Genomic DNA, 57,671 nt, shown 5'->3' with positions numbered 1-57,671 from the left:
TCGGGATGGCCTACCGCCACCACCCACGGACCGTGACCCGCCGACGCAGCCCCGGCCATCCTGGAGCCGGAGCGCCCCCCGCCGGAGGCGCAGTACCCGCACCCCGGCGACCGCCGCCAGCTCGCCCACGCGGCCGGCGTGCGCTCCCCTACGCCGCGCGGGCACGTGGCCGCGCGGCCCGGCCGGCTGCCGGCCCACCACATCACCGGTCAACGGTCTTTCGTTCGGCGGCGGCCCCCGGGCTTCCCCGCCCTCCGCGCCAGCCGCCGAGCGTCCGGCGTGACGGCGCAGAGCGACAGCGGCGCGGCCGGCGCGCGCCCAGGCGGCGGCGCGTGCGGCCCGTCAAGGGCCGCCTTGATAGACGTACAGAAAGTCCTCCCACAACGCCGGCAGCACGCGCCGGCAGCACGCGCCGGCAGCCAGCCTGTCCTCCGCCGCTTGATCCGTTACGGGTTGGCTTCAGATGACACGTGACGCTCCGCCAGCGATGGTTCGAGCCCCACGAGTCCGAACCTCCGCGAGCTACGCGACGATGACCCGGTGGACGAACAGCCCGTCTTTACCAACCCGTGGCGGGACCTACGCCGAGGTGGCCCAACCGAACAACGACAGCGTGGAGCACTGCACGCCGAACTTCTGACCGAGGTGGCCGCCGGGCATCCCCTATACAACCAACCCGTCGAGGTCATCGGCAGGTCCGGGGCCTCAGACGACATCGTTGTGGAACTGGCCTCTGGAGGCTGGGCCCTCGTCCACCTCACCTGGAAACGCGCGGCCGAGAGAAAGCCCTGGCCCGAGACCACCTTCTACAGCACGATCAAGGCGCTCGAAGAGGACATCCACGAGCCTGACTGGTAAGACGCTGGTCGCCTGGCCCGAGTCAGACGACGACGTCAGCATCCTCCGCGACTGCTACGTCTTCCGCATCTGAGTTGATCAGCGATGCTCTTAACAGGTAGCAACGGCAGCGCAACCAGGAATTTGCCTGACAGCGGCAGAAGCAGATAGCGGTCACGACGGCCTCATCGTCGCCGCCGACCGGCCAGAGGGCATCGAAGCCTACAAGCCCATTCGGCTCGCCCCGCATGCTGCGTCGGCGGCACCCTCGTACGACCATCCCGTGCTGCACGACCTGTCCGGGGCCGGTTCAGCCAGGTGGCAGGTCCAGATCATCCGAACGATCCAGCACGGGCGCTTGGAACACGGGGTGACGTACCGGTACAGGGCTTGCGCGGCGACGGGGCCCTGGTATGCAAGACGCCGTGACGGACCATGAACTGCTCGACGTAATCCATGGCACTCCGTGGATCGCCGACCTGCTCACCCTCTTCGACTTCGACGTCGCCCGTGCCGCCGACGGACCGATCGAGCCGGTGACCCTGCCCAGCGGCAAACCACTGGCGACCATCGCCGGCGTCAATCAGAGTGGCCGGATGAGGGAGGAAGCCGACCTTTCCGTCGTAAGGGTCGCCGTTGAATTGAGTTCGACTACGGGTCGAGCGGCCGGCCGATGCAGGATTGGGAAGAGGCTCGCAGCTACCGACGCGAGAATGCCCGCTACACCAGGTCGCGAGCGACCTGCGCGCCGAGCCACAGCGCCGCGGCGGCATGAGGCACGGTGTTGAGCGGAGTGAGCCGCTGCCTGCCGGTGAGCACGAACTGATCGTCGAGTTCAACGCGGATCGAGTTCAGCCTCTTGCCGTGGATATCAGCCACAGGTGGGGGCAGGTGCAGTTGAGCGCCGTTGTGCGCTATTGGATGCAGTTCAACGCCGTTCAGGACACCCGGCTGCTCCCAAACTGCTCCCCCAATCCCGGGCTCGTGGCCCTAGCGTCACCTCGGCGCCTTGGGGCTCAGCTTCGGCACTTCATCGAGCAGTGCGAGGCGAGGCCGACGTTTAGTCAACGCTACCGGGGCGCTGAGGCGCAGCGCGCCCGGTCGGCAGCGTGTGCGGATGCTGTCGGTGCGGTCAGTGGTCTTCGGCGTAGTAGGAATGCACGGCGGGTTGTCCGGTGTAGTTGGCACCAGCGCGATCGTCGGCACCGAGGTAGCTGTACGGGAGGCGGGCGTCACGGCGGCCGGTGCAGCCGATCCGGCGACGGGAGTCGTAGGAGAACCCGGCGGCGCGGAGTCGGGCGGTGAGGCGCTGCCCGGCGGGTCGCCCGCCAGGAAGGCGAATGCTGGACAGGTCCAGGTCGGCCACGAGCCGGCCGGTGGGAGTCAGCCAGCCGGCCGCACGGGTCAGGACCGCGAGCTTGTCTCCGACGTAGTGCAGCGGCAGCCTGATCGCCGCCCGAACGGAGCGGCAAGCTTTACGCCCTTTGGTGTGCTTTAGCGCCTTTGTCACTTCCTGCGAGGTCTGGTCGATATTCTCGGTACCTGCGTCGCCAGCCCAGTCGACGCGAGTGCAATCGGCTGTGGCAGACGGGGGTGGCCACGATGGCCGTGGCGCAAGCAGCGGCCGCGCCAGGGGTACGGACGTCGCAGCTGCTCGTCGGTGGTGACGTCGCTGACGTGGTGAACATGTTCCGCGGGGAGGTGAACCTGCCCCTGGACCTGGTTTCGTTGACTGGCCGTGGCGGCTTGGACGTCACCGTCACCGCCTTCTACGGCAGCGGAGTGCACCATTCCGTGCAGCGGTCCAACCTCACCTCACCCACTGGAGTGCTCGGCCTGGGCTGGTCCCTGTCGTACGAACGCGTCGTCGTCGAGTCCGAGACCAGTGGCACGACGGTTGACGACGTGTTCTACCTGATCACCGGCGGTGCTGCGCGACAGCTCGTGCGAGTGGGTCTCGACGGGCCGGCGCAGCGTTTCCAACTTGTCGACCAGCCGTTCTGGCAGATCACCTACCACCCGGACCCCACCTGCCCGGAATCCGAGTACTGGACCATCGTGCGGGAGGACGGCAGCACCTCCACCTACGGGCTGGGGGCGGTGCAGCGCGGCGTGCGGTGGGGCAACTGGATCGGCCCGTCCACAGTTCCGGGCGGGATGAGTTTTCCGCTGGCGTGGAACCTCCTGCACATCCGCTCGCTGGCGGGCGACACCGTGTCGTTCGAGTACGACATCGACGACGTGCTGATCGGGACGAGCCCGCAGGCGCGTTGCACCCGCTCGTGCCGGCTCCGCCGGATCGTCGACGTGTTCGGGCAGACCGTCGACTTCCGTTACCTGCCGAAGGAGCCCTGCGAGACCCCGTCTCCGTACGTGCCGCCGCACGGCGGCCAGAACGCCTACCAGTTCCAGCTCGAGGACCACTACCTCGACCAGATCGTCGTGCGCGACAGCGCCGGCGGCACCGTGCTGACCACGAGGCTGCGCTACGCGCTGCACAACCAGTCCCGCCACGCCGACGACAGCCGGTACCTCAAGCGCTACCTCATCGCCGTCGGGCAGGAGCTGGCCGCTGGCGGAGCCCTGCCGGAGTTGGAGTTCGACTACCACGGCGCCGAGGGCACGAACCCGGGCGCGATGTGCGGCGCGCGCACGCCGCAGGGCGGGCAGGCGGCATACGAGTACCGCGCCGCCGAGCTGCCCAACACCGCGCTGCGGGTCGCGGTCCAACGGCCGGCCGCCGGCGGGACGCCACGGGTCTGGAACGGCCCCAATTTCACGATCCTGACCTGGGAGAGCAGCGCCACCGGTCAGATCACCACCGGCGTGTACTCCTGGAACGGCAGCTGGTCCGCGCAACAGGACACCCGGCAGTGGGCGGCGACGCCCGCAACCCTGCGGGTGCTCACCACCGACGGGTTCTTCGCCGTCTGGTACCAGGACGCGCGCAGCGCTCAGTACCGGGTCCACCTGGTCCGCGCGGAGCCGTTCCGCTTCGGCGAGTGGCAACGTGACACGTACCCGGTCACGCTCGATGAGCCGATGGCCGAGCCGGCGGTCAGCGTCGGCGGCGGTTTCGTCGCCGTCGCGGACGCCCGGGCCGGGCAGTTGAAGATCGTCACGTGGGATCCGGTCGAGCGGCGCTGGGTCGAGCAGGACTTCGGGCTGAGCGGAGTGGACCGCGTCGCGCTGGCCAGCGGCGCAGGTGTCTGTGTCGCCGTCACCTACGTCCAGCAGAGCCGAACGCTGAGCGTTGCCGTCTATCACTGCGACGCGGAGCGGCGCTGGCGTCGCGGAGACACCGTCAGCGAAACGGTCGACATCGACTGGACAGCCACCTCGACCGATCGGCTACTCGCCATCGGCGCGTCCTTCGCCGTGCTCGGCTTCGTGACCGCCTTCGACGACGCGGCCGGGACCGTGCGGTACGCCAGCCGCTTAGTCACCTGGTCCACGGCATATCGCTTCGGGCAGGTCTTGAAGGTCGACGGCAGCCAGCCCGTGGACGCGCGCAACCCGGTCGGATACGCGACGGTGAACGGGTCGACCGCTGCCAACGGCGAGCACCTGTTCCGCTTCGACGGCGCCCGCTGGCAGCAGGTCGCCTCGACCCGCCCCACCGTCGGCCCCCGCTACACCTACCACTACGCCGCCGACACCGCCTACGCCACCACCGTCCAGGACAGCGGCCAGTGGTCAGCCGAGCTGTACGAGTACGACCCCTACCGCAACGCGTGGCGTACCCCCACCCGGATCAACGGCACCAGCCCTGGGCTGCCCACCCTCGCCGAGGGCTACCGCACGGTCGGCCGCGACCTGCTCTGGCGCACACCAGAGGGCGCCTGGAGCACCGTGTACACGCTGCCGGTCGACGCGGACCTGGCGACCCTGACCAACGCCGCGCCGGGCTACCTGAGCTATGAGGACCGCAGCGGCTCGACTCACCTGGTCACGCTCGTCGACGCCGGGGTGCGGGAGTCAGTCGCCCTGCCCGGCGAACGGGTGGTGGTCCACGACCCGCAGCCCGGCCAGATCCTCACCGGCCCGGAGACGGTCGTCACCTACCGTGGCCCTGACTTCGACCACGCCACCAGCCTTGCCCTGTACCGGGTCGTCGGCGGCCGGACCGCCACCCGGCTGGTGGCCTACCCGGTGGTCCGCGTCGGCAGCGACACCGGCTACCAGGCCCGGCACACGACGCTGGACTACGACCTCGCCACCGCGACCTACGACCCGTACGGGCTCGTCACCCAGTACGTGACGGTCCGTGCCACGCCCGACGACGGCGGCCATGGCTGCGTCGAACGAGTGTTCTTCAACGGGCTCAGCCCGAGCGTGCCCGGCGTGCTCTACCCGGTGTCCGATCAGTACAGTAACGCCCGGGCGTACTTCAGCAAGCTCAACGGGCAACTGTTCCGCACCCGCGCCTTCGACGCCGACGGTCGCCAGGTCAGCGAGAGCGTCAGCTATCCCTACACGTACACGGGTCAGGACAGCGACCTGCGCATCGTCGGCGCCTGGACCAGGGTGCGCAGGCAGACCCAGGCGACCGCGGGTGAGCTCTTCACCGCCGACACGGACCGCGCCGGCACCCGCGAGCACGGGGTGCGGGCCGCGTTACGGACGCACTTCACCGCACACGGCCTACCCCTGACCGACCCGGTGGCGGTGCACGAGGAGGTGCCCGACCGGCGCTGGCGGCTCACCGACGCCGACGGCACGAAGTACCAGGTGGTCGCCGACGGGACACGGCTCACCGTGTATGGGTGGCTGGTCGACGCCACCGAACACGAGTACAACGACCACGGGCAGCCGTGCCGCGAGATCCGTGACAACACCGACGACCAGGGGGTGCGGCGGCGGCTGCGCCGGGACACGTCCTACGCCTGGCAGACCTACCCGGGCCTGCGCGAGCTCAACTGCCTCGTCCCGACCAGCCAGGTCACCACCAGCGACCTCACGGCGGACGTGGTCACCGCCAGCGAGGTCACCACCTACCGCAACAAGTGGGGGCCCTGGGCGGCCGAGCGAGGCTACCAGTGGTTGGGCGTCGACGATCCGACCTTCCCGGCGTGGGGCTCGGACGCCGAACCCGGACCGGGCTGGCTCTGCGCCCGCCAGGTCCTCGACGTCACCGAGCGGGCCCAGCCGCTGGCGGCGCTGGACGCCAGCGGGCACGTCGCCGCCGCCATCTACGACCGCGAGCGCCGCTTCGCGATCGCTACCACGGCCAACGCTGACCCCCGACAGGGCGAGGTCTGCTGGTACGGCTTCGAGGAGTACGAGGACGACGGCGGCTGGACGCTCACCCCCGCCGGCCTCGACCCGACCGGGTACATCACCGAGGGCCCGGCGCACTCCGGGTCACGGCGACTAGTTATCCCCGGTGACCCCGACTGCGCCATCGGCATAACCAACGAGTTCACCCCGGCCCGCGGCGACCGGCCCTATCAACTGTCGTGCTGGGTCTGCACCCAGCCGGGGTTCGTCGACGACCCGGATCTCGCCGCGTTGCGCACCGCGGTCCGCGACGAGCAGGGCCGCACGGCCGAGATCGTGCTGTCCATCCCCGCCACCGACGACCGGTGGCGCTGGCTGCATCAGCTGATCGACCCGCAGGCGCTCGACCTGGGCGCCATCGCGTCGGTGACACTCACCCTCACCAGCCGCCAGGACCGGCGGTACCTTCTCGTCGACGACCTCGCGTTCGCCCCGGTCGCGGCCAGCCTGCAAGCCTCGGTGTACTCCCCGGACGGGCAGGAACTGCGCGCCACGGTGGACATGCTCAGCGACACCCGGCGCATCGGCTACGACCTGCTGACCCGACCCGTGCTGGACGTCGGCTTCGACAACTGGCCGTTGTCGGCCACCGCCGAGTACGTCTGGCGCTGCGGACGGGACACCTTCGACCCCGCGCGGCCGAACGCCACCCTGGTGGCGTCGTTGCGCGGCCCCGGCACCTTCACCGACTTCCGGCAGGGCGACCAGTGGCGCGCGCATTGGCGTGCCGACGCCGGCTGGCAGCAGGAACCGGGCCTGCTGCGCTACGCGCAGGACGGCACCGGCACGCTCGCCCTCACCGAGACGCCCGAGGGCAGCTACCTGCTGCGTATCGCCCTGACCGCTGACCCGGCCGTGCGGCGACCGGTACGGCTCACCCTCGGCGAGTGGTGCGTACGCTGGGCCGACGGCTGCTGGACGCTGCACCAGCCCGACGGTGAGGCGGCGGCTGCGGCACCGGCGGAATCCGGCACCGACCTGATGCTCATCGTCTGGCCACACCGCATGCTCTGGTACGTCGACGGTGAGCTTCTGCTTCAGCGGGTCGCACCGGACGGCTTCGCCGGTTCGGTCGCGTTCGCCACCGACGGACGGCTGGCGCTGCGATGGATCGCGTTCGGGACCGCCCCGGTGGTCGGGATCTGCTTCACCGACAACGCCGGCCGCCCCCGGCAACTGCACCGCGTCGACGACACCCGCGTGCGGCTGTCGGCCACCGGCTACGACTGCGCCGGCCGGGCGGGGATCACCACCAAGACCATCGAAGTCGACGGTGAGCCGATCGGCTACCGACCCGGCCTGATGACCGACCTGGATCCCGAGACCGGGGCGATGGGCGACTGCGAGCTGACCCGCGCCTACCCCGACGACGGCGGCTACCCGTTCTCCCGCACCCTCTTCGAACCCTCGCCACTGGGCCGACCCGTCGAATCCGGACGGCCCGGCCGCGCGTTCGCCATCGTCGAGTCGATTTCCGTCGGACAGCGGCACACTGCCCGTACCGACTACCGCTTGAACACAGAGCAGCCGCTCCTGCCCAAGCTGCCCGCCGGGCAGTACCCGCTCCAGGTGAGCACCGACCCCGACGGCCGGGTGATGCGCCTGTGGCGCGACCGGTTGGGTCAGACCGTCGCCGTCGCGCAGGGCGACCTAACCGGCGAAGCAGGAAGCTTCGCGCTCGTGCGCAACCACTACGACCCCTACGGCAACCTCGTGCGCAGGGACCAACCAAACGTCACCGACACCCGGGTGCCCGACCGGGACCGCTTCGTCGAACGATTCGAGTATGACTTTGTCGGCAACCCCGTGTCGGTCACCGGACCTGACCTCGACGGCACCGTCAACCACGTCTACGACACCCTCGGTCGGCTGCGGTTCAGTCAGGGCCCGCAGGCCGCCAGCGAGGGCTACCTCAGCTACCGGCGGTACGACAGCCTGAGCCGGCTGGTGGAGCAGGGCACCTGCGTCGCGATCTGGAATCGCGACGAGCTGCAACGACATGCCGACGATCCCGCCTGGTTGCCCGGCACCGGCACCTGGCTGGCCCGCTACCGCTACGACGGCGACGGCACCGACCCACTGCTGTACGGCCGGCTGTGGCAGACCTGCTCCGGCCCCGCTAGCGACGACGCGGCATCCACCCGCGGCACGTACACCTACGACCAGCGGGGCCTGGTCACCACCCGCACGATCCACGTCGCCTCCTACGACGACGATGCCCCGCACACCCTCGCGTTCGATTACGACGCCACGGGCGCGGTCACCGCCATCACCTACGACGCCCAGCTCGGGGCGAACGCGTTCACCGCCCGACTCGCCACCGACGGTTTCAACAACCTGGTCTCGGTCATCGGCGAGCACGCAGGCCAGGACACCGACCTGGCCCGGTTCACCTACACCCCCGGCGGCGCGCTGGCCACCGAGGTGTTCGCTCCCGGGACCGCGGCGGAGCTCACCCGCGCCTACCGCTACACCCCACCCGGATGGCTGACCCGCGTCGAGGACCGCTACCTGACGGAGACCACCGACTACACCAGCGGCGGATACGACGACAGCGGCTACCACGACGGCCGCGCCGCCCGGACCGGCACCCGCTTCACCGGCGTACGCCAGGATGGCTTCCTGGCCGATGTCACGGTCCGCTACGGCTACGACCCGCTGGGCCGCCTCGCCGTGGCCGACTGCAGCGCGGGTGAGCGGTTCGGGTTGAGCGGAGTGACCTACGACGCGAACGGCAACCTGACGACCCGCGTCGCCGCCGGGGTGTCCCAGCGCCTGTGCTACCACGACGGCACCAACCGGCTCTGCACCATCCAGGACGACGACGTGGAGAGCGCCCCGTTCGGCTACGACCGGGACGGAAACGTCACCGACGCCGCACCGCTGAACGCGCGCGACCTACGCTACGAGGCGGTCTCCGGGCTTCCCACCAGCCTGACCGGGGCCGCTGGAGCGCTTCGCCTGACCCGCGACGCCGACGGCACGCTGCTCCTGCGCACCACCCACGACCGGCAACGGCTCTCCGTACCGGGCCCTGACGCGGCGCCGCTGGCGCTGCGCCACATCGAGCCGGACGGGACCCGCCGCGCCGGCTACCTGATCCCGGGACCCGGCGGGACCATCGCCGTCTGGTCACCGCAGGGCACCGCGTACGTCCTGCGCGGCCGGCTCGGCTCGACCCGCGGCGTCTACGACTCGACCGGCCTCATCGGCGCGTTCACCTACCTGCCCGCCGGTGGATTCCTCGGCACCCCACTGGACCGCGGCGCGAGCGCCACCTACCCGTACCTGTTCACCGGCGCCGAGCGCGACCCGGGCACCGGCCTCTACCTCTTCCCGCAGCGCCTCTACGACCCGGACACCGGGCGGTTCCTGAGCATGGACCCGGCCGGGCAGTATCCAAGTCCCTACCTGTACGCCGGCGGAGATCCCGTCAACGGGTACGACCCCAGCGGCGGGTTCGCCTGGTCCTGGCCGGCATTCGGCGCGGTCCTCGGCGGCGTCGCCGTCACGCTGGCCGGATTCGCGCTCACGATCGGAACCGCCGGCCTCGCCTGGCCGCTCATGGTGGGCGGCACCCTGCTCGGCGGCCTCCTCATCGGCGGCGGGATCGCCAGCGCCGCGTACGGTCTGGGCCACGCCAACGCCGAAGGACCGCAGGCCACCTGGAAGGAGTGGGGCATCTCGGTGGGCCTGGGAGCGGCGTTCGGCCTGGCGGCCGCGGGGCTGGGATTCGTGTCGGCGGCGGCCACCACCAGCGTGGCCGCGTCGCTCGGCATCGAGACGTTCATCGGCACCGGACTCGGCGCCCTCGACGGATTCATCAGCAACGGCGTCACCAACCACCTTCAGGGCCAGGATTTCGGCGCCGGCGCCGGCCTGTCGACCGTGCTGGGCGCGCTCGGCGGAGCCGTCGGCGGGGCCCTCGGCGGTGTCCTGGGCCGCGGCAACATGCTGCGCACGCGGATGACGGTGAGCGCCGGTCGTCGGGCACAGGCCGCCGGCGAAGCAGGGGCCGCCTACGTCATGAACTACGACCAGGGCAGCGTCTGGCACACGCAGATCGGCACCCGCGCGCCGCGCGCGGCCCCCACCAGGATCAGCGACCTGAACGCCGACCTCGGCAACGTCAAGGCAACCTTCCGCGGTGGGCAGCACACCACGATCAACGTCCGGAACGTGGACTACGAGCCCATGAGTGGAAACGACATCCCCCGCCGCTACGTACGCCGCATCCACCTGCCCGGACAGAACGTGCAGGCCGCCGACGAGTTCGCGCAGAGGAGCGCGGAGACGGCGGCGGGCCGTTTCTCGGTCTTCACCAACAACTGCACCACCTACGGCAGCGGCGTGCTCCGGGAGGCGGGCCTGTACCCGCCGCTGTGGGTGCGCTCTCCCACGCTGCTGCAGCTGTGGGCCACGACCATCGGCGAGCGGATGCCGAACCAAGCGTGAGAAGAGGACTCCTGGATGCCAGCTGACCCGTCACCGGTGCCCATCGGCACCATCACCGCCTTCGCCGGCCGGCTCGACGTCTCGTGGCTGCGGCCGCAGGGCTGGCTCTACTGCGACGGCGCCGAACTGGATGAGGCGGACTATCCCGCTCTGCACGCCGTGATCGGCGGCAACTACGGCGCGGGCAACGGCAGGTTCCGCCTCCCGGACCTGCGCGGGCGGTTCGCCCGGGGCGTCGATCTCGGCGCCGGGCGGGATCCCTACGCCAACACTCGCGCCCCTTCCGGGCGCGGCGGGCTCGCCGGCAACAATCCCGGTTCCGCCCAGGACTGGTACACCGCCCTGCCAGGCACCGCGTTCTCGGTCGACGGCGGCGGGGACCACACGCACCCCGTCGAGCACATGCCGGCCGACACGACGGGAGCGGCGGTAACCGGCAGCCATTACGGGATCTGGCAGGACAGCCGGTGGATCTGGGGCACCGGCGCGCACACCCACTACGTCGACGCCGGCGGCGACGCCGAGACCCGCCCCACCAACACGTACGTCTACTTCGTCATCAAGTTCGACGGATGAGGTGACCATGACAACCAGTTCGAAAACAGAACCGGCCGGGGTGACCGGCGTCGCCGGTGTGCTCGTCGGCACGGTCGTCGGCTATGGCGCCGTCGTCTCCGGCAACGATCCCGCCCCACAGGGCTGGCTGCTGTGCGACGGCAGCGCCGTGTCACGAACCACGTACGCCTGCCTCTACAGCGTCCTCGGCGACATCCACGGCAGCGGGGACGGCACCAGCACCTTCAACCTGCCCGACTACCGGGGCCGGTTCCAGCGCGGCGTCGACGACGGCAGCGGGCGCGACCCCGACGCCGGCACCCGCACCCCCGCGAACCCCGGAGGTCTCAGCGGCGACCGCGTGGGCTCGGTCCAACCGAGGGCCACCGGCCTGCCAGCTGGCGACTGCTTCGCCACCAGTCACAGCGAGGACCACCACCACTGGGTGCCGAACCTGCCGGACGACAACTCCCACCCCTGGGCCGCCGGATCGCATTACGCCGACTGGAACGACGGCAGCCGCAACACCAGCAACAACGGTTGGCACGCCCATGGGCTCAGCGGCGGCGACCAGGACAGCTGCCCGGTGAACCTCTACCAGAACTACTTGATCTTCTACGGCACCCCTTCGGGAGGAGCACCAGATGAGTGAGCAGGACCTGCCCGTCGTGCCGACAGGCCACTTCGTCATCGGGGCGGTGCTGGCCTACGGTGCCGGTAACCCACTCGACCAGTACGGGCTGGAAGAGCAGGGTTGGATGTACTGCGACGGACGGCTGGTCGGCCGCGCCGACTACCCTGATCTCTTCGCGGTGATCGGCACCCTGCACGGCGGTGGGGACGGAACGACCACGTTCAACCTGCCCGACTACCGCGGCTACCTGCTGCGCGGCGTCGACGACGGCGCGGGGCGTGACCCGGACGCGGGCAGCCGGGGCGAGCCGGCGCCCGGCGGTGCCGCCGGTGACCGCTGCGGCTCCACGCAGAAGCACGCCACCGGCCGGCCCAGACAGGCGTTCACGCTGGACAGCGACGGCGACCACAGCCACGAGGTCTACGGCGTGCCCCAGGACAAGTCGTCCACCCCCATCGCCGGATCGCACCGCGCCATCTGGAACGAAAACGGCGGGAACACCGGCTCCGCGGGGTCACACCAGCATTTCATCACCTCCGGCGGCGACGCAGAGACCCGTCCCGACAACGCTTACGTCAACTTCGTCGTCCGCTACCGCGTATGACAGACCTGTCTGTCTCGACAACGGACAGTTGACCTGCCTGGACGGGCGTCACGGTCACCCGAGGACCCCGCCAACGGCCGGGTAGGCATGGGGGGTCAAGGACAGCCGTACCCTCATGGCCAGCCCGCCCGACGGCGCTGATCCCACTAGGGCCGCGCCGGCCGCCGGCCGCGAACCGACGAATCCTCCTACCCTGGAGAGCCATCACCGGCGCCTGGCGCCAGTTGCTCTCCAGGGCAGTCGTCCCGACCGGCCGATCGTTCACCGGCCGGGGTTACGCAGTGCAGAGCAGCCGTCCGACGGCGGTCCTCTCGACCATGGCCGCGACGAATGCGCCCGCTCGCCCGGTACGACAGGTACGGCCGGTAGCCGGACGGACCAGCTGGGACGATCATCTGCGCCGGTACCGCCTCACAGGCCCTTTACCGCGGCCTCAACCTTCTTGGCCTGCGTCGGCTTGACCTTCCCCGACACCCTGACCAGCACCCGGCCACTGTCGGCCCGGTAGTGGTACTCAGTGCCCAGGATGGGCATGTTCTTCATCAGGTCTTGGATGTACTTGGCCCTCCGGTCCGCGTCCTCGGCGGTCGGGAACACCTCGATGGCCAGCCCCCGGCCGACGTCGTACTTGTCGGCGTTCTTGTCCCCACCGGGCATGTCAGCGGACGCCCTTGACGTGTACCCATTGGGCCGTCCGAGCAGGTTGTTGGGGTCGGTGTCCTCGTCCTGCACAGCACCCGAGGTGAGGCCGATCTTCGCCGCCGACAGTTTGCCGAGCACCTGTTCGGCTGTGAGCGGTTCTGCGGGCGCCCGGGCTGGTGCGGGGGCAGCCGACATTGCGGTGGCCGCTGGCGGGGCGGCGGCCGGGGTGTCGGGTGTGTTGGTGCCGCAGCCACCGGCGGCGAGCATGACAACGGCGGTGACGGCGGTGATGCTGTGGCGAGGACGCATCGCACGATCCTCGGGCAGCGAGCCCACATGCGCGTACCCCTTACCCACAGGTGAGCTGTCCGGTTGGTGACACAACCACTTCCCCACCACCGGCCGCCGCCACGACCGCCGCACCGACCGCAGCCAGCACGAGCCGACGTCGCGGCACTGATCGCCTGGCGGTGCCCGCTCCGCGGTCGTCGGAGAGGATACGAGCCAGAGCCTGCCCGCGACGGCTGTCATCGCATGGCGGGGCTGTACAGGCCGGGTCCAAGCCACCCAACACCTGACGCACCTCATCCACGGCACTCATGTCATCCACCCCAATCCGACATCGACGGCGCCGCGCTCGACGTCCGCCCCGCCCCGGCAACGGTGAGCTGCCTTCGTAACCGACGACGGGCCCGCATCAACCGCATCGCGAACGTTGCCCGCGACTGACCCAGTACGGCCGCCGCCTCGCTCGGCGCCAACCGCTCCCAGGCCACCAGCCGCAGAATTTCCTGGCCACCGGCGGACAACCGGTCGAACGCCACCGCCACGTCACGCTGGCTGACAACACCGTCCGTCCGCGTGATCCACCTGCACCGTCTGATCAGGCTCCGCTGCCACCCGCAGCGTCAGCTCCTGCCACCGCCGACGGCCTCTGGCCTCGTTGGCCAACACCAGACGCGCCACTCCGTACAACCACGGCAACGCCGATCCGTCCGGCACATCGTCCAGACGCCGCCACGCGACGAGGAAGACATCGGCGACAACATCACCGACGTCAGACGCACCCACCCGGCGAGCGACGTACCGCCACACGTCACCGTGATGGCACTCGTACAACTCGGTGAACTGCTCCTTCGCATCGTCCATCACACCCCCTACCTGCTTATGTCCGGCACCAGCCAAAACGTCACGCCCCGAAGCGGAGGAGCCACCCAATCTCGCACCGGCCGCCTCGACCAGGCGCCCAGGAGTCAGGCATGCTTAAGGGGGCTACGAGCCGAGAAACCTGGTCAGCGCATCGCCTATAGGATCGGTGCCCCAGATAAAGCCACGCTGGCACGCTCTTTTCAAGGTCACCTGGGGTGTAAAGCGTCGGTGCCTGTCAATCCTGTTTGGCTCGCCGCTGTGCGTTGAACGTAGGGGCACAGCAGAGCGAAGCGGTGGCAGCATGGCTTCGGTGACCGCTACTACCAACTGGCACGACTGGCACCTGCCCTACGACGACGACACATCGCCGTTGTCGCGGAGGCTTCGGCTCGTTCAGCAGCACATCAACGACTGGCTTGACCAACGGCCGGACTCCTCGCTCCGGATCGTCAGCGTGTGCGCGGGACAAGGGCATGACCTGATCGGCGCCCTTGCGCCGCGGTCAGACGCCGACCGGATATACGCAGAGCTGATCGAGTACGACCCACGCAACGTGGCCGCCGCCCGGATGGGCATCACCGCCGCTGGGCTCAACGGGATCACCGCCACCCAAGCCGATGCTGGCGACTTCGCCGCCTACCGCACAGCCGCCCCCGCCGATTTGGTCGTTCTCGCCGGGGTACTGGGCAATATCAACGACGGCGACGTCCAAGCAACGATCCACGCCTTGCCGCGGCTATGCGCACCCGACGCAACCGTGATCTGGACCAGGACCCGCCGCGGTCCAGACCTCACCCCAGCGATACGCGGCTGGTTCGCCGACGCCGGATTCTCCGAGGAGGCATTTCACGCACCACCTGACGTGCTGTTCTCCGTCGGCGCTCATCGGTTCCACGGACAACCTCAACAAGCACCACCCACCGGCAGAATCTTCACGTTTTGCCGCGTGAGTAGCCCGATCGCGATGGCTTCCGCCGCCGCGAGGCGGCTCGCCCGACTTGGGCACGACGACCGGACCGTTACGCCCGATGACAGCAGCGGGCGGGGTTACGAGCCGAGCCAGCGGTCCAGGTAGGCGATCAGCCCGGTCAGGTCGGTGCCGCCAGCCCGGTAGCCGATGTGTCCATCGGGACGGACCAGTAACACGCCATTAGCGCCCGTGCGGAGACCCAATCGCCCCAACGCCTGAGCAGCGGACGTCGGTGCCTCTCCGACGGTTTCGGGCTCGGTCAACCAATGCACGGTGAGGTGGCCCCGGGCGAGTCGGGCGGTGTCGCCGGCAGGCCAGGCAGCGGAGGGTCCGCACAGCAGCAGGTGCCATCCGGGCGTGGAGGTGAGCCGATGCAGCGTTGTGGCGTCTCCCGTGCCGGGCAGCGGGGCGTCGGGCAGCCGGTCTCCGGGTCGCGGACCGCTGCGTGACGGGCGCGGCCCTTCTACTGACAGCGGGCTGTTCCGGTAGGTGATGCCCAGCTGCGAAACCGTCCGGAAGGCGGAGGCCCGCACGAACCGCGACGCGAGCACGATCGGGATGAGAGCGGGGGCGATCCGGGTCCGAGCGAACCGGACGGCCGGATTGGTGGACGTCGCGACAGTGAACGCCCGGTCGCTGAAGCGCAGCACCATCCTGCCGACTGGCGCCCGTTCCGTCTCATAGGTATCCAGCAGCGTCGAGTCAGCGTCGCCCCGCAGGGCTTGGGTGAGCTTCCAACCGAGGTTGACTGCGTCCTGGATACCGGTGTTCATGCCCTGCGCGCCGGCGGGGCTGTGGATGTGCGCGGCGTCGCCGGCCAGGAACACCGGCCCGGCCCGGTAGTGGGTGGCGGCGCGGTGGTGCAGCCGGAAGTTGGTCATCCAGACAGGATCACGCAGGCGCACAGTCGTGTCGGTGTAGGTGTCGGCGAGTGCCTGCACCTCGTCGAGGGCGACTGGGGCGTCTGGTGAGGCCACCTCGGCAGGCGGCCGCATGACCAGCAATCGCCAGGTGGTCGGATGGCCGAGTGGGAAGAAGAACAGCATTCCCCGCCCGGACAAGAAGACGTGCGCCGTCCCCGTGTCGAGGCCGTCGGCCTCCAGGTCAGCTAGGACGAACGTCTGCGGATACGCAGCGCCCTCGAAGCCGATTCCGGCGAGGTGCCGCACGGTGCTGTGCGCGCCGTCGCAACCCACCACGTACCGGGCCGTCACCCGCTCGGTCTGGCCGTCCCCGTGCCGCAGCGTCGCCACCGCACCGTCAGCAGCACGGTCCAGCCCCACCAGCTCGACACCCCGTTCTACGTCGAGCCCCATTCCCGCGAGGCGCTCACCCAGGATGCGCTCGGTCTCCGCCTGCGACAGGAACAGCAGATACGGATACGCGGTGCCGGACAGACCCAAGTCGAACAGGGGCACGGTACGCGCCCGCCCCCGTGCGTGCAGACACAGCCGCACCGCGCGGTTCCCGACGGCCGTCATCTCGTCAGTAACCCCGAGACTGGCGAGGACCTCCAGAGTGCGGGGCTGAATCGCCAGGGCACGGGACTCCTGCACCCGGTCGAGAGATCGATCCACCACCCGGACCGGCACACCCAAGGCTGCCAACTGCCCGGCCATGGCCAGTCCGGTTGGCCCCGCCCCGACCACCAAAACCTCGACGGCGCTCACCGGACCTCGACACGGCAAGAGCCGACGACCCTGACCGGTGTCTGCAGCAGGCCGGTTGAAGTCTTGAACGGAAACACGTACACGATGGCGACCATCCAGATCCCTCGGCGCGACGCGCGACTGACCCGCCTCGACCCCACGGTAACCCCGTATCGGCGACTGCATATGCCGGTCACCCGGTGCGAGGACTGGCTGCCGGTGATCGGCCGAAAATGGCTGGGTGGTGTTCGGCCGCGACCGGTACATCCGCAAGCGGGAACTGGAGCTGCGAGCCTTCGTCAAGGCCAAGGTGCACATGTTCCTGTTTCCCGGCGATGCGGCCCCCGACTACAACATCGAGTTGGTGCGGCTGCACGTGGCCCGGATCTGCGCGCTGGCCTCGGCCCGGCAACTGAAGGTCTACCGAGTCAGGCGAGACAGCGTAACCAGCTCCGAAGAGCGCCTAGCCGAGATCCGCCGCCGCTCGTAGAGACCTGGTTGCCAAGCCACGGGCCTTGCCGTGTGGCTCTACCCGTTGCTCCTCGGGCCTGGGACTTTCCGCGCCCGTTCGAGTCGTGTCGCATGATGATCTGTAGAGCGAGGAAGGTGGCATGGGTGCCTGGGTCGTGTGATGTGGTGGTCGTCGGGGGTGGGCAGGCGGGCCTGGCGGCCGGCTATTACCTGCGCCGCGCTGGCCTGGATTACGTCATCCTCGATGCCCAATCGCAGCCGGGTGGCGCATGGCGTCATGGCTGGGACTCGTTGCGGTTGTTCTCCCCGGCGCCGTACAGCCCGCTGCCGGGGTGGGGGATGCCAAGCCAGGACGGTGAGGAGTTCCCGAGCGCCGGGCACGTCGTGGATTACCTGCGGGCCTACGAGCAGCGCTACGACCTCATGGTGCGTCGCCCGGTCCGGGTGCGGGAGGTGCGGGCGGCGGGTGCGCGCTTGGCGGTGCAGACCGACGCCGGATCGTGGTCGGCACGGTACGTCATCTCCGCGACCGGGACGTGGCGGTGCCCGTTCCTGCCGGACGTCTCAGGTCGGGAGGAGTTCGGTGGCCGGCAGTTGCATACCGTGGACTACGCCTCGCCGCTGGAGTTCCGCGGGCAGCGGGTCGTCATCGTCGGTGGGGGCAACTCGGGGGCGCAGATCCTGGCTGATGTGTCGCGGGTCGCCGAGGTCACCTGGGTCACCCGGCGCCCGCCACGGTTCATGCCGGACGACGTCGACGGGCGGGTGCTGTTCGATGTGGCCACCCGCACAGCCGCCGGCGCCGCGGGTGGGGTGAGTGACCTGGGGGACATCGTGATGGTGCCCGGCGTCCGCGACGCCCGTGAGCGTGGCGTGCTGCATGCCCGCGCGATGTTCGCGCGGCTGGACGCGCACGGCGTGTGGTGGGCCGATGGCACCGGGCAACCGTGTGACGCGGTCATCTGGTGTACCGGGTTCCGGCCGGAGCTCGCCCACCTCGCGCCGCTGCTGCCCGGGTGGCGGCAGGGTGTGGCGCCCACCGACGGCACCAGGTCGGTTAACGAGTCCCGTCTGTATCTGTTGGGGTACGGCGACTGGACCGGGTCGGCGTCGGCGACGCTGGTGGGCGCGGGGCGCACGGCCAAGGCCACGGTCGCCGACATCAGCGCCCGACTCGCCGGGTAACCCTGGGAGGGCACCGCCGCCTGTGTGTTCTGACGTGGGCTGCGGCAGGTGCTGGTTAGGACAGGCTGGCGAGATGGCGCTCGGCGTCGAGGGTGCCGGCGCAGCCGGTGCCGGCGGCGGTGATGGCCTGGAGGTAGGTTTGGTCGACGAGGTCACCGGCGGCGAAGACGCCAGGCAGGTTGGTGCGGGTGCTGGGGGCCGCGACGGTGACGTAGCCGTCGGGGTCGAGGTCGATCTGGCCGCAGAACAGTTCACTGCTTAGCCGGCGGGCCCGGAGCCGATGATGATCAGCGGGTGCGGGTCGGACACGAGGGGCTCCTGCTCACAGGGGTGGACCGCCCGCCGGTAGTTGACCCCGGCGGGCGGCGGCGAGGGTGGAGTCAGGCGCTCGGGCCCAGCTCGGCGAGCAGTCTCTGCACCCGGGCGCGGATGTCGTCGCGGATCGGGCGGACGGCGTCGACGCCCTTGCCGGCCGGGTCGTCGAGCTTCCAGTCTTCGTAGCGTTTGCCGGGGAAGACGGGGCAGGTGTCGCCGCAGCCCATGGTCACGATGACGTCGGAGGACTCCGCTGTCGCGTACTCCAGAAGTTTGGGGGTCTGGTCGGTGATGTCGATGCCGACTTCGCGCATGGCCTGCACGGCGGCGGGGTTGATCGTCTCGGCGGGCGCGGAGCCGGCGGAGCGGACCTCGACGGTGTCGCCGGCGAGGTGGCGCAGCCAGCCGGCGGCCATCTGGGAACGGCCGGCGTTGTGGACGCAGACGAACAGGACGCTGGGCTTGTTACTCACGGTGTTTCCCTTACCGGTTAGGCGGATGTGCTGGTGGAAGGCACGGAGGTGAAGTAGCGGCGGCGTGCCCACAGGGAGACGTAGACGAGTCCGACGAGGACGGGTACCTCGATCAACGGGCCGACGACTCCGGCGAGGGCCTGGCCGGAGGTGACGCCGAAGGTGCCGATCGCGACGGCGATGGCGAGTTCGAAGTTGTTGCCGGCTGCGGTGAACGCGAGGGTGGTGGTGCGCTCGTAGCCGAGGCCGATGGCGCGTCCGAGGGTGTAGGAGCCGGCCCACATGAGCGCGAAGTACACCAGCAGCGGCAGGGCGATGCGGACGACGTCCAGAGGTCGGCTGGTGATCGCGTCTCCCTGGAGGGCGAACAGGATCACGATCGTGAACAGCAGCCCGTAGAGGGCGGCCGGGCCGATGCGGGGCAGGAAGCGGGCCTCGTACCAGTCGCGGCCCTTGGCGCGTTCGCCGAGGCGGCGGGTGAGGTAGCCGGCGAGCAGTGGGATGCCGAGGAAGATGAGCACGTTGGCGGCGATGTCCCAGGCCGAAATGTTCAGCTCCGCACCCGACAACCCCAACCAGCCGGGCAGTACGGACAGGTAGAACCAGCCGAGTACGCCGAAGGCGATGACTTGGAAGACCGAGTTGAGGGCGACCAGGACGGCGGCGGCTTCCCGGTCGCCGCAGGCGAGGTCGTTCCAGATGATGACCATGGCGATGCAGCGGGCCAGGCCGACGATGATCAGCCCGGTGCGGTACGCGGGTTGGTCGGCCAGGAAGATCCAGGCCAGGGCGAACATCACGGCGGGGCCGACGAGCCAGTTGAGGACCAGCGAGGAGATCAGCAGCCGGCGGTCGCCGGTGACGGTGTCGAGTCGGTCGTAGCGGACCTTCGCCAGCACCGGGTACATCATGATCAGCAGGCCGACCGCGATGGGTAGCGAGATCCCGCCGATCTGCACCGCGTCCAGGGCACTGTTCAGCCCGGGGATCAGGCGACCCAGGAGCAGGCCAACGACCATGGCCAGGCCGATCCACACGGGGAGGAACTGGTCGAGTCGGGACAGGCGGCCGACAACGGCGCTCTCGCCGGGGTCGGTGTCAGGGGTGGTGCGGGTGCTCACGGGCACTCCCGTCAATTCTCGGTCGCTGGTGGTGTGGGTCGGGTCCGTCATGCCGGGTGGGCGACGTGGAGGTCGTCGAGGAGGCGCCGGACGCGGCGTTCGATGTCATCGCGGATCGGCCGGACGTCGGCGAGGTCGCGTCCGGCGGGGTCGCGAGGTCCCAGTTCTCGTAGCGGGTGCCGGGGAAGACCGGGCAGGCGTCGCCGCAGCCCATGGTGATGACGACGTCGGCGGCGCGGATGACCTCGTCGGTCCACGGCTTGGGGAACTCCGCGGCGATGTCGATGCCGCGCTCGGCCATCGCGGCGATCGCGGCGGGGTTGACCTCGGCCCCGGGTTCGCTGCCGCCGGACCACGCGACGGCGTTGTCTCCGGCGAGGTGGGTGAAGAACCCCAACGCCATCTGCGAGCGGCCGGCGTTGTGGGTGCACAGGAACAGGGCGACGGGGCGGCCGTCGCGGTGGTGGCCCTCGACGCGGGCGAGGGCCTGCAGGCGCTGGCGGGCGAAGCGTTCGGCAAGCAGCGGCAGGTAGTGGGGGATGCTGCCGGCGGTGGCGAACTGGTCGTAGCTGGTGTGCAGGAACCGCTCGATGGTTTCGGTGCCGTAGACGCCGGTGAACTTTTCGGCGAGGCGGGTGGCGGCGGTACGCAGGGCGAGCTGTTGGTCGATGGACGTCTGCGGGTGAGCGTGGGTGTCAGTCATGGGGTCCTCGCGAGCTCATGGCGGGGGTGATGACGGGGGCGACGCGGGCGACGCGGGCGGCGAGGTCGGCGAACGCCGTCTCGAACGCATCGTCGGTGTCGAGGCGCACGGGGTCGGGCACCGACCAGTGCAGGCGGGGCCGGGCCGGGGCGGTGAGTTCCTCGTGGGCGTTGTCGCAGACGGCGATGACCAGGTCGTCGTCGCGCACGATGTCCGCGACACGGTTGGTGCTGCTCGGGTCGAGGGCCAGACCGTGCCGGTGGGCCACGGCGACGGCACGGGGGTGGACCCGCTCGGCGGGCTGTGTCCCCGCGGACGCGGCCGGGGTGTGGGTGCGCTCAGACCACAGAGCGGCGGCCAGTTGCGAGCGGGCGGAGTTGCGGGTGCACACGAACACCACCCGTCCCACGCCGGTCAGGGGCGCGGGGTTCAGTGCGGTGAGGGCTTCGGGACGCAGCCGCAGGTAGGTGCGGCGCCGGTCGCCCTCGGAGCGCCCACGGACGACGAGGCCGGCGTCGGTGAGGACTTTGACGTGGTGGGCGACGAGGTTCGTCGGTATCTGAAGGTCGTGGGCGATTTCTCCAGGCGAGGCGTCGCCGAGGGTGAGCGCGTCCACGATCGCCAGTCGCGCCGGATCGCCGAGCGCGGCGTGGATCCGGGCGCGCCCCTGCAAGGAAGCAAGCTCAGTAATCATTGACTCAATGATTACTGAGCGAATCGCGGGATGTCAAACGACGATTGGATGGCGGGCGCGGGGCGGTCCGCAGCCCCCTCAGTGCGGGGGTCGGTTCAGCAGCAGGTCTTGAGGTAGGACTGCAGTTCGGCCAGCGCTGCCTGCGCGCCGTCGCGGTCGGCCCGGTAGTAGACCGTCTTGCCGTCACGCCGCGAGGTCACGACCCGCCCCCGACGCAGCAGGGTCAGCTGCTGCGACGCGGTCGCCTGGCTGATCCCGACGCGCTCGGCGACGTGCCCGACGGACAGCTCGGCACCCTGGGCGAACAGCATCATGATCCGTTGGCGGGTGGGACTGCCCAGCGCCCTGAGGAACTCCTGGGTGTCCGGCGCCAACCCAATTGGGCCGCCGGGAGGCGCCGTCGCGGGCGGGGCCGCCTGCGCGGGGCTGGACTCATCCATGCCTGACACCTTTCCGCACCACAGTCATATTGTCATTCAACAAAATGACGATACGATGCTGGTGTGACCACCTCTGGAGATCCTCTGATCATCGTCGGCGGCGGCCAGTCCGGCCTCGCCGCCGCTCACGCCGTCCTGGCCGCTGGCCTGCGCCCCGTCGTGCTGGAGGCAGGCGCGGAGGCGGTGGGTTCGTGGCCGGACTACTACGACAGCCTCACCCTGTTCTCCCCGGCCCGCTTCAGCGCCCTGGCAGGCCTGGCGTTCGGCGGGGGCGATCCGCAGCGGCACCCCACGCGCGACGAGGTCGTCGCCTACCTACGCCGCTACGCCAGCGGCATCGACGCCGAGATCCGCACCGGCGTGCGTGTCGCCGCCGTGCGTCAACGCCCCGGTGGCGGTTACCTGGTGCGCACCGACAGCGGCGACGAGATCGCGGCGGCGGGGATCATCGCGGCCAGCGGCTCGTTCGGAAACCCGCACCTGCCGGCGCTGCCTGGTCTCGGCGACTACACCGGGGAGGTGCGGCACGTCGCGCAGTACCGCAGGCCCGACCCGTACGCCGGCAAGCGGGTCATCGTGGTCGGCGCCGGGAACTCCGCCGTCCAGGTCGCCCACGAGCTGGCGACGACCGCCCGGGTCACCCTGGCCACCCGGGCGCCGATCCAGTTCGTGCCGCAGCGCATCCGCGGCCGGGACCTGCACCACTGGCTGGATGTCACCGGGGCGGACCGCCTCCCGCGCGCGGTGCTCACCCGCCTGATCCGTCATGCCGCGGTGCTCGACACCGGTGTCTACCGCGACGCCATCACCCGTGGCCTGCTCAACCGCCGGGACATGGTCACCGCCTTCACCCCCGAGGGCGTCAGGTGGCCCGACGGCACGTGCGAGCCGGTCGACGCGGTGATCTTCGCGACCGGCTACCGGCCGAACCTCGGATACCTCGCCGCGCTCGGCGCCCTCACGCCTGACGGCACGCCCGAACACATCGGCGGGATCTCCACCACCCACCCCACGCTGGCCTACCTCGGGCTGGAGTTCCAACGCTCGTTCTCGTCGAACACCCTGCGTGGCGTCGGCCGCGACGCCACCCACGTCGCCACCGCCCTGGCCGAGCGACTACCCGGCCCGGGTCGCCGGCCAGACCTCAGGCCACGGCGGCCGGTTCGACGCTGAGCAGTCCGGCGAGCTGACGCAGGATGGCCGGCCGGGCCCGGTAGTACACCCAGGTGCCGCGGCGTTCGGCGTCGACGAGGCCGGCCTCGCGCAGCGTCTTGAGGTGGTGCGAGATCGTCGGCCCGGTCAGGTCGAACGCCGGGGTCAGGTCGCAGACGCACGCCTCCCCGGCCTTCGCGGAGGCGATCATCGACATCAGCTGCAGCCGCACCGGGTCGCCGAGCGCCTTGAACGCCGGCGCGAGCACCGCGGCGGTCTGCGCCGGCACCGGGCTCTGCGCCAGCGGCGGGCAGCACGGCGTGTCGGCGGTGAGGTCGATGACGGGAAGCAACCCGGCTTGCTTTGACATGCCTCTAGGTTGACAGGTGTCTAAGCAGCGTGCAACTCTCTGATTCGACAGACGTCAAGACAGGCGTCGTGGGAAGGGGTCGTCATGTTCGGCACGGCACGGCGTTCAGCGCAGGCCCAGGCGGGAGCGCGGTTCTGTGACTCCTGCGCGCGGGTGTCCACCGCGGCACAGCGGGCGCAGCGGCACTACGACCAGGTCCGTGACACCGCCTACGCCCTGATCGGCGCCCGGTAACCGAAAGGTTGTGTAATGAGCGAGAACACCCAGACCAGCCCCGCGACGGCGGGCGGGTTCGCCGGCGATCCGGGCGCCGCCCTGGCCGTGCCCGGCTCCGGTTCCTGCTGCGGCAGCCCCGCGCAGGCGGTCGGCTCGATCCTCCCGCCCGCCGGGCAGTCCCCGACGGCGGGGCCGTGCTGCGGCAGCCAGCAGGCCGCCGAAGCGGCCGGCGCCTGCTGCGGCACCGAGGCGAAGACCGAAGCCGTCACGACGGGTCAGGGGTGCTGCGGATGACCTCGGAATCGGCCGCTCACCTGGACGCGATACTTCCCCTGGTGTCGGCAGAGCGAATGGCCGCCACGGTCACTGCTCTCGCCTCGGCTGAATTCACCGGCCGGCGGGTCGGCACGGCCGGCGGCGCCGCCGCCCGCGCCTGGCTCGTCGCGCACCTCGCCGACCTCGGCGCGGCGGTCGACACTGATGACTTCCCGGTCCGCAACGTGCCCGAGCTGTACGCGGCGCCGACCGTCATCTGGGGCGACGGTGACACCTCGACGCGGCTCACCTTCGGCCGCGAGGTCGCGGTCCATCCCGCCTCAGCCGACACGTCTGAGGTCAGGCGTGGCCCGTTGGGCGTGGCCGGCAGCGGCGACCCGACCGGCCGGTGGCTGGTGGTGCCCGCGGGCGGGAACCCTCTCGACGCCGCCCGCGACGCCTCGGGCGCCGCGGGTCTGCTGGTGAGCCGGGCTGTCGACGCCGACGGCTGGCAGCACACGGTCCTCGCCGGACCGGACCCGGGACCGCTGCCCATCCTGACCCTCGACGCAGGCACGCACCGCGCCGTCCTGGCCGCCGCCACCGGTGCGGGTTGGTGGAGCGCGAACACTCCGTTGCGCCGCCGCGACGTGACCGGCGCCAACATCCACGCGAGGTTCCCGGCGGCTGAGCCGGGTGGGATCGAGGTGTTGCTGACCGCGCACTACGACGGCGTCGGCGACCATCCCGGCCTGCGTCAGCCCGGCGCGTCGGACAACGCCAGCGGCGTCGCGGTGGTCCTGGAAGCCGCCCGAGTCCTTGCCGCCGCCCGCCCTGCGGGGGTCGGGGTGGCGGTCGCGCTACTCGACGCCGAGGAAGTCGGTGCGCTGGGCTCGGCCCACCACAGCCAGCAGCTGCACGTCGGCGACGTTCGGCCGCTGGTTATCAACGTCGACGGCGCCGGGCTGCTCGACCGGGCCGCCGCGGTCGAGGCGGGTGGGCCGGCCCACGCGCTGCTCGCGCTGCTCGACCAGGCCGGGCGGCACACCGGCCTTCCGCTCGCCGCTGGGCCGGTCGCCTCCGACAACCGCCGCTACGCCGCCGCGGGGCTCGCGGCGGTGGGCATCGGCGCCGGCATGGCCGGCTACCACAGTCCCGCCGACACCCCGGACCGCGTCGACCCGCACACCCTGAAGGCGATCACCCGCCTCGTTGTCGCCACCGTCCGCCTGGCCGCTTCCGCACGCGCTACAGTCTCATCGCCGATCGGCGATAAACGATAGAAGGGGTGGGGTTGTGGACGAGTTGCTCGACCGGAGCACCGCGCAGCAGTACGCGTCGTGGTTCCGGGCCCTCGCGGACCCGACCCGGGTTCAGATCGTCGAGTACCTCGCCCGTCACGCCCGACCGATGAGCGTCGGCGAGATCGTCGCCGCCGTCGGCCTGGCCCAATCGACCGTCTCCCAACATTTGAAGATCCTCACCGAGGTGCGGTTCGTCCTCGTCGAGGCGGTCGGCACCGCCCGGCACTACCGGATCAACGACGCCTGCGTCGACTGCTTCCCCTCCGCCGCCGACGTCGTCATGGGCCGACCCGCCCCCCACCCGAACGGAGCGTGCTGATGGCCGACATCACCGTCCGCCCGATGACGGCCGGCGACGCCGCACGGGTGCTCGCCATTTACCAAGCGGGTCTCGACGGCGGCGACGCCAGCTTCGAGACCACGGCGCCGACGTGGGCGCAGTTTGACGCCGGCAAACTGCCCGCGCACCGCCTCGTCGCCGTTGACGGCGACGGCACGGTGATCGGGTGGATTGCCGTCTCGCCCACCTCCGCCCGCGCGGTCTACGCCGGCGTGGTCGAGCACTCCGTCTACGTCGACCCCACCGCCAGAGGCCGCGGCGTCGCCCGCCTCCTGCTGGACGCCCTGATCGCCTCCACCGAAGCCGCCGGCGTCTGGACCATCCAGTCTGGTGTCTTCGGCGAGAACACCGCCAGCCTCCGCCTGCACGAGCGCGCCGGTTTCCGGGTCATCGGCGTGCGCGAGCGGGTCGCCCGCCACAACGGCCGATGGCGCGACGTGATCCTGCTGGAGCGCCGCAGCCCCGCCATCACCTGACCAACCCTCGACCCCGACGCACCGCCGCCGTCTACCTGTTTGATTCGACAGCTATCGATACAGAGGAGCTACCTGATGAACGCCCTGGAGGACCTGCCCGTCGTGGTGATCGGCGCCGGACCGGTCGGCCTGGCCGCCGCCGCGCACCTACACGAGCGTGACCTACCGTTCCTCGTCCTGGAGGCCGGTGACACCCCCGCCGCCGCCGTGCGCCAGTGGGGCCACGTGCGTGTGTTCTCCCCGTGGCGCTACAACATCGACCCCGCCGCCCGCCGCCTGCTCGACGACGCCGGGTGGGTCGCCCCCGACCTGGAGCACCTGCCCACCGGCGCCGAGTTGGCCGATGACTACCTCCAGCCCCTGGCGGAGGTACCGCAGCTCAAGCCGCACCTGCGCTACGGCGCCCGCGTCGAGGCGATCAGCCGCCTCGGCCTGGACCGGCTGCGCACCGCCGGCCGCGAGTCCACCCCGTTCCTGATCCGCCTCGCCGACGGCCAGGAGGTGCTCGCCCGCGCGGTCATCGACGCCTCCGGCACCTGGGGAACCCCGAACGTCCTCGGCTCCTCCGGACTGTCCGCCCGCGGTGAGACCGACGTCGCGGCACACCTGGAGCACGCGCTGCCCGACGTCCTCGGCGTCGACCGGGACCGGTTCGCCGGCCGGCACACCCTCGTCGTCGGCGCCGGCCACTCCGCCGCCAACACCCTGCTCTCCCTCGCCGAGTTGGCCGAATCCATGCCGGGCACCGAGGTGACCTGGGCGATCCGTACCACCTCACCGGCGCGCACCTACGGCGGCGGCGACGCCGACGCGCTGCCCGCACGCGGTGCCCTGGGCTCCCGGCTGCGGGCGCACGTCGACGCCGGCCGGATCCGGCTGCTCACCGGGTTCGCCGTGCACGCCCTCACCCCCACCGACGGTCGGGTCAGCGTGGTCGTGCGCCACACCGACGGCAGCGAAGAGCAGACCACCGTGGACCGCATCGTCGCGGCCACCGGCTTCCGCCCTGATCACTCGATCGCCGCCGAGCTGCGCCTGGACCTCGATCCGGTTATGGGTGCCACCCGCGCCCTGGCCCCGCTGATCGACCCCAACGAGCACTCCTGCGGCACCGTGCCCCCACACGGCGTGGACGAGCTCACCCACCCCGAGGCGGGGTACTACGCCGTCGGCATGAAGTCCTACGGGCGGGCACCGACGTTCCTGATGGCTACCGGCTACGAGCAGGTCCGCTCCGTCGTCGCCGCCCTCGCCGGCGACTGGATCGCGGCCCGCGACGTGCAACTCGACCTACCCGAGACCGGGGTGTGCAACAGCAACCCGGACGAGTCCGCCACCGCCGACAGCTGCTGCGATACGGCACCGGCTGCCCAAGGCTCCGGACGGGGCCTGGCCACCGGCATCTCCGGCGGCCTACTCGCCGCACCCTTGAGCCTGGTCACCCTCGGCGCCGCACCCGCCGTCACCCAGACCGGCGGCTGCTGCGCCAGCTGATGCCCACCACCATCACGGTGCCCGCCGACGCAGCCGTCGGGGGCACCACGGGTGGCGCATCGTCGCCGCCCTTGCCGTCACCTCCACCATCGGCTACGGCACCCTCTACTACGCCTACGCCGTCCTGCTCGCCCCGATGGCCGCCACCCTCGGCACCTCCACCACCGCCGTCACCGGCGCACTCACCGCGAGTGTCCTGGCCGGCGCCCTCGCGGCGATCCCCGTCGGACGGTGGCTCGACCACCACGGCGGACGCGCCCTCATGACCACCGGCTCGATCACCGCCACCGCCCTGCTGATCGCCTGGTCCCAGGTCCACACCATCGAACAGCTGTACGCCGTCATGATCGGGATCGGGATCACCGGCGCGATGGTCCTCTACGAACCCGCGTTCGCCGTCATCGTCGCCTGGTTCACCCCCGACCGGCGCGCCACCGCCCTGCTCGCCGTCACCATCGTCGCCGGGTTCGCCAGCACCATCTTCATGCCCCTCACCGGCCTCCTGGCCGCCCACCTCGGCTGGCGCGACGCGCTGCTCGTCCTCGCCGCCATCCACGGCGCGGTCACCGTGCCGCTGCACGCCCTCACCATCCGCCGGCCCCGACTGGCAACTACCACGGCACCCGCCGGCACCGAGCGGTCCGAGCACGCCCAGCGGGGCGCCGTCGCCCAGGCCGCGATGCGCGACACCCGGTTCTGGATCCTCGCCGCGACCCTGATCGCCCACGGCGCGGCCACCAGCACCATGACCGTGCACCTCATCGGCTACCTCACCAGCCGCGGCCACCCCGCCACCGTCGCCGCCACCCTGACCGGGCTGCTCGGCGTCCTGTCCGTCACCGGACGACTCGTCCTCACCGCCGCCCGCCGACACCTCCGCGTCACCACCATCGTCGCCGCCGTCTTCACCACCCAGGCCGCCGCCGTGCTCGCCATGCCCCTGCTCGCCAGCACCCGCACCGGCGCGATCATCACCGTCGTCGGCTTCGGACTCGGCTTCGGCATCACCAGCCTCGCCACCCCCGCCCTGCTCACCGACCGGTACGGCATCACCGCCTACGCCACCATCTCCGGCCGACTATCCACCCCCGTCACCATCGCCAAAGCCACCGCGCCCCTCGCCGCCGCCACCCTCCTACACACCACCGGCGGCTACACACCACTGCTCGCCGCCGTCGCCGGATGCTGCGCCCTCGCCGCCACCGGCATGCTCACCCGCGCCACCACCACGGCGCCAGCCCCCAGTCTCTGAGCTGGCGAGGCACTACCGACGGGCAGGCGAATGAGTGGCGATCCGAGCACTAGCTACGGCGCCGCGGCGACTTCGTCGAGCAATTGGGCTTGCATCCGGTACCCAGGTACAGGCTTACCGTCATCGGTATGAGCAGCGATGACGAGACGTGGGTGCCCGAGGCGTGCACCCTGCCGAGCGTGCAACAGCCACTGCGGCTGGCCGAGTTCGACAGCCTGTTCGCCACCGGGATGACAATGTGAGCGGGCTGCGTAGCAGCCAGGTCGCCGCCGCGGCAGGGGTGAACCCGCAGACGCTGCGCTATTACGAGCGCCGAGGACTGCTCGCCGAACCAGATCGCACGTTGGGCGGGCACCGCCTCTACCCCGCCGAAGCGGTCACCGTGCTGAGGGTAATCAAGGCCGCGCAGGGGCTCGGGTTCACCCTCGACGAGGTCGCCGACCTGCTCGGTGGTGGCGAACCGCCGCTCTCACCACGGTGGCTGCGCCAGCGGGAGCGGCTGCGGATGCGGATGCGGATGCGGATGCGGATGCGGATGCTCAAGCAAATCGCCGGCTTGACCGAGGGCCGCAGGCACATCGGTAGGGTCCATGGATGACCGTCGTCCGCTCGATCCTGCTGTTCGTCGTCGCCGCCCTGTTCGAGATCGGCGGGGCGTGGCTGATCTGGCAGGGCTGGCGCGAGCACCGCGGCCTGTGGTGGATCGCCGCCGGAGTCATCGCCCTCGGCGCGTACGGATTCGTCGCCACCTTCCAACCCGACCCGAACTTCGGGCGCATCCTCGCCGCCTACGGCGGCGTGTTCGTCGCCGGATCCCTCGCCTGGGGAGTGATCGTCGACAAGTTCCGACCCGACCGGTGGGACACCATCGGCGCCGGCATCTGCCTGATCGGCGTCGCCCTGATCATGTACGCGCCGCGTTCGGCAGGCGGCTCCTGATCATCACAAGGACCAGGACCTGACGTTTCACCACACCTCGGCGTTCTAGCAGGCGCGGACGTAGCAGCGCGCCGGTTCAGGAATCGTGTGGTCCTGTCGCGTCGGTCGGTGACTTGACCTGCCAGCAACGGGGCAGCGTAGGACGGGCGGTAAGCGCGGCCTCAAGCCGGCCGGCCTCGACGTGTGCTGCATGCCGGTTGCTGATCCTCCGCGCGGTATTGCGGCAGTCGAGGGGCTAGCAGGACTTCTGCGTGGGCCGGGTGACGCCACGTACTCACCGCCGCCGGCTACCTCAACCACACGGGGTGGGAACTCATTAATGTGACCGAGGTTGGGAGCAGCAGGACATTGCACGCGATCATGCGACGCAGGTAAGCCCGTAGACGTCGGGCCCCATCGGCGCGTCGCCGGTTGACCTGACTGCCTAGCCTGGGGAGATAGGCGAGCTTCCACATCATGCTTGTGCGGGAGGAAAGCAGAGTGGACGGATCTTCGACAACAAATGCCACCACCCCGCGCACGATCACCACGATCATCGCGATCGCCTCCGACGACACCTTCGCCCACGTCTACACGAACGTGCGGCAAATGATCGAGGATGGGTTGGGCGATGCCGACACCCGTCGGGGGCCCCTGGAATTCTTCAACGCGGCAGGCGCACAACACCTGCCACGAACTCGGCATCACCGTGAAGAAGACCGGCCCCAACCGGCCCCAAACCAACTGCGAGGCTGGGTGGGTGCTCTTCCGGGCGGTCTGACTCCTAAACGAACCGGTCCGAGTGCCTGTTGCCGAATTGTCGGCCGGGTCTACGGTTGGACCAAGGCCCTCAACGCCCTGATCCTCGCCTACGGCGACCGGATCACATCTAACAGCATCGATCACACCACAGGCCCAAACACAGAATTCGACGCACTCCCGAAAGCTGCCCTCACGGCGAGATGATGTGGCCCTCGACAATCCCATCATCCCAGCCCAGATGGGGCTCTCATGCTCACGGCCCACCATACCGCAAGCCTTGATGAGGCGCGAGGTCAGCTTTGCGCGCACTCTCCGAATGTTCGACTATCTCTTACATCACTCACCCACTCTCGCGCTGCCCGGCAAAGGCAACAGATCGGACATATAGCCGCTTTAGACGCTATCAAATTGTCCACAGATACTGACGTAGCTGAATGCTTGACGGCGTGGGCGAGAAGCGGCAATGTCTTACACGGGTCGCGCAGCGACCCGCCGGAATAGCGGTCATTCTGACGTTCGTTTCCGGCATGCCTGAGTACGGGAGGTTCAGACATGCGTAGGATTCTTCTGGGTGGCGCGGGGGCGCTGTTTATGATTGGCGCTTTAGCTACGCCAGCTTCGGCTGACGTTGGCGACGGAAACCTCGCCTGCAACACCGGTGAAATCTGCTACGCCCGGGACATCGACAACACCACCTACCAGAAGCACTTCTGGAACGAGGGCTGGCACACCAGCTACACCTTCACCAATGTCACGAACGGGACCGGCGGCCAGGGCAGCGTCCGTGACGGCGCCGACCAGATCCGCAACCGTGACACTGCGTGCTCGGTGAAGGTTGTCGACGACCACGGCGCCCTGCCGGACGACCACCGGACGTACGCCAACAACTCGACGTGGTACACCCTCCACACCGACATCCGGAACCAGAACGACCGTCACGAGCGCTGCTCCTGACAGTCGGCTCCGAGCCCGGCGTGGGAGCATTGCTCCTACGCCCGGCTCTTCGTTCCTCGCCCAGGCCCCGGAAAAGTCGTGACGGTGTCTGACTTATAGGGCTTGTAGAAGCGACTATGTTGGTGGCAGCAAGACGGGCATGACTTCCCCGCACGCCGCCCAGGCCATCCAGGTTCGCCAGCGCCGGCCACGCCTCGATGAGCCGAAACGCTTCACCACCGATACCGTCTACGCCGTCATCGATCTGCGAACCCGCCAGGCGAAACCGGATCAACGGGCCGCGTGGATCCGCGGCCACTGGTCCATCGAGAACAAGATCCGCTAGGTCCGCGACGTCACCTACGACGAGACCGATCCCAGATCCGTACCGGCACCGGACCGCAGGTCATGGCCGCCCTCCGCAACGCCGCCATCAGCACCCTACGCCTGACCGCGTCACCAACATCGCCTCCGCCAACCGCCACCACGCCCGCGACAGCAGCCGAACACTGGCCCTCCTTGGCATCACCTAACGACTTTGCCGGGGTCCTGCGTTCCTCCCCGAGCAGTAATAGCCTTCACCCGAGGTTTAATCAACGACGAGCAACCGCGTGTCGATGGCCTCGCGTAGTGCCGGCAGCATCAGCACAACGACGCCGAGGACCGCCCCACCACAGCCGGCCGCCACCGTCGCCAACTGAGCCCATGGCACGGTCAACTCGGGGTGCTCACTAACGGTAAAGAACGCTTCTGCCATCGGGATCGTGCACACCATGCCGACTAGTGCACCTGGTAACAGATTCGCTGCCGTCTGCCCGAGCAACACCAGTCGTAGCGTGCGGACGGTGACTCCCTGAGCTCGCAAGGCAGCGATTCCGCGTCGCTCCTCAACGAGCCGGTCGAGCAGGGCCACCGCTAAGGACAGCGTCGAAACGACGAAGGCGAGCACAAGCCCGGCCCAAGCCACCTGCCGGTAGGTCTGACTCGCCGACTGTGCCTCCCGCATCAGCGTCGCGACGTCCCGGACCTCCCGATTGCGGCCCTCCTGCAATCGTTCGACGGCCGTCCGCACCCGTTCGACAACAACAGGATCGCTATTCGACACGGTGACCAGAATCTGTCGCCCGGACGCGACGCGGAGTGCCTGCTGCGGAACCTGAGACACCGGAACGATCCCCGCACCGATCCCGAGTTCACCCAGTCCATCCAGGGCATGACTGATGATCTTCCCGATACGCACGGGCCCGAGCTCGACGTATTTGATGCCGTCGGCGCTCTCGGAGCCAAACCGGTACGCCGCCAACGAATCGCCGGGGCCCCGCAGGTTCTCCTCTCCGACAGACGGTGCAAGGTACGTGCTTTCCGTGCCGCATTCGGGCAACGGGCTACGCAGCACCGACGCGAGTGCGGCGCAGTCCCCGGCCACCGCGTTGACTTCCGCAAAACCATCACCCGGACGGCCCAGCTCAACATCGACCAACTCCGCCACACCCGTCACGCCGGGCAGATCCAGCTCGCCGGGTGCCGGTGCCCGCTCGACGTGCGCGAGGAGTGTGTGTGGCTTGAGACGTTGGTCCAGGTGCGTCAGGGATGCGGGGGCACCCCCATCTGCGAGTGGCAGCACGGCGAGGAACCAGCCGGAGGCGAATACCAGAAGGGTGACGACGCCTACCACCCGCGCGGCGGTGGCCGCTGACGCTTGGGCGCGCCGGGCTGCGAGGAGCACGGCCGGACTGCGGTCCATCCGCAGAATGAGCCCGGCTACCCCGAGACATAGCGTCGGCGCGCTGACCAACAGACCAATCATGATCAGCAGGGCGGCCAGGAAGAGCGGTACGGCGGCGGCACTGCCGGTCTGGTCGGTGACTATCAACCAGCCGGCCGTCAGCAGACCGACGACCAGCGGCAGCAGCCGCCAACGTCCCGCCCGGACAACGGTGGAGCGCCGGACGACTCCCATCGGATTGACGACCACCCGCCTTAGTGCGAGCACGGCAGTCGCCGTAGCGAACACCGGCAGGCCCACGACGATCGCTGCGGCGGCCGGCATTGGCGGCAGGATGTCGGCGACGAAAGCCCCCGCACCTGGCAGCCGGGCCGCGACTGCGGCGGCGAGCGCCAGGAAGACCAGGCCCCCGCCGATCGAGCCGACGGCTGCGGCCATTCCAACTTCGACCGCGGTGAGCAGCCGGACCTGCATAGCCGACATTCCGGACAACCGGAGCGCGGCAAGCCGACGGTCACGTTCCTGCGAACCCCAGCGAACCGCGTTGACGACCAGGGCCAGCAGCGGAAGCAGCAAAGCCGCGAGGCCGACCGGCACGGCAAGTCGCAAGCCCCCCGGAAGCGGCGGCACGTCCTCGGGCCTGGCGCCCCAGCCAGAGGCCGGAACGTAGTCGGCGGGAAAGGCCTCAGGCTCCGCTCCGATCCACACCGTCCACTCGCGAGGTCCGGTCAGTCCGGCATCGCCTACCGTGCCGATGACCCGCTGCGGGTACCGCTCGCGCAACCCCGCGTCCGCTCGCAGAGCGGCCTCAACCTCCGGAGAGACGACGCTCTCCCCTGGACGCGGCAAGCGTCCCAGCCCTGGCGGAGGCGGGGCATCCGATCGGGTCGCTGCTACCTCGGTGACGACCAACGTGCGTTCGAGGTAAACATCGGTCCACCGGCGGGCCAGCAACGTGCCGTTCGATCGCGTCGCACCTCGCTCCAGCGTCGGCGACCGATCGGCCGTGCGGTCGCGCTGGGCCTCGCTCAGTGGCAACGCTGCCGAACCTGCCAGCAGGAGCACCGCGGCCACCGCCATGCCGGCAGCCGTCAACAGGAAACGCTTACGTGACCGCGGGCTGCCAACAGCCAGATGCGCGGCGAGCCCGACGACACCCGCCAGCTTCACCTCGACGCTCCCGTCACCGACGGAACCACCCGGCCGTCACGCAACACCACCTCACGATCGGCGTATGCGGCGATTTTGTCGTCGTGGGTCACCAAGACCAGGGCGCACCGACGGTTCCTGACCTGCTGACTGAGCAGATCAAGCACGAGCTCTCCATTTGTCGTGTCCAGAGCGCCGGTCGGCTCGTCGGCGAAAATGACGTCCGGGTCCGGGGCCAGCGCCCTGGCCACGGCGACCCGCTGCTGCTGGCCGCCCGACATCTCACCGGGCCGACGCCGAGCAAGCTCTTCGACGCCGAGGTCGCGCAGCCAAGATCGCGCTGTGTCCTCTGCGGGACGTCGGCCGACACCGTTGAGACGCAGGTTGAGTGAGACGTTCTCCAAAGCAGTCAACTCCGGAACCAGATGTCCGAACTGGAAGACGAAGCCGAACCGCTGACGGCGCAGTGCGCTGCGCTCGCCATCAGGCATGGTATTCAGGTCACGGCCGCTGAACCACACCCGCCCTTCGCCGGGCGTCACCAGTCCGGAAAGGCAGTGCAGCAGTGTCGACTTACCAGATCCACTGGAGCCGATGATCGCGATGCTGTCGCCACGCTCCACGGTCAGGTCGATGCCATCCAAGGCGCGGGTCAACCCATATGTGACCCGCAGCCCCTCAGATCGCAGAAGCGGCGTCCCATGTTGCTCGTGACTCGGCGACGACTCCATGGCTCGACTCACCCTACCGGCGCCGCATCAATGTGCCACCGTTCGTCGATCTGCACGAGGGTCAGCGTGGCGGAGCCCAGGGCGTCGATCGCACCCTGCTGGCCGTCGAGCTGCAGATCAACGGTGGCATTCCCGCCATTGACCTGAGGGTCCTTCATCTTCACCTCGCGCAGCGCTGCGGCCGACGCCTGATCCAGGCGGCCTGCGACGGTCTTGACACTCTGCAGACAGTCCGCACTGGCGGCACGCTTTGCGAGTTCCTCCTGCGCCGCCTTGCTCATCAATGAGCACGCCTGCGTCCCGTCGCCGTCGGCGAGGGCGCTGGTATACAACGGAATGACCTCGCGAACGCCTTCGGGCCCCGGCCGATGTCCGGGATCACGGCCCTCCGAGCATGAGACGACCGCCAAGATCGGGAGTACGGCGAGAGCGATACGGGCGGCGACCAACCGCTGAGAACGGGACATGGACGAAGAACTCCTCACGAATCGGTGATGGCTGATGTCAGCCCCTCGATGTCACGACGGGAACGGAGACAGTGCGCGTTACTGGCGTCGTAAGGCATCCACCGGTTGGAGACGAACGGCACGCCAGGCCGGCGGGAGCCCGGCGACGATGCCTGCGGCGGCTCCGGCCAACAGAGCGAAGCCGATTGCCGCGAGAGTGAGGACGGGCTCCCATCCGTTCCAGGTCGAGATCCCCACGACGACTGCCACGCCGGTGTACACGCCGATCAAGGCACCGACCAGGCCGAGCGCGAGCGTCTCCGTCATGATCTGGATAAAGATGTGCCGCCGCAGAGCGCCGAGTACGGTGCGCAACCCCAGCTCCGCCGTGCGTGCGTGGACCGACGATACGGCGGAGGATGCGATCGAGATCGTGCCCATGACGAGGGCGATGAGCACCACACCGAGGGCCAGCGATCGCACGTTGCCCTCGATTCCCTGGCGGAAGCCGCTGGCGTCGAGCGGCCGGCTCACGTTCAGGACGCGAACATCCTCGGGCGCCAGCGCAACTGCGGCCCGTTCCCGCACCGCATCAGCCGCACCCGACTGGGTCTCGATGAGCACACGCGGCTGGTTGCCGGACGAGTCGTCACCCGTTGCGAACACCCCGCGGGGGACCAACGCGCCCAACAGCACCTCATCACGCCGATCGACATCGGAGTAGATGGCGGTGACCGTGAGCATCAGCCCGTCGATTCGGACTCCCGTGCCGGGACGAGCGACACCCAGCCGGCGCGCGGCTGACTCGGACAGCATGATCAGCGGACTCCGACTCCGCACGTGCAGGCTGTTAAAAGGCGTACCGACCGTCAGGTGCGGCCGAATCGCCCGCAAGGCATCCGCGTCGACGGGTTGGATCGCCACTTCGGTCATGCCCGATGATGGCGGCCGCTCGACGAGGAACGTTCCGGGCGGATCCATCACGCCGGCATGCACCACGCCGCTGATGACGCGGACCCGGTCCAGGTCGCCTGGCTCGGTGAAGTCGGTGGGCGTAGCACCGGCCGCCTGGCTGACCACAAGTTCGGTGGCCCGGAAGCTGTCGAACTCGTCGGTGACCTGACGCGACAACGTCGAAGACAGCCCGGACATCGTGATGAGGGTGCCGGTCGCGACCACGACGCCCGCGATCACGAGCGCCGCTTTCAGACCCTGCGCCCGCATCGACGCAACCGCCTCACGCAGCACATCGCCGACGAACATGCGTCGTCGCGCCGGCACCCGCAGATCGGCCCCCGTCCGGTTCATGCCGGCACCGGGTGAGGGAACGGCCACGAGTTCGTGACGTGTCCATCGGAGACGCGCAGTGCCCGGTCCGCGCCCGCAGCCACAGTCTGGTCGTGTGTCACCACGATTACGGTGGTGCCGGCAGCGTTCAACTCGGCGAGCAACGTCATGATCGCCGCTCCGTTGGCGGTGTCCAGGCTTCCGGTCGGTTCGTCGCACAGCAGGATGCGCGCGTTGGTGATCACGGCCCGGGCGATCGCCACGCGCTGTTTTTCACCGCCGGACAGCGTCTGCGCGTTCGCGGAGCTGCGGTGCCCGAGACCGACACGTTCGAGCACTTCGGCCACGAGCCGGCGGCGGACCCGTCGAGGCGTCCCGGTGTAGAGCAGACCCAACTCCACGTTCTCCGTGACGGAGCGGCCGGAGAGCAGATGAAACGCCTGGAAGACGATGCCGATCTCCTGTGCCCGAACTGCGCTCCGGTCGGCAGGGCGCAGCGTCGTCGTTTCGATTCCGCAGACTTCCAAGAGCCCGGAGGACGGTTGATCGAGCAGACCAAGCAGGTTCAGCAGCGTCGACTTTCCTGAACCGGACGGCCCGACAATCGCCGAGTATGAGCCCATGGGGATGAACAGATCACACGGTAGTAATGCATGGACGGCAGGACCGTCCGTCACGTAGGTGCGGCTGACGCCGGTGAGCCTGAAAGCTGCGGTCTCTCCACCGCCGTACCCGATTGTCTCGACGGTGTCCTCGATGCCCGCTAGTCGCTGAAGCAGTGTCACTCATCCACGTCCTTGCCGCCCACGATCACTGGCGTGCCGGCGCTCAAGGAGTCAGCGTTCCGGGGCGTGATCTCTACCCAGCCGTCTGCCTGGATGCCCGGCGTGACCTCGATGTCGACAAGCTTTCCCTGCTCCTGCTGCGTGCTCACGAAGGCGGTCCCGTCGGGCCGCTCGTTGACCGCCATGAGGGGCACTGCCAGCACGGAGCCGTCGGTGTGTTTCCCCTCGACGGTCACCTTGTAGGACCGGTCGGCGCCGAGCGGCAGCCGGTCGTCAAGAAGCACGGTGACGGCGAGCCCGCCGCCGGAATCGCCCGACCCCGCGTCGGCGTCGTCGGGGGGACTATCCTGGGCGTTCACCGAGGTTGCCGTGTTGGCCACGAGTCGGCCGGTAACCGCTTTGCCGCCAACGTCGACGCGCACCGCGGTGCCCTCGACGGCGACATCCGAACGGCCGATCGGCACGTTCCCCTTCAGCTGGGTGGATTCGGCGTAGCGGGACAGCACCGTCGCGCTCCCGTTGACCATCTGGCCGACCTTCACCGACACCGCGTCGGCCCGCCTCGGCAGGCCCGGGACGATGAACAGCTCCGCTTGACGCGCCTCGATGATCCGCCGCCGAGCCGGTGTGTTCGTCGCGGCCGAGCCATCCGCTTCGCGGGCCTTGGCCGCATCATCCGCTCCCGCCTCGTCGACGGCCGCTGATTCCTCGCGGTACGGCGGTTCCCAGCCGGCCGAACGGTACAACCGTCCGAGTGCGTTCTGGGTGCTGGAGCCGTACGTGCCTTTGCGATCAGCGCTGCGATAACCGAGTGAACGAAGCGCATCCTGGAGCTGCTCCACGTCGGGACCGGTGTCGCCGTCCTTGATGGTGCGGTAGGCACGAAACCGCCCGGGCAAGACGATGACCGGACGACCCTGCACCTCCAACAGCACACTGCCCGCGCGGACCGTGCTGTTGGCCTTGAGCGGGACGCTGGTAACGACGCCCTCAATACCAGGCGTCAGACGGAGATCCTTGTGAGTGGAGGTGTCCATGGTGGCACGAAAATTGAACTCCTCGCTCAGCTCCTTCTGCTCGACAGGCACGATCACCGGACCAGAGGCATGAAACTCGGCGTTGGCCACGGCTTCAGCTCGCGAGTTGATCCGATCGCCGAGAACGAGAATGGTGGCACCCGAACTGCTGGCGCTGACCAGGACGGTCAGTGCCAACAGCAGTCCGAGGCGCCGGTGAGATCGCGGCTGTGGAGCGGTGCTCGACTGCGGGTCGGAACTCGGCTGAGACACGAGGACCACCTTTGAGGGAGACGTTGACGATGATCAGGACGCGTTGCGCGCGGCGTCGCGCAAGCTTGCCGAGATGCTCGTCAGCTTCACGGCGTAGCGGTCGGTGAGCTTCTTGCGCGGCTCGTCCTGCATCTGCTCCAGCTTCTTGGTGAAACCCTGCTGTTCGCCGCAGGTGACATAGGCCACGGCGAACTCCGCCTCGGGTGCCGGTGGCGTGTAGGTGCCCGGATCCGCAGGCGGGGCGACGATGACCTCGCCCTTCTTGACCTTGGGCCGAGGGGAAGTCGACTGGACGATAGCGGCAGTTTGCACACCGGCTTCGCGCAGCAACGTGGCGAAATCCTCGGCCTTCCCCACGTTCTCCGGGTCGAGCTGCGGATAGCCCGCCTTGCGAACGCAGTCGAGCCGCTCGGTCACCAGCTTGAGGATCGGCTCAGAGGTAGCGTCCAAGAGGCCCCGCCGGATCTCGTCCTGCAGCTCGGCGCTCTGCGCCAGCAGTGCGTCCACATCGCCGTTCGCCTTCTTGCTGAACTTCTTCTGGCAGGAGGCGAGGGCCGCGTCGAACGAAGCATCCTCGGAGAGGACCAACCCGGGCTCGGTCCGGGCGAACAGCAGTACAGAGCCGACCATGCCGTACTGGCGCGCCTGCTCCGTCGTGTAAGGCCCCATCTCCAGCGGGTCGATCCGCAGTGGCTCGCTCCGCGCCTGCGGGGTGCGCTGCGCAGTCATCTCGAACGCCTGCTGTTGTTGCGGGAATCCTTCGTCGGCAAGGCACTGCCGAACGTCGGCCGAACGTCGATCCTGCAAGGTCTCGGTGAGGCTGATGATCTCCTCCATCGAGCCAGCCGGGGCCTGCTTGCCCGCCACCTCACTCACCGCCGACGCGGTGGGCTCCGGCGTGGACGGCTTATCCGAGGAGCACCCGGCGGCCAGTAACACCGTGCCAACGAAGAGAACACCCTTGAATACAGCTCGCATTTCTCGATCCCCCGTGTGCACGTTCATCGCAGTTTGTCGGCTTCTTGAATCAGTGCGGCGTGGCCCTCAATGTCGTCCCTGAGGTTGGCCAGTCGACGCTCGGTCGAATCAATCCAACGGAGGTCAGCATCCAGATGGAGAATCGCCAGGTCCGCGGCAATCACTTCCAGTCGGCCGGAGGTCGGCGACGATTTGATCTTCGTCATTTCCCGCATGAGCGCCCGGTGCGCAACTCTTTGCACGTCTAGCACCCGGACCGCATCTCGCTGCGTCAACAGAGCAAGAACCACCTTGGCGTAAAGGTCAGGCTGGAGGTACTGCTGCACCCCCCCAGGCTCGAAGAACCAACGCTCAAGCCCACTCGCGCCGACCTCGGTCACCTGAAAGAGCGTCCGATCCGGACCACCGGAGCGCTCCACACCAACGGCGGTGACCAGCCCGTCACGCTGCAACCGCTGAAGGGTGCTGTAGATCTGCCCGGACCGCAACGGCCGCCGGAGACCGAGCAGGGACCCATAACGTTGGTGCAGCTCATAGCCGTGCAGAGGGCGTGGTTCCATCAGGGCAAGGAGTGTCTCCGACACGGCCATGCAGAGAAGTATCCACTGAGTGGCTAGTCGCCGCAACCCCGTTCCCGATCCCGGCGAACACTCAAACCTCCGCCGACCGGAGGGCGACGACAGCGGACGAACAACCCTCGCTCGACCTTAATGATCATAGATCGCCCGCCATGCTCGACTCCTACGAAGTTCCGGCAATCGCCCTGGCCGAGGCGCACCGCCGGCGTCGCGGAGAGATTCCGCCATCGACGGCATCAACACGACCCTCACCCGAGGTATCGAGCTTCGCCGTCTCGCGCAAGCGTTGGGAAGATTACACCCATCACTGCCGGCGCGTGGGACTGTCGGCTCCGCGCCCACTTTTGAGGCGCCCCCCAAAGGCGCGGAGAAGGCACTATGGTCCATCGATGCGAGGAGTCTCCTATTTGGATTCTCTTCGGGGTCACGTCGCCGAAAAAGGTTGTCGCGGCTTCATTCGTAGCTTGCGGCATCAGGACATGGGGGACTTTGCATGGCTATCGGGCTAACGCGTGTCTGCAGGGCTCTGTTCGTCGGAGTCCTTGCCGTCAGCGCATCCACCGTCGTCGCGGACGCCGCCGGGGCGGCCGCCGCCCCGAGGCCCGACACCTCGCCGCCTTCTGCACTCACCTCCTGGCGGGTCGATCTGAGCAAGGCGACAGCGATGCAGTACAACACCCGCCGCACGAGCCGCGGTCTCACGCTCGCCGACCCGCAGCCCCACGATGACCGCTATACGCCGGCTGCCGCCATGCGGGCGTCGGGTCAGCCGGCCACCGCAAGTGGCAGCTACACCGCCCCCGAGGTGAACGCTGGCCGGTGGGTCAGCGCCGTGATCGCAAAACCAGACGTTTCGGTGCCCGCCAGCACCCGTGTCGAGGTCGACGTACGCGGCCGCGGAGTCAACGGTGGCTGGACGGAGTGGCGTACGACCGTGCCAGGCGAGATCGCGGCGCTGCCGGAACCAGTGTCGAAGCTGCAAGCCCGCGTCACCCTGACCGCAGCGGCCGACGGCGCCACGCCGGTGGTGTCCGGCCTGGAGTTGCAGTCCGCCGCCGCACCTGCCGAATCGGCGTCGGCAGCCGCCACCGCGTACGGCCCCGTCCGGCTGTTCGCCACCCGCGAAGGACTGGTGGGCCACACCACGGCGAACGGCCACGTCATCAGGAGCCGGGACCACTTTGTCGCCCTGCCGTCGCGTCGCATGCTGGCGTCGAACGGCGGGAACGAATACCAGGTCAAGGTGTGTTACCAGGGCCGGTGTGAGACGGCTCCGGTCTGGGACGTCGGACCGTGGAACACCCGCGACGACTACTGGAACCCGTCGAGCGTCCGGGAGACGTTCCGCGATCTGCCACAGGGACGGCCGGAGGCCCAGGCTGCCTACCAGAACGGGTACAACAACGGCAAGGACGAGTTCGGTCGGACCGTGGCGAACCCCGCCGGCATCGATCTCGCCGACGGCACCTTCTGGGACGGCCTCGGCATGACCAACAACGACTGGGTCGACGTCACTTTCAACCCCGGTTCCTCCGGCGGCAACGTCACGGTGACGGCTTGGGCCCAGGCGAACGTCCGTAGTTGCGCCAGGACCACGTGCACCATCGTCAGTCAGGTCTACGCCAACCAGACCTATCCCGCGGTGTGCTGGACGGTCGGCGAGCGGGTCACTGCCGAAGGCATCACCAACGACCGGTGGGTCAAGCTCCCACTGGTCGCCGGTGGGTACGGCTACGTGTCCGGCATTTATCTGGTGGGCGACCAGACCGGCGGTGTGACGACGCGCTGCACGTGACGCCGTGCCGCAACGGGCGAAAGTGAGTCTCACTCCCCGCCCGTTGCGGTCTGGCCGGTGTCCGGTGTGCCGGGCACCGGCCAGCCGGATCAGGCTGGAGATCAGGTCGGGGCACTCTCGTGAGCGATGGCCCCACTGATTGCGAGCGGCCCCCCTCACGTCCGGACGCAGTCTCCGATGCCCAGTGCCGTGGGCGCACCGAGGGTTGAGGGCTGGTCACCTGGCAAGCGGGCTCTTTCGCCCGCGGCACTTTCTCCGTACCGTAAGGTCCTGGACCACTTCGCGTCACGGAACGCAACGAAGTGGGCGGCCAAGTCCCGGCAGAGCAACGAGACCTGGGTACACGACCTCGCAATGTGGACCGCCGAATGGGCCAACCACCGGACCGTCGGCCACCAGTCAACCCATGAGCCATAACCGGGGGCACCCTATCGCCACGCGGCACCGGCAGCGGTCGCCCCAACTCCTCAACTAGCCAGCAGGCCCGCTCGGGAACGCAAATCAGGTCACACAGCCGGCCGGCCCATGGCGGTCCGAACCCAGAGCCAACCGCGCTGCTCCCAATCTGCTCCCAATGTAAGCGGCACATACAGCAAAGCCCGTTACCGGCTACTCCGGCAACGGGCTTCTGACCTGCACAAACTGAGAGTGGGCGATGCTGGTATCGAACCAGCGACCTCTTCGGTGTGAACGAAGTGCTCTCGGAGCACTGCTCGTTCGTGCTGAAGCGCGGTGACCCACGCCAGCACCGCAGTGCTCGGCACATCCCGCAAGTTCACCTACTCGATCGCCATGCACGCCTAGCGCCCGCCCTGCTTGACCAGCGGCCGATGCCTCACGGCATCGGCCGCTTCTCTATGCCTTGACGCCAAATCAGCACGCCACCCAGCTCCCGGAGGAACTCACCCATGACAACCCACCCAACCGCTACGGGGCCAACCAGCCACGCATCAAGGGGCCAAGCCTCAGAGTCGCCTCGCAACTGCACCGACGCGGCCATCGCCCACCCAACGGCCGAGCCTCGGATTCGAGTCACCAAAGTCGAGACGCGGGCGACGCGAGACGGCCGGCTTGCAGGTCGACCGCCGGACGGAGGCGCATGACGCAGCCATCCAGCGACCCACACGAGGGGCCATCACGCCCGACGCCACCATCCGCGCCAGGTAGGCAACTTGACCGATCTAACGAAGACAGCTGTTCATGGACGGTTGACAACGTCAACGACGGCACATCCACGGGGGTTAAGAGTGTGGTGGCTCCAGACCAACCACCCGAGCTGAACCCTCGGGCGGCTGCCGCCTTACTAAAGCTGCTCACACGCCTCAACGACCGCCACACCGAGCACTCGAAGCAGGAGAACGGATGACCTCCCCCCAACCAAAGCCCTTCGCCTTTTACGGCCGTGTCTCCACCGAGGACAACCAAGATCCGGAATCGTCGCGAGGGTGGCAACTCACCCGGGCGACAGCCCTCATCCAGCCTCAGGGCGGCCGCATCGTCACGGAGTACTTCGACGTCGGCCAGAGCCGCTCGCTGCCCTGGCAACGCCGAACCCAGGCCAACACTCTTCTCTCTGCGCTACGTAACCCACGTCGGGGCTTCTCCGCTGTCGTTGTGGGGGAACCCCACCGGGCTTTCTACGGCAACCAGTTCGGTCTCACGGTGCCACTCTTCGCGCACTACGGCGTCGAACTCTGGGTACCCGAGATCGGCGGCCCCATCGCCCCCGACAACGAGGCACATGAGCTTGTCATGTCCGTCTTCGGCGGTATGAGCAAGGGCGAACGCAACCGCATCAAGCTGCGTTTGCGCACCGCCATGGCCGCCCAGACACTCCTGGAAGGCCGATACCTCGGCGGACGTCCGCCATACGGCTACACCCTGCGTGATCTCGGTCCTCACCCCAACCCCGCGAAGGCCGCCGACGGCAAACACCTCCGCGGGCTCACCCCGGATGCCCAGACCTCCCCCATTGTTCGCCGGATCTTCGACGAATTCCTCGCCGGCTATGGACTATTCGCCATCGCCGAAGGACTCACCGCCAACCATGTGCCCTGTCCCTCGGCACACGACCGGGCCCGCAACCGACATCGCAGCGGCATCGCCTGGTCCAAAAGCGCCATCCGTGTCATCCTCACCAACCCTCGCTACACGGGCCGGCAGGTGTGGAACAAGCAACGCACCGACGAGGTCCTCCTCGACGTCGACGACGTCGCACTGGGTCACACCGGCGTCATGCGCTGGAACACGCGTGACAAGTGGGTGGTCTCGAAGGAGATCACCCACCCACCCCTGATCGACGACGAGACCTTCGAGCAAGCGCAAGCCCTACTCACCCGTCGCGCGCGAGCCGTCGACCGTCAGGAGCGCCAACGCCGCGCCCGCAACCCCTACGTCTTCCGGGGGATGATCTACTGCGCCGTCTGTCAGCGACGCATGCAAGGCCAGTACAACCACGGCGCCGCCTACTACCGCTGCCGCTTCCCCCAGGAATACGCCCTGGCCAACGAGGTCGAACACCCCCGCAACGTCTACCTGCGCGAGGACGCCCTCACCGACCCGCTCGACGAGTGGCTGGCATCCGCGTTCACCCCGGACCACCTCGACCACACGATCACCGCCATGTGCGACGCCCAACCAACGGACACAACGCCACAGACGGCCGCAGCGCAGGCCACGATCGCGGCTTGTGACGCAAAGCTCGCCCAGTACCGGGCCGCCCTCGACGCCGGCGCAGATCCCGCACTAGTCACCGGATGGATAGCCCAAACCCAAGCCGAACGAACACGAGCCGAAGCTGATCTTCAAACGACCCAGCAGACAGAGCCACGCCGGATGAGCCGCTCCCAGATCGCCGACCTAGTCCGAGCGCTCGGCGACATCGCCACCGTCCTGCGCGACGCCGACCCCGACGACAAAGCCGAGGTCTACCGGCAACTCGGACTCCGGCTCACCTACCAGACCGAAACGCAAACGGTGCGCGCTGCAGTGGATCTCAGCGCGCACCGTGGGGTTATGGTTCGTGTCCGAGGGGGGATTCGAACTCTTGTACGTATCACCTGTGCGCCATTCAGGGTGCGCATGCCCATAGGTTACGGTACGGCCAGGATTGGTTCAATCCCAGAATCCACATCACCGCGCGTGAGCACGAATAGCAGTTTGAAGATGCGCGGCCGCATGTCTCGGGCAGCGGCTCGCGCCGTCATCGACTGGCCAAGATGAAGGTGCAGCTATCCCCTATGGCCGCTCAATCAGGCGTCGGCGAGCCGCCGCTAAGCATTTCTGCCTTTCGCGCGCTTTCAGCCGGTCGACGTGCCGGCAGCCGTAGCGGTCGGATTCTTCGGCGCTCAGTGCACGAGGTTCACCGCCCTCGTTCGAAGTCTGCGCTGGTCAGCCGGCCGACGACGGCTGGGGCCCGCTGGCGCACGGGATCTCTTGAGGCATGTCGAGTACGTCGAGCGGCCAGCCGCAGCCTCGGTGTCAGTTTGCGGTGGCTGCCAAGTCGTTTAGGGCTGCGTTGATCACGGGCCAACACATGCTGAGAGTATCGCGGTCTGGAGCATGGCCGATCTTCACCTGGGCGTTGGGATGCACGAGGTTGCGGTATTCGCGGAGTTTTCCAGCAAAACCGCGGACGTCGGCTTGTATCCACTTTTCATGGTGGGCGGTCTCGATCAGCTCGTGCAGGGTCCACTTGTCGAGAGGCTTTTGTGCGTCGGGCGTGCGGGCCTTGACGGCGTCGAGGAGAACGCCTTCCAGAAGGCTGCCGAGCATGATGATCGCGCTGGCGTAGGCACCGTTGCGGTCGCAGATGCGTGCCTCGTTGAGCCGACTTTCAAGGACGATCGCGAGGTCGGCGTCGCGGACGATGTCTGCCATGGCCACGTGGAGCATGACGTCTGGTGACTGTTGCTCTTGGTCCTCTGGCTGCTTGTAGGGCCGGGTGACGGGTCGCCCCTGGCTGTGTGCGATCTCGAAGCCTTCGATGGCGAGGATGCTGTTGAGTAGCTCGGTGACCTCGGCGGCGGCCAAGGGCTCGTTGCGATGAACGTACTCACGTCGGTCGGCAAGGCGGCAGACGAGCGCGTCGATGGCTCCGGGTGTGTCTCGACGTTGACGGAGCTGGTTGGTGAGCCAGCTTCGGCGCTGTTCGCCGTTGTAGGGCGCGACGTTCTCCCAGCCGGCTTGTTGGAGAAGCTTGGGCAGCTCGGCCCCACGTCGATACACGGGGTAGTCGTCGCCGCCACAAGCGATTCGGGCGATCTCATCGAGGGTGTTGTCGTCGATACTCTCGAGCACGCGGGTCTCCTAGAGGTCGTCTTCGTCATCGGAAAGCGTTGTGGGTCTCCAACGTGGCTGCTGGCGTGGTGCTGCGGGCAGTGAGCGGGGTTCGATGCCTCGTTGCTGTAGTTGCTGCCAGAGTGGTTCGAGGGCGGCAGCGGGGTCGTGCAGGTATTCGCTGTCTCGGATGCGGATGAACTGCCAGCCGGCTCGGCGTAGTTCTCGCTCGCGGTGTAGTTCCTGCTGGACCTGCTCGGGTTGTCGGTACCGCGACGGTGTGTCGCACTCGACGGCCAGCCGGCCGTTGTCGCCGACGACGACAAGATCGATGGCTCGGTGGTCGACGGGGTAGTGCGGGACTACGGCGTAGCCGCGGCGCCGCAGCTCCAGGAAGACGCGTTGCTGCAGCAGGCAGGCGAAGGGTTCGGTGCGGGTGTCGGGGGTGATGTCATCGAGCTCGGGATCGAGCGTGAAGGTCGCCGGAGGGTGGAGCATGTAGGTCAGCAGGGAGTGGCGAAGGTCGGTGGGGTTCAGGCTGTTAGGGGGCACTGAGGTGAACAGCCAGAGTTGGTCGCGGGCGCGACTGGCGGCGACGTTGTACCGACGCTGTTCGGTGCGGCCGGTGAGAGCCGTTCTGGCCTTCGTCACGACCATGGACAGCAGGACGATGTCGCGTTCGTCGCCTTGGAAGTCGGGTGGTTGGCCAACTCGAATTTGTCGGTGGCGTATGTCGGCCGGGTCGATGCGCTCGTAGAGCAGCTTCTCAAGGATCTGAGTCTGTTTGCCGCTCTGCAGCGCGATGATGCCGATGGTCTTGTTGCGGCACATCGGGTCGTCGATGATCTTTTGGACGTGATCGATGATGGCGCTGGCTTCGACCTGGTTGCGCAGGGTTGCCCGTTGTCCCTCTTCCATGGCGTCGTTGACCTGTACGACTCTGAGGGGGTCGAGGCGGTCGGCCCCGAACTGGCGGAGTGGGATAAGTCTGCCGTCGTAGAACTGCGCAGAGGACCATCCGATGATTTCGGGCATGCATCGGAAGTGTTCGGAGAGTCGAACGACATCGGAGAAGCGGGTGGCTAGGAGCTCGTAGAGATTCGAGGTGGGGAGGAAACCGTTGCGCAGGTTCAAGGCCATGTCGGCTAGGTGCCGGTCTAGGCTCTCTTGCACGGCCTCGGAGTCGTTGTTTCGGTAGTTGGCACCGGGTGCGCACTGCTTCTCGTCGCCGACGACGATGACTCGTGGTGCCAGCCACAAAAGGAAGAGGTTGTCGACGCTGGCTTGGCTGGCTTCATCGACGATGACGACGTCAAAGGCGTTGGGTCGTGGCGTGATGGTGTCGATCACGGCTGATAGGGGCATGACCCAGGCGGGGACGGCCTGCTGGGCGTTCTTCATCGCCTCGAACGCTGCGGTGAGGTACCGGTCCTTGTTCTTGCCCTGCCCTCGGCCGTAGGCGCCCATGTTGGTCTTGTAGGACTGGAGAGCTTGACGCTGTTCTTCCGTTATTTGTTCCAGGCAGTGTTGCAGAGCCTGTTTACCAGCTAGCTCTGCGGTCACGCGGTTGAGTTCTAGTTCAACATCGCCGATGCGCTGCTCGTGGATCTGCTCGGTATCTGTTGGCCGGATCATCTGGTGGTAGGCCGCTGCTGCGCTCCAGGCCCACGACGCTTCGAGGTCGTTGAGGCGGTGTCCCCAGGTTGGATCGTTGAGGTTCTCGCTGATCTGGGTGGCGAGTGCCGGGTGGGCGGCGGAGAGTCTCTGGAGCAGCTGTTCGCAGCGCTGTTGTGCGTCCTTGTCGCTCCTGGCCAGATCAAGCTGTCGGCGGGCGGCCGCGTAACGGTCGATGTCGCTGCTTCCGAGAGCAACGCTGAGCTCGGCGGCTTCGGGGGCGACGTCTGGGTTCCGGCGCCATGTCTGCATTCTGTTGGTGAGCTCAGTGATGGCTTCGGACGCCTGCCGTGCCCCGGTGATAGTCGTTCGGTTGTGGCCAATGCGGACGAGGAGGTCCCAATCTTGCGGGCTGCGGACTGCGAAGCGGACTCCGTGGCTGCGTAGAAGGCGCTCCACTGTGTCCCGTACGGCGGCGAGCGTGCGCAGGGCCGAGGCGTTGTGTGAGATGTCGTGGAGATGTGCGACTCGACGGCGTAGCGGCCCGTGGAACGTCGGAACGCCGACCTGGGCCCATGCTTCCAGAGCCGTGGTGACGGCTGTTTCGGCCTGAAGGAAGGTGGACAGTGCGGTCAGTTCTGAGGTGGTGGCGGGCGGGGCGCCGTCAACCGTGCAGCTTTGCAGTAGGTCCGTGGCGTCGAGCTGGGCGCGTGGGGGCAGGTAGCGGCGTAGGCGTCGGCCATTGGCCAGGTGCCTACGCAGACGCTTGGCCTGGCCCGAGAGGCGGCTGAGGTGGGCTGCGGTGAGGGGTGTAGTGCCCAGGTCGATGTCGCAGTCGTTGAGCGCCGTGAGGGCACGTACGTGGGGCTCCACCTCTCGCAGTTCGGCGAATAGGGCCTCCCAGTAGGCCGGGCTTTGCCGGGTTAGGAGCGCTTCGGCGGCTCTGCGTCGCCAGTCCGCGGGGTCCCAGTCAGTGATCGCGTCGGGTAGGCCGCAGGATGCCAGGGCGTCGGTGGCAACCGCGACGTGGCGCTGGATTTCAGCAAGGGTGGCGTCGTCGAGGGTGGTGAGTGACCAGGCGGTGGCGGTGTGGTCGGCGCCGAGGATCCGCTCAGCGTGAGCGATGGTGGCGATCGTGGCGGCGACGTCCGCGGCGTGTGGAACCTGGTCAGGGTCGGGAATGAACTGCTGGGCTCGTGCGGCGCGTTCTGGTGTGGCGGAGGTGAGAAGCTGCCACAACTGTTGGGCCTGGTCGTTCGACAGGGGCGCATCCCCGCAGGCGCCGGTGGGTAGGGTTTCGATCCAGCCGTGCTGATCGCGGCCGGCGTTGATTTGTTCGACGATTTGCGCGAGCGTGCCGCCATAGCCAGCGGCGATCGGCGGGTGAATCGTGTACTCCTGTTCGCGGATCACGCCCAAACCCCGGATCGTCTGCTCGAGCTGAGCGCTCAGGCTGGCGCGCTGTTGCCGAAGTTGGGTGATGTCGCTACGTAGCTCGTCGACGGTGATCGTGGAGGACAGCTCCGACAGCGCGGTGATGCTGCGGTCAAGTTCGTCTGTTCCTGTCCGTTGCATGCCCGTCATGAGTACACACAGTTGCCGCACCGACTCGGGTAACTTCTCGCGGAGCACGCGCAGCGCTTGGTCCTTCTGGCTCGTGATGAGCAGCCTCTGGCCGTCGGCGAGCAGCGCGCAGATGAGGTTGGCGATCGTGTGTGTCTTACCCGTGCCTGGTGGGCCCTGCACGACGACGGTCGTGTCGTCGCTGAGCTTGGCCAGCACCCTGCGCTGCTCTCGGTTACTGGCGAGAGGAAACAGCGGGTCGTCGCTGTTGACCGGGCGATCCCGGCCTGAGCCCTTGAGCCAATTGCAGCGTTCCGTTGCCTCGATCGGGGTCACGAGTTGCGCCAGCCCGAGGGGGGTAGGAGATTCCGCGTCCTCAAGGCTGTCAGCGATGGTGCGGTAGACCCGCTCCAGTCCCTTGCGGTCACGGCGGCGGAGGAACAGGGCTGGAGCGAGGGTCAACCGTGTCGTGTCGGCCTCGTCGAGGAGCGGAGGTTCCCACCGGTCGTCAGCAAGGTGAAGAGCACGGTCCCAGCAACGGCGCCGCCAGAGCTGCAGTAGGCGCACCACCTCCGGCGAAAAGGGGTACAGCTGCGCTCCCGTATCGAACCAAGGAGATTCGAAGGGTTTGGCGCGGTATCCGTCCTGAGACGTGAGAAAGTCTTGGTCCTCGATCTTCATCCGCTGGTCGAGGGACAAGGCGACCTGCAGGCTGTCGGTCGCCGGGTCCTCAACGATGGCGGCGTTCCAGACCAGCAGGTGCCGCCGAACAGCCCAGCGGCCAGCGGCGCTGGAGGTAAGGAGACCGACACCGAGCACAAGCTCCTCGGCATCGCCGCGTTGCTGTGCCAGGCGCTGAAGTCGCTCCAGGTAGGTGTAGGTGGCGCGCTGCTCCCCCACGCGGCGCTCCTGCTCGGCCCACTTCGTCCACACGGCGAGCCAGTCCTCGTACTCCCGCCGAAGGGAATCGGAGATTGCCGGCCCTGTCGCTGCACGCCCACTGAAGTTCGTCACGAGCTGGAGTGGCGGGCCTTCGGCATTGCCGTACTCCGTACCGTCTAGCAGGTCACGAAGCGCTGTTGGGGGTACAGGTGGTTCCGGTGGCGGAGGGTAGGCGACCTGCATGATGACCGGTCCGCGGGAACGCGCGTTGTCTTGCGGCAGCCTACGAAACCAGTAGGTGTTGGCCTCGTCGATCGCGTCGCGATTCGGCCGCTCGCTGCTCTTGACCTGCGCGAGCAGGTGCGCTACTAGACCTTGGGTCAGACGTCTGACGGTAGGACTTGTCGGGGACACGGGGTCCGGCACTATGCCTCCTCGGGCTCGCCCAGCCCAACAGGATGCACGCAATCAACTACTGAAGGCAACCATCTGCCGGAAGTGAGACATCTAGCGCCTCGACACAGTGCACAGGATGCAAGTCGACGTCGGCTGTGCCGCACTTTGACGCGACAGGCCGGCTGGGACCCGACGGTTAAGCTGCTCCTCATGTCGGGCCTCGATGTTGCGGCCACCTACGACCTGCCACAGCATGGCGAGTCGGCACCGTTGGCGGAACAGGGTGCCGTAAGTCAACCCCAAGCAGCTGCCGTCGTCGACAACCAGACGGCTGCCCATAGCCGGTCGAGGATGCGGGCGCCGGTAACGAGGTCAGACCGCCGGACTGCCTGCGTGGGGCTCCGCCACGGTCCATCCCAAGACAGCGCAAGTGGAGCAGATTCGACGATGTGTTTGGCCATACAGCGATAGCCACCGGGGATCGCAAGCGCGTGACCCGCACAGAAGATTGAGAAGTTGGTTACGGCCCTGCTGCTACATACGCACCAGCACGGCAACCACGTCACCCCTCAGGTAGCGATCCCTAAGGCCGGCGTAGCGCCGATGCGCACCGACGTCGCGACTACCCTGGCTAAGCCGCCGGCAAGATGGCGTACCACTGCGCGCCGCTGCGAGGGACGAAATTCAAGATGGTTACCCTGCTGGACTCCGACCCGCCTGGCGAGCAGGCCGCGACGCAGGACGTCCTACTCAGCGAAAGCGAACTTCATGGCCAATGATCCTCTGAACCTCGACGAGTCCGCCGAGTGGGCAGGTCTCTGGTGGCTCCCCGCCGACCCCGACGAGCGAATCCCCGGCGTGCTGCGTTACGAGCCGGAGGACGGCATAGTGCTCTCGTTGATCGGCGCGTTCGAAGACCGCATCGTGTCGAACCCCTCTCCTGGCGTCGCTCTGGTTCACGAAGGGCACCAGACGTGGGACGTCATCCACGGTGCGGCCGAGCAGCGCGAGATAAGCCTTCTCGTTTGCGTCCCGAAGAGCAGCAAGCGGACCTTCGGTGCGCGAGTACGGAGCCCAGACAAGCAGACGGTGTTGGTGACGACGGCGCTCATCGGGGCGCACGTCAGCGGGGAGGACGACGCAGCGTTCGCCGCGGCCGAGGTGTCTGTCGAGGACCTCGGGCTGTGGGCAGCTTCGTCGGCGTTCGAGGGCTTCGTGGGAGTTGCCGACGGCACTCCAGACGGAAGCGGAAGCATCTCCGTGAAGACGCCGGAATCCCAGTCGATCACGGTCGATGGAACTGAGTTCCGCCTCTCGCACCGGCACACGCTGCCGTTCTTCGATCAGCGGAGGGGCGGAACCGTCGGCCGCATGCGCGACAGTGCGTTCCTGCGGATCGTTCCTACGGACCCGTTCTCCTTGAGCGGCGCACTGGGCGCGGCCAGCCTGGTTCAAGATCTGATCGCGCTCGCGACACACCGTGCCGCCGGCGTGATCTGGTTGCGACTGCAGCTGGCAAACGCGGACTCTCTAGCGCGTGATGACCGGCCGTCGCTGCGCCGAAGTGCTGATGTGCTGTACTCGCCCTCCGTGCTTGGTAAGCACGATGCCAAGGCTGTCGACCACCACCTCGTGTTGTTTACGTGCGCATCGTTCCCGTTCGAGGAGGTCGTTCCCCGCTGGTACGAGGCCCACGGGCGGTTACAGCTGGCGATCAACATGATCCTGGGACTTCGCTACGCACCGCCGCGCTACGTAGAGAGCAATCTGTTGACGGCGGTCGGCGCAGCTGAGGTGCTGCATCGGTGTCTCGGCATCGATGAACGTCCGATGCCCGCCGATGAGTTCAAGCCAATGCGCGAAGCGATGCTGACGCACGCGCCCGAGGACCACCGAGAGAGATTCAAAGGAGTTATCCGCAACGACCCGACCCTGCGGGACCGGCTATACGCACTCGCTGCGCGTCCTGACGCTGCAGCGGTCGGGCTGCTCATGCCAGACGTAGACCAATGGGCGAAGAGGACCACTCGGGCTCGGAACGACCTGGCGCACAAGGGCGGAACTCCGACGCACTCAACCAATGAGCTGATCGCTATTGTGGAAGTGACCACAGCAGTCGTGATCCTCAACGTGCTGCACGAGCTCGGATTGCCCGCCGAGCGACAGCGCGAGATCGTGCGGGAGCATCCACAGCTGCGTGCGACGGCCAGGAGCGCGCGCGAATGGCTGGTCGCCCCCGGAACCGATTCCTGAGCCTCGTCTTCCGAAGCGAGGAGAGTGTTGCATGGGAGGGAGCCAACCGCCAGCGGCACGACACCGACCGAGATCCGGCGGACGAGCCGTGCCGGTAGACGACAGAGGAACGAGCAGCGGTTCAGTCTGCCGGTCGTTCGTCATCTGCTGCGCTGTGAGCTGTTGGCGATAACGTACTTTGAATACGCAGGAATGCATCAGCGGCGTCGGAGATCGATGCGGTCAATGCATCAAGCATCGGACCTTCGTCATGTAGGTTTGGCATCTGCTCCTGGTGCTCGGTGTCAGCGTGAGCTAGTCGCAGGCGCGCGCGAAGTTGCAGGGTACGAAGGCGGCGGATGGCACGGGACTGATCGTCCTCTGCTAACTCTAGGCCAGCCAAGACCCATGGCTCGTTCTTGGATTCGGCTTCACGGGCCGCGAGCGCGACGACGGCGCGAACGAGGCGGTGTAGGTGGTGGTCAAGGTCGCAGGCCGCGGCAAGGAGGATGTCGTTGCGTGTCTGCTCAACGGTGGGACGTGATTCGTCGTCGAATAACCTGAAGTAGCCCCACCTGCTGGGCTCGCGGGCGAGGCGGTCGAGAGTGGCAAACACCCGATCGAAGCCGTCTAGTGGTTTCGTTCGCCAGGCGGCGCCGTCGCGGTTTGCCCATAGATTCATGATCGCTTCGGCGGCGGCTGACTCGGCTGACTGTTTCGCTTCGCCGGTGGCGGACTCCGCCCGTATGATCAACTCAGCGATGTAGTGCGACATCCACCTACCGAGGATGTCACTGGGATCGAGCTGTTCACACAAATGCTTTCCAAGTTCGAACACTCGTTCAGAGTTCGTGACGGGCCCCGTGCTCGTCGAAAAGGAAGTACTTGGTGCAGATGCCGGTGGTGGTGTCGTCATCGTCAGGTCTCCCTACGGGTACGGGGTGGGCACGGCTGGCCTCGATACGTCGAGTGATTCTGACCTCGACGATGAGACTGCGACCGGTGCGGCGAAGCAGTTCGGTTAGATCGGTCGTGCGGATGGTAAGCCGTTCGCCGATGCTGCCTCGTTCCCGGCTGCTGTTGCGTTCGGTGTCGTTCCAGACCAGCGACTGGACGGCAGCGGTTCCGTCGATGCTCCAGGTCCGTAAATCGAGGTCAGGAGTGGCCGCCAAGGCGGCGGCTATCTTTGCCGTAGGGCGAGGGGGCGGATAGCGGACGGTGCCGCTGTGCGGGTCTCGCTCGTCAATCCCGCTGCGGCGCCCTGGGCCTTGGATCCAACCGGCCATCTGGAAGTCGGCGGCGTCAAATTCGAATTCCCTGTCATTGGTGGCCGGTAGTCGGAAGGCGTGGGCATCCGGAGCGCTTTCGAGCGCTCGCAGCAGTGCTGGTCCGGTTTTCGTGCTGACCAGCGCGCTGCTGATATCCACGACTTCGGTTCGGGTGTAGGTCGCCGACCACGAGTCCTCCCACACGATGACCCACCCGGGCCTGGGCGACAGCCGCGCCACACAATCGGCAACGTTCAGGCTCTGCTTCCACTGCTGGTTCGACTGCTCGCGGGAGCCGCCGTCGGCAAGCCCATCACCGGGTTCACGCACCTGCATAGGGGGCGCGGCATCGCGGCGGTCCGCCAGCCAGCGTCCATCTTTACGGGTGGGAACGTGCCTGCGCAGGAAGTCGTCCCATTCGCTGTCGTGCTGCCCGGGGCGTCTGATCACCGGCAACGCTGCGATCAACCGCCCTGCTAGCTCAAAGAGGGCATGGACGCTGAGGTAGAAGTCGAGGTCGTCCGAGTACGGGTACTCGGACTTGCTGGTGTACTTGTCGCGCCTGTAGAGCTTGAGCTGATGCCTGGGGTCGTCGGAGTACTCGCCGCGGCATGGCGTGTGCCAACGGTCAAGCAGAATCTCCTCGACGAGTCGTTCAATGCTCCCTGTGCTGATGTCAAACGCATCGCCAAGATCGGAGCACCAGTGGTCAGCGAAGTCCATAAAAAACCGAAACCGTGGATCTCGGCGACCAGTGCCGGTCGGAGGCTCTGGATCCCCGACATCGTTGCTGCTGCCGACGGACGGCGCGCCAGGATTGGCGCTATCCCGCAGCAAAGTAGGTATGTCCGCAAGCCGGTGGACGACCCGCCGTCCGGTTCGCCAACTGGTGGTCTCGATGACCGCGATGGGTGAGCCGATGTGCCGCACCGCCGTGGCTTCCGCCTCGCTCATTGAAATGAAGCCTTGCCTGGCGAGGGCTATCAGGGTTGCCCGGGCGCTGTGCTGCATCACCAGATGGGGATCTGCTTCGAACAGGACGTGGCGCAGTAGCGGCTCGAACTGGGCGGTCGCCGCTTGGGCGTCGGGGTCTTGAGCAGACCGGGCGAGTGCGAGCAGCAGCCATTGCTGTGCATGCCGTTCGTAGAAGGGCAGGCGCGCATCGAAGTACGGAGCTGGACTCTCGCGACCCACGGCGAAGTCGAGAAGCAGATCGGTGACGTCGCGGCAGCCGAGTGCAAGGAGGAGCCGCACACCGTGTGCTGCGCGCCATCGATTCGCATCGTCCACGTCGGCGAGAGTGGCCCACAGCGCGCCAGCAACCGCATGGGGGGTCGACTTCGGGGCCGGGGGTAGTGATTCGAAACCGCCGTCACCAGCGTCGGCATCAGCTACCTCGGCGAACAGACGTAACCCCTCGTCGAGCAGAACGCCGGCCTCCTCCGAGGTGACACGGCTGGCGAGTCGGCCGGCGAGAGCGAATGCCTCCTCAGCGTTGAATCGTGGTGCTGTCGTGCCTGTAGTGCGTAGAGCTTGTCCGACGTAGTCGGCCGAAGGCTCTCCCGCGGCTGCGGCCAGCCTCGTGAAGTCGATGGGGTCCCATCTTTTGAGGACTACTTCTCGGCAGAACCGTACGATCGCTGCTCTAGCGAGTTTTCGGATCTCTGCTCGCAGTCCGAATGAGAGTTGTTCGGGTGTACCGACGATGTCGAGCAGGCGTTCGACGTCCCAGGTACTGGTGTGTGGGCATTGGCTGAAGGCTTCGACCATCTGGGCCTTCTGCGGGGATGGAGTCTTAGCTGCCTGGTCGTAGACGTCTTCGAGCCGGATGTCGGGGTGTTGTTGGTGGTCCTTGGCGATCGCCAGCGCGTCCGCCCAGCCAACCGGCGACGTCAAGTCGAACGCGGTGTGGGAGCTGTCCTGATGCTTAGCGATTTCACTGGTGTCGGAGCCACCTAGCCAACGGCTGGAAACGAAAGATGTGGGAGGTTCGGCTACGGCGCGGGCGTCAGGCGCGAAGCAGGTTCCGTCCAGCGGGATTTGCGTTTCAGCGGCGATATCGTCAAGTTGCCGGTAGCTTTCCGCCGTGTGCTTCACGGCACGCGCGAACTCGCCCAGGACTCTGACCACGGTGCCCGCCTGCTCGGGGTGCTGCCGCATGGCGTGCGTGATGATGTCGATGCTCTGCCAGTGGTCGCCGAGGGGCAGCAGAGCCGTAGCCACCAACGGCGTCGGACGGAGCAGTGCTTCCTTTCCTGCGACGAGAGCCCGTGCCATTTCCGTGACTGTGACGATGCGCCGGTCACGCCAGCGCGATCCGATGGCGATGGCGGTGTTAGCGCTTAGCTTTCCCGCACTCTGCAACGATTCGGCGAGGTCGACGCCGTCACCAAGGTACGGCTCGAGGTTCTCAGCCACCTGAGCCAGACGGTAGGCGCGTTCGGGTTGGTCGCGGCCTGCAGCGCTGGCTGCGTCCGCCATCTGCAACAGCATGGTCCAGCGAGCATGAGCGTCATCACCCACGCGATCAGCGACCGCCACAGCCTGCTCGAAATGCGCGCGGGCCTCAGCGTCTCCAAGCCGGTACGTTGCACGAGCCAGCATGATCAGCCCATCGATGATGTAACTGGCTTCGGCGCGCGTCTCGTCCATCGAGGTTCGGAGCGCGGTTGCGATCTCGACGCTGACGCCGTGCAGATAAGGATGCCCAGCGCTGACGCGAACGACCTGCGTCAACGTGGCACGAGCCAAGGTGGCGAACTGTGCACTACAGAATTCAACGAACCGATTACACCGGACCTCGCCAGTGGCGACGGCGAGGACACGAATCGCCGTGCGACAGACGCTGTTAAGCAAGAAGTGAGGCGGATCGTAGGAGAAGGACTTGTCGAAGATCGACTCCATCTGGTCATACCGCTCCTCCAGCTCCGCGTCGTTTCCAAGGAGGACGTCTACCCATAAGTCAACCCAGCCGGCCAACGGTGTCACGTTGGCGTCGTACGCTCGGGCTCGCGATGATGACGAA

The 57,671-nt window shown here is 68.0% G+C and carries 48 protein-coding genes and 1 pseudogene (1 of these 49 only partly in view); 24 read left to right on the top strand and 25 right to left on the bottom strand.

Features of this window, described 5'->3' with window-relative positions; translation table 11 throughout:
* Positions 1 to 540: 540 nt before the first annotated feature.
* A complete protein-coding gene (locus tag FB453_RS26135) occupies positions 541 to 858 on the top strand; it encodes a hypothetical protein (RefSeq protein WP_186718558.1) in 318 nt (105 codons plus the stop codon).
* Positions 859 to 1,557: 699 nt separating this feature from the next.
* On the opposite strand, the gene FB453_RS34405 is transcribed toward FB453_RS26135, so the two are convergent.
* Together FB453_RS34405 and FB453_RS26130 are read right to left on the bottom strand one after the other, a co-directional pair.
* Complete coding sequence (locus tag FB453_RS34405; protein ID WP_186718556.1) at positions 1,558 to 1,716, bottom strand: hypothetical protein; 159 nt, start codon at positions 1,714 to 1,716, stop codon at positions 1,558 to 1,560.
* A 253-nt stretch (positions 1,717 to 1,969) separates the two neighbouring features.
* Complete coding sequence (locus FB453_RS26130; protein ID WP_186718554.1) at positions 1,970 to 2,347, bottom strand: hypothetical protein; 378 nt, start codon at positions 2,345 to 2,347, stop codon at positions 1,970 to 1,972.
* 92 nt (positions 2,348 to 2,439) lie between these two features.
* Here FB453_RS26130 and FB453_RS26125 point away from each other — a divergent pair, with 92 nt between their 5' ends.
* From FB453_RS26125 to FB453_RS26110, 4 genes are read left to right on the top strand one after another with little or no spacing between them, the layout of a single operon-like run.
* The gene (locus tag FB453_RS26125) at positions 2,440 to 10,572 is read left to right on the top strand and encodes an RHS repeat-associated core domain-containing protein (protein WP_145794490.1); all 8,133 of its coding nucleotides are present in this window, start codon (positions 2,440 to 2,442) and stop codon (positions 10,570 to 10,572) included.
* 15 nt (positions 10,573 to 10,587) lie between these two features.
* Positions 10,588 to 11,148 (top strand): phage tail protein, encoded by a 561-nt coding sequence (locus tag FB453_RS26120; protein WP_145794488.1) that lies wholly within the window; start codon positions 10,588 to 10,590, stop codon positions 11,146 to 11,148.
* 7 nt (positions 11,149 to 11,155) lie between these two features.
* Complete coding sequence (locus tag FB453_RS26115; RefSeq protein WP_145794486.1) at positions 11,156 to 11,779, top strand: phage tail protein; 624 nt, start codon at positions 11,156 to 11,158, stop codon at positions 11,777 to 11,779.
* Complete coding sequence (locus tag FB453_RS26110) at positions 11,772 to 12,365, top strand: phage tail protein (RefSeq protein WP_145794484.1); 594 nt, start codon at positions 11,772 to 11,774, stop codon at positions 12,363 to 12,365. The genes FB453_RS26115 and FB453_RS26110 overlap by 8 nt, the downstream gene beginning before the upstream one ends.
* 411 nt (positions 12,366 to 12,776) lie before the next feature.
* Here FB453_RS26110 and FB453_RS26105 read toward each other — a convergent pair whose 3' ends face one another.
* From FB453_RS26105 to FB453_RS35090, 3 genes are all read right to left on the bottom strand, one after another.
* Positions 12,777 to 13,316, bottom strand: a complete 540-nt coding sequence (locus FB453_RS26105) for a hypothetical protein (protein ID WP_145794481.1) — start codon at positions 13,314 to 13,316, stop codon at positions 12,777 to 12,779.
* Between the two features lie 293 nt (positions 13,317 to 13,609).
* Positions 13,610 to 13,837: a hypothetical protein gene (locus FB453_RS35095; RefSeq protein ID WP_486480464.1), complete on the bottom strand. Its 228-nt coding sequence runs from the start codon at positions 13,835 to 13,837 to the stop codon at positions 13,610 to 13,612.
* A gap of 1 nt (position 13,838) precedes the next feature.
* The gene (locus FB453_RS35090) at positions 13,839 to 14,156 is read right to left on the bottom strand and encodes a sigma-70 family RNA polymerase sigma factor (protein ID WP_486480463.1); all 318 of its coding nucleotides are present in this window, start codon (positions 14,154 to 14,156) and stop codon (positions 13,839 to 13,841) included.
* Between the two features lie 310 nt (positions 14,157 to 14,466).
* Here FB453_RS35090 and FB453_RS26090 point away from each other — a divergent pair, with 310 nt between their 5' ends.
* Positions 14,467 to 15,231, top strand: coding sequence for a class I SAM-dependent methyltransferase family protein (locus tag FB453_RS26090; RefSeq protein WP_486480462.1), 765 nt, complete (start codon positions 14,467 to 14,469; stop codon positions 15,229 to 15,231).
* Here FB453_RS26090 and FB453_RS26085 read toward each other — a convergent pair.
* On the bottom strand, positions 15,204 to 17,042 hold the full coding sequence (locus FB453_RS26085; protein WP_486480478.1) for an FAD-dependent monooxygenase: 1,839 nt from the start codon (positions 17,040 to 17,042) through the stop codon (positions 15,204 to 15,206). The two genes, FB453_RS26090 and FB453_RS26085, sit on opposite strands and share 28 nt — an antisense overlap.
* On the opposite strand from FB453_RS26085, the gene FB453_RS26080 reads away from it, so the two are divergent.
* Both FB453_RS26080 and FB453_RS26075 read left to right on the top strand, forming a co-directional pair.
* Entirely contained in the window at positions 17,017 to 17,265 is a 249-nt protein-coding gene (locus FB453_RS26080; protein WP_145794478.1) for a hypothetical protein, read from the top strand. The genes FB453_RS26085 and FB453_RS26080 overlap by 26 nt on opposite strands.
* A gap of 125 nt (positions 17,266 to 17,390) precedes the next feature.
* Positions 17,391 to 18,431 (top strand): flavin-containing monooxygenase, encoded by a 1,041-nt coding sequence (locus FB453_RS26075; RefSeq protein WP_486480461.1) that lies wholly within the window; start codon positions 17,391 to 17,393, stop codon positions 18,429 to 18,431.
* A 55-nt stretch (positions 18,432 to 18,486) separates the two neighbouring features.
* Here FB453_RS26075 and FB453_RS35085 read toward each other — a convergent pair.
* From FB453_RS35085 to FB453_RS26045, 6 genes and pseudogenes are all read right to left on the bottom strand, one after another.
* A pseudogene (locus tag FB453_RS35085) lies at positions 18,487 to 18,687 on the bottom strand (thioredoxin-disulfide reductase); the annotation flags it as partial.
* A 124-nt stretch (positions 18,688 to 18,811) separates the two neighbouring features.
* Positions 18,812 to 19,219, bottom strand: a complete 408-nt coding sequence (locus FB453_RS26065; RefSeq protein ID WP_145794473.1) for an arsenate reductase ArsC — start codon at positions 19,217 to 19,219, stop codon at positions 18,812 to 18,814.
* A 17-nt stretch (positions 19,220 to 19,236) separates the two neighbouring features.
* Positions 19,237 to 20,340: an ACR3 family arsenite efflux transporter gene (arsB, locus tag FB453_RS26060; RefSeq protein WP_145794471.1), complete on the bottom strand. Its 1,104-nt coding sequence runs from the start codon at positions 20,338 to 20,340 to the stop codon at positions 19,237 to 19,239.
* Positions 20,318 to 21,043, bottom strand: a complete 726-nt coding sequence (locus FB453_RS26055; protein WP_486480460.1) for an arsenate reductase ArsC — start codon at positions 21,041 to 21,043, stop codon at positions 20,318 to 20,320. The genes arsB and FB453_RS26055 overlap by 23 nt, the downstream gene beginning before the upstream one ends.
* Complete coding sequence (locus FB453_RS26050; protein ID WP_145794468.1) at positions 21,036 to 21,737, bottom strand: arsenate reductase/protein-tyrosine-phosphatase family protein; 702 nt, start codon at positions 21,735 to 21,737, stop codon at positions 21,036 to 21,038. The genes FB453_RS26055 and FB453_RS26050 overlap by 8 nt, the downstream gene beginning before the upstream one ends.
* A 95-nt stretch (positions 21,738 to 21,832) precedes the next feature.
* Positions 21,833 to 22,177 carry a metalloregulator ArsR/SmtB family transcription factor gene (locus FB453_RS26045; RefSeq protein ID WP_145794466.1) on the bottom strand — a complete coding sequence of 115 codons (345 nt, stop codon included), beginning with the start codon at positions 22,175 to 22,177 and terminating at the stop codon, positions 21,833 to 21,835.
* A 63-nt stretch (positions 22,178 to 22,240) separates the two neighbouring features.
* Here FB453_RS26045 and FB453_RS26040 point away from each other — a divergent pair, with 63 nt between their 5' ends.
* Positions 22,241 to 23,350 carry a flavin-containing monooxygenase gene (locus FB453_RS26040; RefSeq protein WP_222431414.1) on the top strand — a complete coding sequence of 370 codons (1,110 nt, stop codon included), beginning with the start codon at positions 22,241 to 22,243 and terminating at the stop codon, positions 23,348 to 23,350.
* On the opposite strand, the gene FB453_RS26035 is transcribed toward FB453_RS26040, so the two are convergent.
* On the bottom strand, positions 23,322 to 23,699 hold the full coding sequence (locus FB453_RS26035; RefSeq protein ID WP_145794464.1) for a metalloregulator ArsR/SmtB family transcription factor: 378 nt from the start codon (positions 23,697 to 23,699) through the stop codon (positions 23,322 to 23,324). The genes FB453_RS26040 and FB453_RS26035 overlap by 29 nt on opposite strands.
* A gap of 84 nt (positions 23,700 to 23,783) precedes the next feature.
* Between FB453_RS26035 and FB453_RS26030 the strand changes: the two genes are divergently transcribed.
* The 12 genes from FB453_RS26030 (at position 23,784) to FB453_RS35075 (ending at position 31,995) form a co-directional block, all read left to right on the top strand.
* Positions 23,784 to 23,933, top strand: coding sequence for a hypothetical protein (locus tag FB453_RS26030; RefSeq protein ID WP_222431413.1), 150 nt, complete (start codon positions 23,784 to 23,786; stop codon positions 23,931 to 23,933).
* Positions 23,934 to 23,948: 15 nt separating this feature from the next.
* Positions 23,949 to 24,209 carry a hypothetical protein gene (locus tag FB453_RS26025; protein WP_145794459.1) on the top strand — a complete coding sequence of 87 codons (261 nt, stop codon included), beginning with the start codon at positions 23,949 to 23,951 and terminating at the stop codon, positions 24,207 to 24,209.
* Complete coding sequence (locus FB453_RS26020) at positions 24,206 to 25,453, top strand: M28 family peptidase (RefSeq protein ID WP_186718548.1); 1,248 nt, start codon at positions 24,206 to 24,208, stop codon at positions 25,451 to 25,453. The genes FB453_RS26025 and FB453_RS26020 overlap by 4 nt, the downstream gene beginning before the upstream one ends.
* A gap of 13 nt (positions 25,454 to 25,466) precedes the next feature.
* On the top strand, positions 25,467 to 25,793 hold the full coding sequence (locus FB453_RS26015) for a metalloregulator ArsR/SmtB family transcription factor (RefSeq protein WP_145794457.1): 327 nt from the start codon (positions 25,467 to 25,469) through the stop codon (positions 25,791 to 25,793).
* Positions 25,793 to 26,290, top strand: a complete 498-nt coding sequence (locus tag FB453_RS26010; RefSeq protein ID WP_145794455.1) for a GNAT family N-acetyltransferase — start codon at positions 25,793 to 25,795, stop codon at positions 26,288 to 26,290. The genes FB453_RS26015 and FB453_RS26010 overlap by 1 nt, the downstream gene beginning before the upstream one ends.
* Before the next feature lie 75 nt (positions 26,291 to 26,365).
* Positions 26,366 to 27,784, top strand: coding sequence for an NAD(P)-binding domain-containing protein (locus tag FB453_RS26005; protein ID WP_145794453.1), 1,419 nt, complete (start codon positions 26,366 to 26,368; stop codon positions 27,782 to 27,784).
* 136 nt (positions 27,785 to 27,920) lie between these two features.
* Positions 27,921 to 29,036, top strand: coding sequence for an MFS transporter (locus FB453_RS26000; RefSeq protein WP_486480459.1), 1,116 nt, complete (start codon positions 27,921 to 27,923; stop codon positions 29,034 to 29,036).
* A gap of 238 nt (positions 29,037 to 29,274) precedes the next feature.
* Entirely contained in the window at positions 29,275 to 29,634 is a 360-nt protein-coding gene (locus FB453_RS35080; RefSeq protein WP_486480458.1) for a MerR family transcriptional regulator, read from the top strand.
* Positions 29,631 to 29,975, top strand: coding sequence for a YnfA family protein (locus FB453_RS25990; protein ID WP_145794449.1), 345 nt, complete (start codon positions 29,631 to 29,633; stop codon positions 29,973 to 29,975). The genes FB453_RS35080 and FB453_RS25990 overlap by 4 nt, the downstream gene beginning before the upstream one ends.
* Positions 29,976 to 30,431: 456 nt before the next feature.
* Complete coding sequence (locus FB453_RS25985) at positions 30,432 to 30,920, top strand: hypothetical protein (protein ID WP_145794448.1); 489 nt, start codon at positions 30,432 to 30,434, stop codon at positions 30,918 to 30,920.
* A gap of 348 nt (positions 30,921 to 31,268) precedes the next feature.
* The gene (locus FB453_RS25980; protein ID WP_145794447.1) at positions 31,269 to 31,670 is read left to right on the top strand and encodes a hypothetical protein; all 402 of its coding nucleotides are present in this window, start codon (positions 31,269 to 31,271) and stop codon (positions 31,668 to 31,670) included.
* A gap of 139 nt (positions 31,671 to 31,809) precedes the next feature.
* Positions 31,810 to 31,995 carry a hypothetical protein gene (locus FB453_RS35075; protein ID WP_145794446.1) on the top strand — a complete coding sequence of 62 codons (186 nt, stop codon included), beginning with the start codon at positions 31,810 to 31,812 and terminating at the stop codon, positions 31,993 to 31,995.
* Positions 31,996 to 32,238: 243 nt separating this feature from the next.
* Here FB453_RS35075 and FB453_RS25970 read toward each other — a convergent pair whose 3' ends face one another.
* From FB453_RS25970 to FB453_RS25935, 8 genes are all read right to left on the bottom strand, one after another.
* The gene (locus FB453_RS25970) at positions 32,239 to 34,545 is read right to left on the bottom strand and encodes an FtsX-like permease family protein (protein WP_145794445.1); all 2,307 of its coding nucleotides are present in this window, start codon (positions 34,543 to 34,545) and stop codon (positions 32,239 to 32,241) included.
* Positions 34,542 to 35,255: an ABC transporter ATP-binding protein gene (locus FB453_RS25965; RefSeq protein WP_145794444.1), complete on the bottom strand. Its 714-nt coding sequence runs from the start codon at positions 35,253 to 35,255 to the stop codon at positions 34,542 to 34,544. Before FB453_RS25965 ends, FB453_RS25970 begins: the two co-directional genes overlap by 4 nt.
* An 8-nt stretch (positions 35,256 to 35,263) precedes the next feature.
* Positions 35,264 to 35,722: a hypothetical protein gene (locus FB453_RS25960; protein ID WP_486480457.1), complete on the bottom strand. Its 459-nt coding sequence runs from the start codon at positions 35,720 to 35,722 to the stop codon at positions 35,264 to 35,266.
* A gap of 78 nt (positions 35,723 to 35,800) precedes the next feature.
* Positions 35,801 to 37,009, bottom strand: a complete 1,209-nt coding sequence (locus FB453_RS25955; RefSeq protein ID WP_486480456.1) for an ABC transporter permease — start codon at positions 37,007 to 37,009, stop codon at positions 35,801 to 35,803.
* Entirely contained in the window at positions 37,006 to 37,773 is a 768-nt protein-coding gene (locus FB453_RS25950; protein ID WP_145794440.1) for an ABC transporter ATP-binding protein, read from the bottom strand. The genes FB453_RS25955 and FB453_RS25950 overlap by 4 nt, the downstream gene beginning before the upstream one ends.
* A complete protein-coding gene (locus FB453_RS25945) occupies positions 37,770 to 38,987 on the bottom strand; it encodes a peptidoglycan-binding protein (RefSeq protein WP_486480455.1) in 1,218 nt (405 codons plus the stop codon). The genes FB453_RS25950 and FB453_RS25945 overlap by 4 nt, the downstream gene beginning before the upstream one ends.
* 108 nt (positions 38,988 to 39,095) lie before the next feature.
* Positions 39,096 to 40,040 (bottom strand): hypothetical protein, encoded by a 945-nt coding sequence (locus FB453_RS25940; protein WP_145794436.1) that lies wholly within the window; start codon positions 40,038 to 40,040, stop codon positions 39,096 to 39,098.
* Positions 40,041 to 40,063: 23 nt separating this feature from the next.
* Positions 40,064 to 40,630 carry a PadR family transcriptional regulator gene (locus FB453_RS25935; protein ID WP_145794434.1) on the bottom strand — a complete coding sequence of 189 codons (567 nt, stop codon included), beginning with the start codon at positions 40,628 to 40,630 and terminating at the stop codon, positions 40,064 to 40,066.
* Between the two features lie 652 nt (positions 40,631 to 41,282).
* Here FB453_RS25935 and FB453_RS25930 point away from each other — a divergent pair.
* Positions 41,283 to 42,413 carry an SH3 domain-containing protein gene (locus FB453_RS25930; RefSeq protein ID WP_486480454.1) on the top strand — a complete coding sequence of 377 codons (1,131 nt, stop codon included), beginning with the start codon at positions 41,283 to 41,285 and terminating at the stop codon, positions 42,411 to 42,413.
* 1,362 nt (positions 42,414 to 43,775) lie between these two features.
* On the top strand, positions 43,776 to 45,635 hold the full coding sequence (locus FB453_RS25925) for a recombinase family protein (RefSeq protein WP_145794430.1): 1,860 nt from the start codon (positions 43,776 to 43,778) through the stop codon (positions 45,633 to 45,635).
* Positions 45,636 to 45,893: 258 nt separating this feature from the next.
* Here the strand turns inward: FB453_RS25925 and FB453_RS25920 are convergent, their stop codons facing one another.
* Positions 45,894 to 46,712, bottom strand: a complete 819-nt coding sequence (locus tag FB453_RS25920; protein WP_145794427.1) for a hypothetical protein — start codon at positions 46,710 to 46,712, stop codon at positions 45,894 to 45,896.
* A 9-nt stretch (positions 46,713 to 46,721) separates the two neighbouring features.
* Positions 46,722 to 51,176 carry an AAA domain-containing protein gene (locus FB453_RS25915; RefSeq protein WP_145794425.1) on the bottom strand — a complete coding sequence of 1,485 codons (4,455 nt, stop codon included), beginning with the start codon at positions 51,174 to 51,176 and terminating at the stop codon, positions 46,722 to 46,724.
* 738 nt (positions 51,177 to 51,914) lie between these two features.
* Between FB453_RS25915 and FB453_RS25910 the strand changes: the two genes are divergently transcribed.
* Complete coding sequence (locus FB453_RS25910) at positions 51,915 to 53,399, top strand: ApeA N-terminal domain 1-containing protein (protein ID WP_145794423.1); 1,485 nt, start codon at positions 51,915 to 51,917, stop codon at positions 53,397 to 53,399.
* Positions 53,400 to 53,520: 121 nt separating this feature from the next.
* Here the strand turns inward: FB453_RS25910 and FB453_RS25905 are convergent, their stop codons facing one another.
* Positions 53,521 to 54,216, bottom strand: a complete 696-nt coding sequence (locus FB453_RS25905) for a hypothetical protein (protein WP_145794421.1) — start codon at positions 54,214 to 54,216, stop codon at positions 53,521 to 53,523.
* A 4-nt stretch (positions 54,217 to 54,220) separates the two neighbouring features.
* On the bottom strand, positions 54,221 to 57,671 hold the 3' portion of the coding sequence (locus FB453_RS25900; protein ID WP_145794418.1) for an NACHT domain-containing protein. The gene runs 2,855 nt beyond the window's last position; 3,451 of the gene's 6,306 nt are visible here — the last part of the coding sequence; the start codon falls outside the window, past its right edge; it ends in the stop codon at positions 54,221 to 54,223.

Source organism: Micromonospora sp. CNZ322 (assembly GCF_007827755.1).
This window is presented reverse-complemented; position numbering and strand designations above follow the sequence as displayed.

Coding starts and splice junctions, on each gene's coding strand:
- FB453_RS26125 (WP_145794490.1), top strand. CDS start 2,440: ATGGCCGTGGCGCAAGCAGCGGCCGCGCCAGGGGTACGGACGTCGCAG.
- FB453_RS26120 (WP_145794488.1), top strand. CDS start 10,588: ATGCCAGCTGACCCGTCACCGGTGCCCATCGGCACCATCACCGCCTTC.
- FB453_RS26115 (WP_145794486.1), top strand. CDS start 11,156: ATGACAACCAGTTCGAAAACAGAACCGGCCGGGGTGACCGGCGTCGCC.
- FB453_RS26110 (WP_145794484.1), top strand. CDS start 11,772: ATGAGTGAGCAGGACCTGCCCGTCGTGCCGACAGGCCACTTCGTCATC.
- FB453_RS26105 (WP_145794481.1), bottom strand. CDS start 13,316: ATGCGTCCTCGCCACAGCATCACCGCCGTCACCGCCGTTGTCATGCTC.
- FB453_RS35090 (WP_486480463.1), bottom strand. CDS start 14,156: ATGGACGATGCGAAGGAGCAGTTCACCGAGTTGTACGAGTGCCATCAC.
- FB453_RS26085 (WP_486480478.1), bottom strand. CDS start 17,042: ATGTACCGGTCGCGGCCGAACACCACCCAGCCATTTTCGGCCGATCAC.
- FB453_RS26055 (WP_486480460.1), bottom strand. CDS start 21,043: ATGACTGACACCCACGCTCACCCGCAGACGTCCATCGACCAACAGCTC.
- FB453_RS26050 (WP_145794468.1), bottom strand. CDS start 21,737: ATGATTACTGAGCTTGCTTCCTTGCAGGGGCGCGCCCGGATCCACGCC.
- FB453_RS26045 (WP_145794466.1), bottom strand. CDS start 22,177: ATGGATGAGTCCAGCCCCGCGCAGGCGGCCCCGCCCGCGACGGCGCCT.
- FB453_RS26035 (WP_145794464.1), bottom strand. CDS start 23,699: ATGTCAAAGCAAGCCGGGTTGCTTCCCGTCATCGACCTCACCGCCGAC.
- FB453_RS26030 (WP_222431413.1), top strand. CDS start 23,784: ATGTTCGGCACGGCACGGCGTTCAGCGCAGGCCCAGGCGGGAGCGCGG.
- FB453_RS26025 (WP_145794459.1), top strand. CDS start 23,949: ATGAGCGAGAACACCCAGACCAGCCCCGCGACGGCGGGCGGGTTCGCC.
- FB453_RS26020 (WP_186718548.1), top strand. CDS start 24,206: ATGACCTCGGAATCGGCCGCTCACCTGGACGCGATACTTCCCCTGGTG.
- FB453_RS26010 (WP_145794455.1), top strand. CDS start 25,793: ATGGCCGACATCACCGTCCGCCCGATGACGGCCGGCGACGCCGCACGG.
- FB453_RS26005 (WP_145794453.1), top strand. CDS start 26,366: ATGAACGCCCTGGAGGACCTGCCCGTCGTGGTGATCGGCGCCGGACCG.
- FB453_RS26000 (WP_486480459.1), top strand. CDS start 27,921: ATGGCCGCCACCCTCGGCACCTCCACCACCGCCGTCACCGGCGCACTC.
- FB453_RS25990 (WP_145794449.1), top strand. CDS start 29,631: ATGACCGTCGTCCGCTCGATCCTGCTGTTCGTCGTCGCCGCCCTGTTC.
- FB453_RS25985 (WP_145794448.1), top strand. CDS start 30,432: ATGCTTGTGCGGGAGGAAAGCAGAGTGGACGGATCTTCGACAACAAAT.
- FB453_RS25980 (WP_145794447.1), top strand. CDS start 31,269: ATGCGTAGGATTCTTCTGGGTGGCGCGGGGGCGCTGTTTATGATTGGC.
- FB453_RS35075 (WP_145794446.1), top strand. CDS start 31,810: ATGACTTCCCCGCACGCCGCCCAGGCCATCCAGGTTCGCCAGCGCCGG.
- FB453_RS25965 (WP_145794444.1), bottom strand. CDS start 35,255: ATGGAGTCGTCGCCGAGTCACGAGCAACATGGGACGCCGCTTCTGCGA.
- FB453_RS25960 (WP_486480457.1), bottom strand. CDS start 35,722: ATGTCCCGTTCTCAGCGGTTGGTCGCCGCCCGTATCGCTCTCGCCGTA.
- FB453_RS25955 (WP_486480456.1), bottom strand. CDS start 37,009: ATGAACCGGACGGGGGCCGATCTGCGGGTGCCGGCGCGACGACGCATG.
- FB453_RS25940 (WP_145794436.1), bottom strand. CDS start 40,040: ATGCGAGCTGTATTCAAGGGTGTTCTCTTCGTTGGCACGGTGTTACTG.
- FB453_RS25935 (WP_145794434.1), bottom strand. CDS start 40,630: ATGGCCGTGTCGGAGACACTCCTTGCCCTGATGGAACCACGCCCTCTG.
- FB453_RS25930 (WP_486480454.1), top strand. CDS start 41,283: ATGCAGTACAACACCCGCCGCACGAGCCGCGGTCTCACGCTCGCCGAC.
- FB453_RS25925 (WP_145794430.1), top strand. CDS start 43,776: ATGACCTCCCCCCAACCAAAGCCCTTCGCCTTTTACGGCCGTGTCTCC.
- FB453_RS25910 (WP_145794423.1), top strand. CDS start 51,915: ATGGCCAATGATCCTCTGAACCTCGACGAGTCCGCCGAGTGGGCAGGT.